General features: G+C 34.1%; 59 protein-coding genes, 8 tRNA genes and 1 pseudogene (1 of these 68 only partly in view). 51 read left to right on the forward strand and 17 right to left on the reverse strand.

The genetic code is table 11. The features are described 5' to 3' along the window. Nucleotides 1-38 precede the first annotated feature (38 nt). The 14 genes from AB6B24_RS09520 (at nucleotide 39) to AB6B24_RS09585 (ending at nucleotide 9600) form a co-directional block, all read left to right on the forward strand. Nucleotides 39-112: transfer RNA gene (locus AB6B24_RS09520), tRNA-Arg, on the forward strand. Between the two features lie 5 nt (nucleotides 113-117). After that, a tRNA-Pro gene (locus AB6B24_RS09525) sits at nucleotides 118-191 on the forward strand. 37 nt (nucleotides 192-228) lie between these two features. Then, nucleotides 229-302: transfer RNA gene (locus tag AB6B24_RS09530), tRNA-Met, on the forward strand. Between the two features lie 12 nt (nucleotides 303-314). Further along, nucleotides 315-388 (forward strand) — tRNA-Ile (locus AB6B24_RS09535). 7 nt (nucleotides 389-395) lie between these two features. Then, nucleotides 396-468 (forward strand) — tRNA-Phe (locus AB6B24_RS09540). Nucleotides 469-478: 10 nt separating this feature from the next. Then, nucleotides 479-549 (forward strand) — tRNA-Gly (locus tag AB6B24_RS09545). A 26-nt stretch (nucleotides 550-575) separates the two neighbouring features. Continuing rightward, nucleotides 576-649: transfer RNA gene (locus AB6B24_RS09550), tRNA-Ile, on the forward strand. A gap of 42 nt (nucleotides 650-691) precedes the next feature. Beyond that, nucleotides 692-779: transfer RNA gene (locus AB6B24_RS09555), tRNA-Ser, on the forward strand. Between the two features lie 178 nt (nucleotides 780-957). After that, nucleotides 958-2871: a DNA primase gene (gene dnaG / locus AB6B24_RS09560; RefSeq protein WP_311805840.1), complete on the forward strand. Its 1914-nt coding sequence runs from the start codon at nucleotides 958-960 to the stop codon at nucleotides 2869-2871. A 76-nt stretch (nucleotides 2872-2947) separates the two neighbouring features. Beyond that, nucleotides 2948-4291, forward strand: a complete 1344-nt coding sequence (gene rpoD, locus AB6B24_RS09565; protein ID WP_003130829.1) for an RNA polymerase sigma factor RpoD — start codon at nucleotides 2948-2950, stop codon at nucleotides 4289-4291. 113 nt (nucleotides 4292-4404) lie between these two features. Then, nucleotides 4405-5148, forward strand: coding sequence for a MurR/RpiR family transcriptional regulator (locus AB6B24_RS09570; protein WP_311804316.1), 744 nt, complete (start codon nucleotides 4405-4407; stop codon nucleotides 5146-5148). Nucleotides 5149-5312: 164 nt separating this feature from the next. Then, a complete protein-coding gene (locus AB6B24_RS09575; RefSeq protein WP_311804315.1) occupies nucleotides 5313-6680 on the forward strand; it encodes an MFS transporter in 1368 nt (455 codons plus the stop codon). Nucleotides 6681-6964: 284 nt separating this feature from the next. After that, nucleotides 6965-7303: a hypothetical protein gene (locus AB6B24_RS09580; RefSeq protein ID WP_103054483.1), complete on the forward strand. Its 339-nt coding sequence runs from the start codon at nucleotides 6965-6967 to the stop codon at nucleotides 7301-7303. Between the two features lie 50 nt (nucleotides 7304-7353). Further along, on the forward strand, nucleotides 7354-9600 hold the full coding sequence (locus tag AB6B24_RS09585; RefSeq protein WP_012897283.1) for an ATP-dependent Clp protease ATP-binding subunit: 2247 nt from the start codon (nucleotides 7354-7356) through the stop codon (nucleotides 9598-9600). A 297-nt stretch (nucleotides 9601-9897) separates the two neighbouring features. Here the strand turns inward: AB6B24_RS09585 and AB6B24_RS09590 are convergent, their stop codons facing one another. After that, nucleotides 9898-10368 (reverse strand): Rrf2 family transcriptional regulator, encoded by a 471-nt coding sequence (locus AB6B24_RS09590; protein ID WP_003130820.1) that lies wholly within the window; start codon nucleotides 10366-10368, stop codon nucleotides 9898-9900. Nucleotides 10369-10540: 172 nt separating this feature from the next. On the opposite strand from AB6B24_RS09590, the gene gap reads away from it, so the two are divergent. Next, nucleotides 10541-11554 (forward strand): type I glyceraldehyde-3-phosphate dehydrogenase, encoded by a 1014-nt coding sequence (gene gap / locus AB6B24_RS09595; RefSeq protein ID WP_003130818.1) that lies wholly within the window; start codon nucleotides 10541-10543, stop codon nucleotides 11552-11554. A gap of 142 nt (nucleotides 11555-11696) precedes the next feature. Here gap and def read toward each other — a convergent pair whose 3' ends face one another. Then, entirely contained in the window at nucleotides 11697-12332 is a 636-nt protein-coding gene (def, locus tag AB6B24_RS09600) for a peptide deformylase (protein ID WP_003130816.1), read from the reverse strand. A 147-nt stretch (nucleotides 12333-12479) separates the two neighbouring features. Between def and AB6B24_RS09605 the strand changes: the two genes are divergently transcribed. The 4 genes from AB6B24_RS09605 to AB6B24_RS09620 all read left to right on the forward strand — a co-directional run bounded on the left by AB6B24_RS09605 (nucleotide 12480) and on the right by AB6B24_RS09620 (nucleotide 17168). Next, complete coding sequence (locus AB6B24_RS09605; protein WP_311804320.1) at nucleotides 12480-12941, forward strand: RNA pyrophosphohydrolase; 462 nt, start codon at nucleotides 12480-12482, stop codon at nucleotides 12939-12941. Nucleotides 12942-12951: 10 nt separating this feature from the next. Continuing rightward, entirely contained in the window at nucleotides 12952-15030 is a 2079-nt protein-coding gene (gene uvrB, locus AB6B24_RS09610; RefSeq protein WP_023189444.1) for an excinuclease ABC subunit UvrB, read from the forward strand. 195 nt (nucleotides 15031-15225) lie between these two features. After that, nucleotides 15226-16035 (forward strand): ABC transporter substrate-binding protein, encoded by an 810-nt coding sequence (locus AB6B24_RS09615; RefSeq protein WP_311802258.1) that lies wholly within the window; start codon nucleotides 15226-15228, stop codon nucleotides 16033-16035. A 14-nt stretch (nucleotides 16036-16049) separates the two neighbouring features. Further along, nucleotides 16050-17168 (forward strand): M20 family metallopeptidase, encoded by a 1119-nt coding sequence (locus AB6B24_RS09620; RefSeq protein ID WP_012897289.1) that lies wholly within the window; start codon nucleotides 16050-16052, stop codon nucleotides 17166-17168. Between the two features lie 66 nt (nucleotides 17169-17234). On the opposite strand, the gene fabZ is transcribed toward AB6B24_RS09620, so the two are convergent. Further along, nucleotides 17235-17690 carry a 3-hydroxyacyl-ACP dehydratase FabZ gene (fabZ, locus tag AB6B24_RS09625; protein ID WP_003130498.1) on the reverse strand — a complete coding sequence of 152 codons (456 nt, stop codon included), beginning with the start codon at nucleotides 17688-17690 and terminating at the stop codon, nucleotides 17235-17237. A gap of 276 nt (nucleotides 17691-17966) precedes the next feature. Between fabZ and fabI the strand changes: the two genes are divergently transcribed. The 4 genes from fabI to AB6B24_RS09645 all read left to right on the forward strand — a co-directional run bounded on the left by fabI (nucleotide 17967) and on the right by AB6B24_RS09645 (nucleotide 20999). Then, entirely contained in the window at nucleotides 17967-18719 is a 753-nt protein-coding gene (gene fabI, locus AB6B24_RS09630; protein ID WP_012897290.1) for an enoyl-ACP reductase FabI, read from the forward strand. A gap of 261 nt (nucleotides 18720-18980) precedes the next feature. Further along, nucleotides 18981-19388, forward strand: a complete 408-nt coding sequence (locus AB6B24_RS09635; RefSeq protein WP_003130500.1) for a hypothetical protein — start codon at nucleotides 18981-18983, stop codon at nucleotides 19386-19388. A gap of 68 nt (nucleotides 19389-19456) precedes the next feature. Then, a complete protein-coding gene (locus tag AB6B24_RS09640) occupies nucleotides 19457-20098 on the forward strand; it encodes an ATP-binding cassette domain-containing protein (protein WP_021469141.1) in 642 nt (213 codons plus the stop codon). Then, nucleotides 20079-20999: an ABC transporter permease gene (locus tag AB6B24_RS09645; protein WP_311804313.1), complete on the forward strand. Its 921-nt coding sequence runs from the start codon at nucleotides 20079-20081 to the stop codon at nucleotides 20997-20999. Before AB6B24_RS09640 ends, AB6B24_RS09645 begins: the two co-directional genes overlap by 20 nt. A gap of 125 nt (nucleotides 21000-21124) precedes the next feature. Here AB6B24_RS09645 and yidC read toward each other — a convergent pair whose 3' ends face one another. The 6 genes from yidC to AB6B24_RS09675 all read right to left on the reverse strand — a co-directional run bounded on the left by yidC (nucleotide 21125) and on the right by AB6B24_RS09675 (nucleotide 25277). Next, nucleotides 21125-22087 (reverse strand): membrane protein insertase YidC, encoded by a 963-nt coding sequence (gene yidC / locus AB6B24_RS09650; RefSeq protein ID WP_003130506.1) that lies wholly within the window; start codon nucleotides 22085-22087, stop codon nucleotides 21125-21127. Nucleotides 22088-22261: 174 nt separating this feature from the next. Continuing rightward, the gene (locus AB6B24_RS09655) at nucleotides 22262-23020 is read right to left on the reverse strand and encodes an HAD-IIB family hydrolase (RefSeq protein WP_003130508.1); all 759 of its coding nucleotides are present in this window, start codon (nucleotides 23018-23020) and stop codon (nucleotides 22262-22264) included. Between the two features lie 94 nt (nucleotides 23021-23114). Continuing rightward, nucleotides 23115-23705, reverse strand: coding sequence for an ECF transporter S component (locus tag AB6B24_RS09660; RefSeq protein ID WP_003130510.1), 591 nt, complete (start codon nucleotides 23703-23705; stop codon nucleotides 23115-23117). 16 nt (nucleotides 23706-23721) lie between these two features. Further along, on the reverse strand, nucleotides 23722-24258 hold the full coding sequence (coaC, locus tag AB6B24_RS09665; RefSeq protein ID WP_003130511.1) for a phosphopantothenoylcysteine decarboxylase: 537 nt from the start codon (nucleotides 24256-24258) through the stop codon (nucleotides 23722-23724). Then, nucleotides 24251-24946: a phosphopantothenate--cysteine ligase gene (locus AB6B24_RS09670; RefSeq protein WP_311804312.1), complete on the reverse strand. Its 696-nt coding sequence runs from the start codon at nucleotides 24944-24946 to the stop codon at nucleotides 24251-24253. The genes coaC and AB6B24_RS09670 overlap by 8 nt, the downstream gene beginning before the upstream one ends. Nucleotides 24947-25091: 145 nt before the next feature. After that, nucleotides 25092-25277, reverse strand: a complete 186-nt coding sequence (locus AB6B24_RS09675; RefSeq protein ID WP_003130513.1) for a 2-hydroxymuconate tautomerase — start codon at nucleotides 25275-25277, stop codon at nucleotides 25092-25094. Nucleotides 25278-25474: 197 nt separating this feature from the next. On the opposite strand from AB6B24_RS09675, the gene AB6B24_RS09680 reads away from it, so the two are divergent. The 11 genes from AB6B24_RS09680 (at nucleotide 25475) to AB6B24_RS09730 (ending at nucleotide 35431) form a co-directional block, all read left to right on the forward strand. Continuing rightward, nucleotides 25475-27802 carry a cation-translocating P-type ATPase gene (locus AB6B24_RS09680; RefSeq protein WP_311804311.1) on the forward strand — a complete coding sequence of 776 codons (2328 nt, stop codon included), beginning with the start codon at nucleotides 25475-25477 and terminating at the stop codon, nucleotides 27800-27802. Nucleotides 27803-27829: 27 nt separating this feature from the next. Further along, the gene (locus AB6B24_RS09685) at nucleotides 27830-28273 is read left to right on the forward strand and encodes a GNAT family N-acetyltransferase (protein WP_029344912.1); all 444 of its coding nucleotides are present in this window, start codon (nucleotides 27830-27832) and stop codon (nucleotides 28271-28273) included. A 106-nt stretch (nucleotides 28274-28379) separates the two neighbouring features. Continuing rightward, on the forward strand, nucleotides 28380-29405 hold the full coding sequence (locus AB6B24_RS09690) for a YdcF family protein (RefSeq protein ID WP_057720353.1): 1026 nt from the start codon (nucleotides 28380-28382) through the stop codon (nucleotides 29403-29405). A 151-nt stretch (nucleotides 29406-29556) separates the two neighbouring features. Next, entirely contained in the window at nucleotides 29557-30150 is a 594-nt protein-coding gene (locus tag AB6B24_RS09695) for a lipoprotein BA_5634 family protein (RefSeq protein ID WP_311804310.1), read from the forward strand. 196 nt (nucleotides 30151-30346) lie between these two features. Further along, entirely contained in the window at nucleotides 30347-30829 is a 483-nt protein-coding gene (locus AB6B24_RS09700) for a TspO/MBR family protein (protein WP_311802267.1), read from the forward strand. 118 nt (nucleotides 30830-30947) lie between these two features. Continuing rightward, nucleotides 30948-31349, forward strand: coding sequence for a DUF2177 family protein (locus AB6B24_RS09705; RefSeq protein WP_003130519.1), 402 nt, complete (start codon nucleotides 30948-30950; stop codon nucleotides 31347-31349). Nucleotides 31350-31352: 3 nt separating this feature from the next. Then, complete coding sequence (locus AB6B24_RS09710; RefSeq protein WP_311804309.1) at nucleotides 31353-33149, forward strand: DegV family protein; 1797 nt, start codon at nucleotides 31353-31355, stop codon at nucleotides 33147-33149. Beyond that, nucleotides 33146-33919, forward strand: a complete 774-nt coding sequence (locus AB6B24_RS09715; RefSeq protein WP_259758308.1) for a DUF1295 domain-containing protein — start codon at nucleotides 33146-33148, stop codon at nucleotides 33917-33919. Before AB6B24_RS09710 ends, AB6B24_RS09715 begins: the two co-directional genes overlap by 4 nt. Before the next feature lie 149 nt (nucleotides 33920-34068). After that, nucleotides 34069-34431 (forward strand): YxeA family protein, encoded by a 363-nt coding sequence (locus AB6B24_RS09720; protein ID WP_047205737.1) that lies wholly within the window; start codon nucleotides 34069-34071, stop codon nucleotides 34429-34431. A gap of 118 nt (nucleotides 34432-34549) precedes the next feature. After that, entirely contained in the window at nucleotides 34550-34918 is a 369-nt protein-coding gene (locus AB6B24_RS09725; RefSeq protein WP_047205738.1) for a glyoxalase/bleomycin resistance/dioxygenase family protein, read from the forward strand. Nucleotides 34919-35146: 228 nt separating this feature from the next. Then, the gene (locus AB6B24_RS09730) at nucleotides 35147-35431 is read left to right on the forward strand and encodes a putative quinol monooxygenase (RefSeq protein WP_259746089.1); all 285 of its coding nucleotides are present in this window, start codon (nucleotides 35147-35149) and stop codon (nucleotides 35429-35431) included. A gap of 302 nt (nucleotides 35432-35733) precedes the next feature. Here AB6B24_RS09730 and AB6B24_RS09735 read toward each other — a convergent pair whose 3' ends face one another. From AB6B24_RS09735 to AB6B24_RS09755, 5 genes are all read right to left on the reverse strand, one after another. Further along, complete coding sequence (locus AB6B24_RS09735; RefSeq protein ID WP_311804307.1) at nucleotides 35734-36432, reverse strand: TIGR00266 family protein; 699 nt, start codon at nucleotides 36430-36432, stop codon at nucleotides 35734-35736. Between the two features lie 155 nt (nucleotides 36433-36587). Beyond that, nucleotides 36588-36968, reverse strand: a complete 381-nt coding sequence (locus AB6B24_RS09740; RefSeq protein ID WP_081041528.1) for a hypothetical protein — start codon at nucleotides 36966-36968, stop codon at nucleotides 36588-36590. Beyond that, nucleotides 36928-38394, reverse strand: coding sequence for a Y-family DNA polymerase (locus AB6B24_RS09745; RefSeq protein WP_311804306.1), 1467 nt, complete (start codon nucleotides 38392-38394; stop codon nucleotides 36928-36930). The genes AB6B24_RS09740 and AB6B24_RS09745 overlap by 41 nt, the downstream gene beginning before the upstream one ends. Before the next feature lie 529 nt (nucleotides 38395-38923). Further along, a complete protein-coding gene (locus tag AB6B24_RS09750; RefSeq protein ID WP_311805854.1) occupies nucleotides 38924-39457 on the reverse strand; it encodes a GNAT family N-acetyltransferase in 534 nt (177 codons plus the stop codon). A 513-nt stretch (nucleotides 39458-39970) separates the two neighbouring features. Further along, nucleotides 39971-40402: a MarR family transcriptional regulator gene (locus AB6B24_RS09755; protein ID WP_311804304.1), complete on the reverse strand. Its 432-nt coding sequence runs from the start codon at nucleotides 40400-40402 to the stop codon at nucleotides 39971-39973. Nucleotides 40403-40502: 100 nt separating this feature from the next. Here AB6B24_RS09755 and AB6B24_RS09760 point away from each other — a divergent pair, with 100 nt between their 5' ends. The 14 genes and pseudogenes from AB6B24_RS09760 to serB form a co-directional block, all read left to right on the forward strand. Continuing rightward, complete coding sequence (locus AB6B24_RS09760; protein WP_012897305.1) at nucleotides 40503-40916, forward strand: Ohr family peroxiredoxin; 414 nt, start codon at nucleotides 40503-40505, stop codon at nucleotides 40914-40916. A 527-nt stretch (nucleotides 40917-41443) separates the two neighbouring features. Beyond that, nucleotides 41444-42013 carry a thymidine kinase gene (locus tag AB6B24_RS09765; protein ID WP_003129492.1) on the forward strand — a complete coding sequence of 190 codons (570 nt, stop codon included), beginning with the start codon at nucleotides 41444-41446 and terminating at the stop codon, nucleotides 42011-42013. Nucleotides 42014-42068: 55 nt separating this feature from the next. Continuing rightward, on the forward strand, nucleotides 42069-42512 hold the full coding sequence (locus AB6B24_RS09770; protein WP_195935575.1) for a hypothetical protein: 444 nt from the start codon (nucleotides 42069-42071) through the stop codon (nucleotides 42510-42512). 17 nt (nucleotides 42513-42529) lie between these two features. Then, nucleotides 42530-43603, forward strand: a complete 1074-nt coding sequence (prfA, locus tag AB6B24_RS09775; RefSeq protein ID WP_003129495.1) for a peptide chain release factor 1 — start codon at nucleotides 42530-42532, stop codon at nucleotides 43601-43603. Then, nucleotides 43603-44130, forward strand: coding sequence for a hypothetical protein (locus AB6B24_RS09780; RefSeq protein WP_311804303.1), 528 nt, complete (start codon nucleotides 43603-43605; stop codon nucleotides 44128-44130). The genes prfA and AB6B24_RS09780 overlap by 1 nt, the downstream gene beginning before the upstream one ends. Nucleotides 44131-44192: 62 nt before the next feature. Next, nucleotides 44193-44948: an oxygen-insensitive NADPH nitroreductase gene (gene nfsA / locus AB6B24_RS09785; protein WP_311804302.1), complete on the forward strand. Its 756-nt coding sequence runs from the start codon at nucleotides 44193-44195 to the stop codon at nucleotides 44946-44948. Nucleotides 44949-45053: 105 nt separating this feature from the next. Next, the gene (gene prmC / locus AB6B24_RS09790; RefSeq protein ID WP_047205744.1) at nucleotides 45054-45866 is read left to right on the forward strand and encodes a peptide chain release factor N(5)-glutamine methyltransferase; all 813 of its coding nucleotides are present in this window, start codon (nucleotides 45054-45056) and stop codon (nucleotides 45864-45866) included. A gap of 33 nt (nucleotides 45867-45899) precedes the next feature. Then, nucleotides 45900-46364, forward strand: coding sequence for an N-acetyltransferase (locus tag AB6B24_RS09795; protein ID WP_311804301.1), 465 nt, complete (start codon nucleotides 45900-45902; stop codon nucleotides 46362-46364). Between the two features lie 23 nt (nucleotides 46365-46387). Then, a complete protein-coding gene (locus AB6B24_RS09800) occupies nucleotides 46388-47281 on the forward strand; it encodes an L-threonylcarbamoyladenylate synthase (protein ID WP_311805882.1) in 894 nt (297 codons plus the stop codon). 227 nt (nucleotides 47282-47508) lie between these two features. Further along, nucleotides 47509-48756, forward strand: a complete 1248-nt coding sequence (gene glyA / locus AB6B24_RS09805; protein WP_153241905.1) for a serine hydroxymethyltransferase — start codon at nucleotides 47509-47511, stop codon at nucleotides 48754-48756. Nucleotides 48757-48918: 162 nt separating this feature from the next. Continuing rightward, nucleotides 48919-49521 (forward strand): lysozyme family protein, encoded by a 603-nt coding sequence (locus AB6B24_RS09810; RefSeq protein WP_029344930.1) that lies wholly within the window; start codon nucleotides 48919-48921, stop codon nucleotides 49519-49521. A 126-nt stretch (nucleotides 49522-49647) separates the two neighbouring features. Continuing rightward, complete coding sequence (gene serC / locus AB6B24_RS09815; RefSeq protein ID WP_311804299.1) at nucleotides 49648-50745, forward strand: 3-phosphoserine/phosphohydroxythreonine transaminase; 1098 nt, start codon at nucleotides 49648-49650, stop codon at nucleotides 50743-50745. After that, nucleotides 50742-51938: a phosphoglycerate dehydrogenase gene (locus AB6B24_RS09820; RefSeq protein WP_311804298.1), complete on the forward strand. Its 1197-nt coding sequence runs from the start codon at nucleotides 50742-50744 to the stop codon at nucleotides 51936-51938. The genes serC and AB6B24_RS09820 overlap by 4 nt, the downstream gene beginning before the upstream one ends. Nucleotides 51939-51959: 21 nt before the next feature. Continuing rightward, nucleotides 51960-52613, forward strand: a pseudogene (serB, locus tag AB6B24_RS09825) (phosphoserine phosphatase SerB); the annotation flags it as partial. A gap of 104 nt (nucleotides 52614-52717) precedes the next feature. Here serB and AB6B24_RS09830 read toward each other — a convergent pair. After that, nucleotides 52718-53011: an acylphosphatase gene (locus AB6B24_RS09830; RefSeq protein ID WP_311804297.1), complete on the reverse strand. Its 294-nt coding sequence runs from the start codon at nucleotides 53009-53011 to the stop codon at nucleotides 52718-52720. A gap of 268 nt (nucleotides 53012-53279) precedes the next feature. Here AB6B24_RS09830 and AB6B24_RS09835 point away from each other — a divergent pair, with 268 nt between their 5' ends. Together AB6B24_RS09835 and AB6B24_RS09840 are read left to right on the forward strand one after the other, a co-directional pair. Beyond that, nucleotides 53280-54038, forward strand: a complete 759-nt coding sequence (locus AB6B24_RS09835) for an RNA methyltransferase (RefSeq protein ID WP_311804296.1) — start codon at nucleotides 53280-53282, stop codon at nucleotides 54036-54038. Nucleotides 54039-54129: 91 nt separating this feature from the next. Further along, the gene (locus AB6B24_RS09840) at nucleotides 54130-54468 is read left to right on the forward strand and encodes an inorganic diphosphatase (protein WP_332529177.1); all 339 of its coding nucleotides are present in this window, start codon (nucleotides 54130-54132) and stop codon (nucleotides 54466-54468) included. 184 nt (nucleotides 54469-54652) lie between these two features. Here AB6B24_RS09840 and AB6B24_RS09845 read toward each other — a convergent pair whose 3' ends face one another. Both AB6B24_RS09845 and AB6B24_RS09850 read right to left on the reverse strand, forming a co-directional pair. Continuing rightward, entirely contained in the window at nucleotides 54653-55096 is a 444-nt protein-coding gene (locus AB6B24_RS09845; RefSeq protein ID WP_003129515.1) for a flavodoxin, read from the reverse strand. A gap of 148 nt (nucleotides 55097-55244) precedes the next feature. Further along, nucleotides 55245-56750, reverse strand: coding sequence for an MDR family MFS transporter (locus AB6B24_RS09850; RefSeq protein ID WP_311804295.1), 1506 nt, complete (start codon nucleotides 56748-56750; stop codon nucleotides 55245-55247). 213 nt (nucleotides 56751-56963) lie between these two features. Between AB6B24_RS09850 and AB6B24_RS09855 the strand changes: the two genes are divergently transcribed. After that, nucleotides 56964-57213 carry the 5' portion of a TetR/AcrR family transcriptional regulator gene (locus AB6B24_RS09855; RefSeq protein ID WP_015425938.1) on the forward strand. 377 nt of this gene lie beyond the right edge of the window, so 250 of the gene's 627 nt are visible here — the first part of the coding sequence; the start codon lies at nucleotides 56964-56966; its stop codon lies off the right edge, out of view.

Genomic DNA, 57213 nt, shown 5'->3' on the forward strand with positions numbered 1-57213 from the left:
ACTAGTATTATTACTAGTTATTTATAAAAATGTTATTTGCAGGCGTGGCTCAACTGGATAGAGTACCTGACTACGAATCAGGCGGTTGTAGGTTCGAATCCTACCGCTTGCATATAACGGGAAGTAGCTCAGCTTGGTAGAGTACTTGGTTTGGGACCAAGGTGTCGCAGGTTCGAATCCTGTCTTCCCGATTGATGTTTTTACATCAATTTGACTTATGTCAAAAATGGCGGTGTAGCTCAGCTGGCTAGAGCGTTCGGTTCATACCCGAGAGGTCGGGGGTTCGATCCCCTTCGCCGCTATATTTATCAGCTGGATCTTTAGCTCAGTTGGTTAGAGCTATCGGCTCATAACCGATCGGTCGCTGGTTCGAATCCAGCAAGATCCATATCTTTGGCTCGGTAGCTCAGTTGGTAGAGCAATGGATTGAAGCTCCATGTGTCGGCGGTTCGATTCCGTCTCGCGCCATTCTTTGTTAGCGGATGTAGTTTAATGGTAGAACCCCAGCCTTCCAAGCTGGCTACGCGAGTTCGATTCTCGTCATCCGCTTAGTTTTCAATTGAAAACAATAAATTGGGAGTTTAGCTCAGTTGGTTAGAGCACTGTGTTGATAACGCAGGGGTCCCAGGTTCGAATCCTGGAATTCCCATAATGGATATGTAAGGTATCTATTCATTGTTAATAAGCCTATGGGGGGTTACTCAAGAGGCTGAAGAGGACGGTTTGCTAAATCGTTAGGTCGGGAAACCGGCGCGAGGGTTCGAATCCCTTACCCCCCTTTGTTCGACGTCTATTCTTTAATAGGCGTCTTTTAGACTTTAAAGCCATAAAATCAGTAAGATTTCGTAAGTTATATTTATTTTAGAAAATGAATGATGATTAAGAACCTTTCTGAAGTGTTATACTTATTTTATGAGATTACTTTTATGATTAATCGTAGGGAAGAAGGGGGAGATTATGGTTTCACTTGACACTGAGGTTGTTAATGATTTAAAGTCAAAAGTTAATATTGCTGATTTAATTTCACAGTATGTTGCTTTAAGTCGTACAGGTAAGAATTATATTGGTTTATGCCCTTTTCACGGTGAGAAAACTCCTTCTTTCAATGTAAATGCTGAAAAAGGTTTCTATCATTGTTTTGGCTGTGGGCGCTCTGGTGATGCGATTGAGTTTTTAAAAGAATACAATCAAGTTGGATTCGTTGATGCTGTTAAGGAACTGGCTGATTTTGCAGGAGTCACTCTTAACATTTCTGATGATAGAGTAGAAAAAAATAATCCAAATGCTCCATTGTTTGAAATCAATAACCAGGCTGCTCGTTTATACAATATTCTATTGATGTCAACGGAATTGGGTGAACGGGCTAGGAAATATCTTGAGGAGCGGGGGATTACTGATGATGTAATCAAGAGGTTTAATATTGGTTTAGCTCCAGAAGAAAATGATTTTATTTTTAAAAATTTATCAAATAAGTTTGATGAAGAAATTATGGCAAATTCTGGGTTATTTCATTTCTCAAATAATAAAGTTTTTGATGCTTTTACGAATCGAATCATGTTTCCAATCACCAACGAATACGGACAGACAATTGGTTTTTCTGGACGTAAATGGCAGGAAAACGATGATTCTAAAGCCAAATATATTAATACTTCAGCAACAACTATATTTGATAAATCTTATGAACTTTGGAATTTAGATAAAGCAAAACCAACAATTTCAAAGCAGCATGAAGTCTATTTAATGGAAGGTTTTATGGATGTTATTGCGGCTTATAAAGCTGGAATAAATAATGTTGTTGCCTCAATGGGGACGGCATTAACCGAAAAACACGTTCGCCGTTTGAAACAAATGGCAAAAAAATTCGTATTAGTTTATGATGGAGATTCTGCTGGGCAAAATGCAATTTTTAAGGCCATTGATTTGATTGGTGAATCTGCTGTGCAGATTGTAAAGGTTCCAGAAGGACTTGATCCAGATGAGTATTCTAAAAATTATGGTTTGAAGGGATTATCTGCCTTAATGGAAACGGGGCGTATTCAACCCATTGAATTTTTAATTGATTATTTGAGACCTGAAAACCTTGCTAATTTACAAACGCAACTTGATTTTATTGAACAGATTTCACCAATGATTGCAAAGCTTCCATCGATTACGGCTCAGGATGCTTATATAAGAAAATTAGTTGAGATTTTGCCTGATTTCGAGTATAATCAAGTGGAGCAGGCTGTAAATTTACGGCGTGAAAATATGACAATTACTGACCATCCTGTCAGTAATTTAGAAGCTTCAAGTTTGGCCGAAAGTTTTACTGACGAAAATGATTATTCTAGTCTTGAATCGGTCATGCCTGTAGATTTTGAGGATGCTAATTATGAGAATAATGTTAAAACTCAACAAACTTACAGAAGAAGTGAATCGGCTCAAGTTGTTCAACCATCTGTTCAGGTTCCTAAGTTGTCACGTTCGGAAAAAGCCGAAGAAATGCTACTCCATCGAATGATTTATCATTCATCAGTTTTGAAAAAATTTTCTCAAGATGAAAATTTTAGATTCGTCCATAAACGTTATCAGGATTTATTTGATAAAATCTTGCTTGAAGCAATGGTTTATGAGCAAATTGATGAATCACACTTAGCAAGTGAGCTGTCAGACGAAGAACGTAGTCTGTTTTACCAGATTATAAGTTTAGATTTGCCTGATACAGCATCAAGTCAGGAAATCAATGACTTAGTTTCCATTTTTTCTAATGAAATGGAACAAATAAAATTTGAAGAACTCATTCAACAGTTGGCAACTGCTGAGAAAGCAGGAAACAAAGAACGTGTCTTAGAGTTAACCCTTCAGATTATTAACCAAAAGAAAAAATTATGATAATTTTTTACTGACAATTGGCTAGTCTATTTAATGACAGTTTTGTCAGTAGTTTTACCCAAAGAGGAGGAGCGAATTGGCAGCAAATAAAAAAAGAATAAGTCAAATTTCAAAAGAAACTGGCGTTCAAAACCGTGTTTTGGTTGAGAAGGCTCAAGAAATTGGCTTACTTGTAAAATCACATTCAAGTTCAGTTGGACCTGGTGAAGAACGTCGTCTTCTTGAAGCATTAAATGTTAAACCTGTTGTTGTTGAAAAGATGGATAGTCCTAAAACATTAGCAAGAGTTGAAGTCAAAGAAAATGGTGATACTTTTAACGTAAAAGCTTATGAAAAAGCAGTTAAAAGCTATATTACCAAACGTAAACCTTTGGGTGAAGCGCTTGATGAAGAAATCATGGATGAACTTTCTGTTAAATTTGGGATTGTTGATGATGCGCTTGAAGACTTGTTTAAACAAATTCAAGATGCAGGAATTTCAATTGTGGATAAAGATGGAAATCCAAGTCCTTTGGCTCTTGTCACTGATGAAATTGAAAAAGAAGAAGTTTCAGATACTGCAATGGATGAAATTGTTACGAATGTTCGTATCGATGATCCTGTTCGCATGTATCTTAAAGAAATTGGTCGTTATCCATTGATTTCTCTTGATGAAGAAACAAAACTTGCTGAAGCAATTATTGCTGGTGGTGAAGGGGCAGAATTTGCGAAACAAATGCTTGCCGAAGCTAACTTGCGTTTGGTTGTTTCAATTGCAAAACGTTATTCTGGACGTGGAATGCAATTTTTGGACTTGATTCAAGAAGGAAATATGGGCTTGATGAAGGCTGTGGATAAATTTGACCATACAAAAGGATTCAAGTTCTCGACTTATGCCACATGGTGGATTCGCCAAGCAATTACACGTGCGATTGCTGACCAAGCCCGCACGATTCGTATTCCAGTGCATATGGTTGAAACAATCAATAAATTGATTCGTGTTCAACGTAATCTTTTGCAAGAACTCGGACGCGACCCTTCACCAGAAGAAATTGGTAAAGAGTTGCACATGGCGCCAGATAAAGTTCGTGAAGTTCTGAAAATTGCTCAAGAACCAGTCTCACTCGAAACACCTATTGGTGAAGAAGATGATTCACATCTTGGTGACTTCATTGAGGATGATGTAATCGAATCACCTGTTGATTATACAAACCGTATTCTTTTACGTGAACAGTTAGATGAAGTTATGGACACTTTGACTGACCGTGAAGAAAATGTTTTGAGAATGCGTTTTGGTCTTGATGATGGACGCATGCATACTTTGGAAGATGTTGGTAAACAATTCAAAGTGACACGTGAACGTATTCGTCAGATTGAAGCAAAAGCAATCAAAAAACTTCGTCACCCACGTCGTTCTAAACCGTTGCGTGATTTTATGTAATTTAAAAACTTACTGATGAAACTGTCAGTAAGTTTTTTTATATTTTTTTAGAGATAATATGTATTATGATTCAGTTTGTATTATATAAAATTAGTTTTATTCAGAGGAGTTTTATGAACCATTTAACTAGTGTCGAAATTTATATTTGGAATTATTTAGAAGAAAATAAAGCAAAAATAATTCAAATGACCGTTGCTCAAATTGCTGAATCTGCCCATGTCAGTCCTTCATCAATTATTCGAACTTTGAAAAAGAAAAATTTTTCTGGATTTTCTGAATACAAAAATATGGAAAAACAAAAATTAAATAGACATGATTGGATTTATGGGCTGACAAAAGATGCAAATCAAGTTGTCTCTGAAAATATTGAAGAATTATTAATGACAGTAAGGCTGCTAGAGAGTGAAAACTTAGCTAAAGTTGTTGAAAATATTTTTCATGCAGCTTCAGTCGTGATTATTTCAAGAGGATTATCTGTTCGTATAGCTGACTCATTTGCGAGAGATTTGCAATTTTTAGATGTTAAAGCTGTCAGCTTATATCAAGATAATATGCAAGCATATCTTGAAAAATTGCCTAGAAATACATTTGTAATTGGTCTTAGTTTATCAGGTGAAACAGATTTGATTGTGGCAACAGCACAGAAGGCCAAAAGAGATGGAAAAAAGGTTTTAGCTATTACTGGTAACTATAAGAGTAGGCTGGTTCAACAAAGTGATTTGCTTTTGCTTGCTTATCAAAAGAACCTGTCAGGGAAAATCCTTGTTGATTATAATAATATGCTCCCCTTAGAATTAATTATTCACCTTTTAATCCAACTTTACAAACAGTATAAAGAATACGGTGCAATTGTTTGAGTGCTAGAGATTTACTGACAGATTGTAATGGAAGCTGACGATTATATTCTGTCAGTAAATTTTTTTGATTTAAAAATAAATTCCTAAAATTATGGCTTAATCAGGAATTTATTTCAAATGGGAGTGGGTTATAATTAATTCATCAAAATGAAAGGGGATTCAAAATGTTTGGATTCTTAAAACCCGCTCCAGATGCGGAGCAAAAAATATCAGAGGAAAAAGTTCCCCGTTTGTATAAAATGTGGCAAACCCGGGTCTTAATTTCGACAGCAATCGTTTATATTGGTTATTATATTATTCGATTGATTTTTACCGTTCAACAAAATGATATTTCCAAGGCTTATGGTTTTTCGATGGGACAAATTGGGACAATTCTCTCCATGTTTGGGATTGGCTATGGGATTTCAAAGCTGATTATGGGGACTTTAGCTGACCGGGCCAATCCAAACCGTTATGTGGCGACAGGATTGATTGTGTCAGCGATTATCAATGCGCTTTATGGAACAACCCAAAGTTTTGGGATGATTGTCTTTCTGATGTTACTTAACTCGGTTATGCAAGGCATGGGAGCTGCGGCTTGTCAGCGTTTAGTCGGTTTATGGTTTGGCCGAAAAGCAAAAGGTTCGATTATGGCGCGTGGGACAGCATTTTCAATCTGGTCATCAGCTCATAATGCTGGAGCTTTCATGTGTGTGGCTGTTATTAATTTATCTGCTTTCTTTTTCGGCGCTTCGCTTCAATGGAGTTTTTGGACAGCATCAATTGTTTCGATTGTCATTGCTATTATCGTTTTATTTCTGGGTTCTGACCGTCCAACGACGAAAGGATTACCGACAATTGAAGAATATTCTGGCGATAAAGTGATCATTAAAGACGGAGAAATTGTTGAAGGCGATGTTTCTAATGACAATGTTTTTAAAATATTTTTTGAATACATTGTCAAAAATAAACTCGTGTGGGCGGTCATTTTGACCTCATTGTCAATCTATGTCGTTCGTTATGGAATTATGAGTTGGATTCCAAACTATCTGGTTAATGTCAAAGGATTTGATAATTCAACAGCAAAATGGCTGACAGGAATTTTTGAACTTGCAGCTGTACCTGGGGTTATTATCATCGGATTTATCACTGATTTACTTAAAGGCCGTCGGGCCATTATGGTTTTGGTTTCATTGATTACCATGCTTGTCTGCCTGATTACTTATTTTGCAGCGACCAATCATACTTTGATTATTATTGTGTTATTAATTATGGGAACTTTCATTTATGCTCCAGCAACGATTGTCGGGCTGATGGTCAATGAAGCTGTCCCAAAATTTGCCAATGGAATGTCAACGGGTACGATGGGGTTCTGTCAGTACATTATTGGTGAAGTGACAGCAACTTTGGTTATTGGTTGGCTTGTTCAAGCATACGGCTGGTCAGCAGGAAATATCATTGTTTATATTTTTGCTGGCATTGCCATTCTTGCTTCAATTTATATCTTGGTTCATCAAAATCGATTATATAAGAAAATTGATGATGCAGGCTAACTGACAAAATAAAAAAATTACTGACAAATCTATGAAGGAAAAGCTAAATTTTTTATATTATATTTTGGCTCTACTGACAGCTTTGTCAGTATTTTTTATTAAAAATTTATTTATAAAGTTCAAAAGACTTGCTAAATTTTCCTAAAATGATTATAATAAATTTATCAATGGTCAAATATGGTCAAACTTTTTATTTTAAAAGGGAGAAATGATTTATTGATTTTTTAAATTTGATGTAAAATGAAAGTAACCGTTATCACTTAAATTATAAATAAGGAGAGAAAATGACGACTACTGTCTATTTTGAAAAAAATGGTGGCATTGATATTGAACTTAGAGGGGCAAGAAAAGTTCTTTCTTTAAGAAAACATATCAAGATTGACCCGGAAAATTTGGAATCTGTTCAACTTGTTTCTGATATGAAAAAACCAAAATTCTATAAAAAAGTAGCAGGAACTAACGCTTGGTACTATGGTGGTTGGTTCAGAGAAAACGGTGAAAATGAGTTTTGGGATGTCCGAAATAATGAGCGAGTTCTAGTCATCACCACAAAAAATTTCAAATATAAAAAACTTTACATCGAAGTTGGTCCTGATTTTAGATTAACTCCTTCCAAACTGTGAAGGGAAAATTAGTTTAAAATTAATTACTGAGAATTAAGAGGAGGAAAGCGATGCTTTGTCAAAATTGTAATATTAATGAAGCGACGATTCACCTTTACACAAGTGTAAATGGTCAGAAAAAACAAATTGATTTGTGCCAAAACTGTTATCAAATTATGAAATCTGGCGGTCAAGAAGCTTTATTTGGCGCAGGAAATGCCTCAAATGGAAATTCTGATGAACCATTTAATCCATTTAATGATATCTTTAGTGCTTTGCACGGTCAAGATTTTAATGGAGCAGCAAGCACTCAAACTCCACCAACACAAACAGGTGGACGTGGTCCGCGCGGTCCACAAAATCCTCGGGCAAAACAACCTAAAGGAATGTTAGAAGAATTTGGAATTAACATCACAGAGTCAGCTCGTCGTGGCGAAATTGACCCAGTGATTGGGCGTGATGAAGAAATTAAACGTGTCATTGAGATTTTAAATCGTAGGACTAAGAATAATCCTGTATTAATTGGTGAACCTGGTGTTGGTAAAACAGCAGTTGTTGAAGGTTTAGCGCAAAAAATTGTGGACGGAGATGTGCCGCAAAAACTACAAAATAAAGAAGTGATTCGTCTTGATGTTGTTTCTCTTGTTCAAGGAACAGGAATTCGTGGACAATTTGAAGAACGGATGCAAAAATTAATGGATGAAATCAGAAAACGTAATGATGTGATTATGTTTATTGATGAAATTCATGAAATTGTTGGTGCTGGTTCTGCCGGTGATGGCAATATGGATGCAGGAAATATCCTAAAACCTGCGCTTGCGCGTGGTGAGCTTCAATTGGTCGGAGCAACAACGCTCAATGAATATCGCATCATTGAAAAAGATGCTGCGCTTGAACGTCGGATGCAACCAGTTAAAGTCGATGAACCATCAGTTGATGAAACAATTACTATTTTGCGAGGCATTCAAGCACGTTATGAAGATTATCATCACGTGAAATACACTGATGAGGCTATTGAAGCAGCCGCTCATTTGTCAAATCGTTACATTCAAGACCGTTTCTTACCAGATAAAGCCATTGACCTTTTGGATGAGTCTGGTTCTAAGAAAAATCTAACCTTGAAATTTGTTGATCCTGAAGATATTAATCGTCGGATTGCGGATGCAGAAACGAAGAAAAATGAAGCAACACAGGCTGAAGATTTTGAAAAAGCCGCTCATTTCCGTGACCAAATCACTAAACTTCGTGAATTACAAAATCATGAAGTTTCAGATGATGAAATTCCTGTCATCACTGAAAAAGATATTGAACAAATTGTTGAGCAAAAAACACATATTCCAGTTGGTGATTTGAAAGAAAAAGAACAAACCCAATTGATTAATTTGGCTGATGATTTGAAAGCACATGTGATTGGCCAGGATGAAGCAGTGGATAAGATTGCTAAAGCTATCCGTCGTTCTCGTGTGGGACTTGGTAAACCTAATCGTCCAATTGGTTCTTTCCTTTTCGTTGGTCCAACAGGTGTTGGTAAAACAGAACTTGCTAAACAATTGGCTAAAGAATTATTTGGCTCAAGCGAAAGTATGATTCGTTTTGACATGTCGGAATACATGGAAAAACATTCGGTGGCCAAATTGATTGGAGCCCCTCCAGGATATGTGGGTTATGAAGAAGCTGGTCAATTGACTGAACGTGTTCGTCGTAATCCTTACAGCTTGATTTTATTAGATGAAATCGAAAAAGCACATCCAGATGTGATGCACATGTTCTTGCAAATTCTTGAAGATGGACGTCTGACAGACGCACAAGGACGGACAGTATCCTTTAAAGATAGTTTGATTATTATGACTTCTAATGCCGGAACTGGTAAAGTTGAAGCTTCTGTCGGATTTGGTGCTGCCCGTGAGGGACGAACTAAATCAGTGCTTGGTCAACTTGGCGATTTCTTTAGCCCTGAATTCATGAACCGTTTTGACGGAATTATTGAATTCTCTGCTTTGAGCAAAGAAAATCTCCTTAAAATTGTTGATTTGATGCTTGATGAAGTCAACGAACAAATTGGACGTAATGATATTCATCTTAGTGTCACTCAAGCAGCAAAAGAAAAATTAGTTGATTTAGGTTACAATCCAGCAATGGGTGCAAGACCACTTCGTAGAACAATTCAAGAAAATATTGAAGATTCAATTGCTGACTTCTATATTGAACACCCTGAATACAAAGAATTGGTTGCTGATTTGATTGATGATAAAATTGTTATCTCTAATCAAGCTCAAGAAGCAGCAGAAACGACTGATGAAGAAGTTCCTGCTGAATAAAAAATTTCTGTCAGTAAAATTTTTAGTGACAGAAAAAATAAATAATGAAACAATGAAATAAAGAAATAATGAAATAATGAAAAATTGCTGACATGAATCTTGTCAGCAATTTTTCTATCTACAACTTCAATGCTCCCCGTAGTCGCATTGAACTGACATGAATCTTGTCAGCAATTTTTTCTATCCCCAACTTCAATGCTCTCCTTGGTCGCATTGAACTGACGTGAATCTTGTCAGCAATTTTTCTATTTGTAACTTCATTGTTCGTAATGAATTGCAGCTCTGTCAGTAAATCCTTTAATCCATTTCATCAATCCACTCATCAAGATAACCAAGATTATAATTATATTGAGTTTCGTCAGCAACTTGGGCTAGTGAAACATTTGATAGTGTTCTGACAAGCGTATTTTCAATTTCATCAAGAGCGCTTGTAATGGCACAACGCTTTGCTTTGCCAGACTCTGAACCAATAAAATTTTGCAAAAGACCTTGACTTTGAAAAATTCGACCCCGTCCTTCGATGGCCAAAAAGACATCGTAAAAACTAATATCATGAAGGTCTTTATTGAGTGAAAAACCGCCATTTTTTCCTGGAGTAGAGCGTAAAAGTCCCTCATCAACTAAAGATTTAATAATTTTTTTGAGATATGAAGGCGAAACTTTGAGACGATTGGCAAGTGCAATTGATGACATGGTCCGATTTTCAGGAAGTCGTGCCAAAATAAGTAATACATAAACAGATTGTTCCCAACCAGATGATAATTTCATGATGAAGCTCCTTAAACATTTTAAATTAAAAAAGATTGACACTAGGGTAAAAAAGTAGTATCATTTATATTAGAGATAAGAGATATCTCTAATAACTATAATTATTTATTTCTATTATAGCAAAAAAAGAGAAGAATCTCATCATCTAAATAAAAAAACGGAGGACTACATCATGGTAGTTAAAGTTGGTATTAACGGTTTTGGTCGTATTGGACGTTTGGCATTACGTCGCATTCAAGAAGTCGAAGGAGTTGAAGTTGCGCATATCAACGATTTGACAGACCCAGCAATGCTTGCACATTTGCTAAAATATGATACAACTCAAGGACGTTTTAAAGGGACTGTTGAAGTCAAAGAAGATGGTTTTGATGTCAACGGAAAATTTGTGAAAGTTACGGCCGAACGTAATCCGGAAGACATTCAATGGGCTGATTCTGGTGTTGAAATTGTGCTTGAAGCCACAGGTTTCTTTGCGACTAAAGAAAAAGCTGAAAAACATTTGCATCCTGGTGGAGCTAAGAAAGTTTTGATTACGGCACCTGGTGGAAATGATGTTAAAACTGTTGTCTTCAATACAAACCACACAATTCTTGATGGAACTGAAACAGTTATTTCTGCCGGTTCTTGTACTACAAATAGTTTAGCACCAATGGCGGATGCCTTAAATAAAAACTTTGGTGTTAAAGGTGGAACAATGACTACTGTTCACTCTTATACTGGTGACCAAATGACACTTGATGGTCCACATCGTGGTGGAGACTTCCGTCGTGCGCGTGCTGCTGCCGAAAACATTGTTCCAGCATCAAGTGGAGCGGCTAAAGCAATTGGTCTTGTTTTGCCTGAACTTTCTGGTTTGATGAAAGGTCATGCTCAACGTGTTTCAACTCCAACAGGCTCAATTACCGAACTTGTTACTGTACTTGAAAAACACGTTACAGTTGACGAAATAAATGAAGCAATGAAAGCTGCCGCTGATGAAAGCTTTGGCTATAATGTTGATGAAATTGTTTCATCTGATATTATCGGTATGGCTTACGGTTCACTTTTTGATGCTACATTAACTGAAGTGACTGACCTAAAAGACGGTGGACAATTAGTTAAAACAGCTGCTTGGTATGATAATGAAATGAGTTTCACTGCTCAATTGATTCGTACTCTTGAATATTTTGCAAAAATTGCTAAATAATAATTTACCTTTATCATTTTCTAAAAACTTGTCAGTAACTTTTACTGACAAGAATTGAAAAGTAGAAAATGAAATAAAAAATTACTGACGGAAATTCTGTCAGTAATTTTTCTATTCATAAATTCATCAGTAAATTTGGCGATTATTTAACAATAATCATACCATCTTTAATTTCCCAAGGGTCATTCATATTGATGTGGTCATAGAACATAACACCATTAGTGTGGTCGATCTCATGTTGAACACAAATTGCTGGGAAATCTTTTAAGCGAATTTTTTTCTTTTCGCCTTCCTTGTTGTAGTATTCCACAGTTACACGAGCATGGCGAACGACGTAACCTGGAACTTCACGGTCAACAGAAAGACAACCTTCGCCACCTTCAACAGCCGCATCTTGAACAGAGTGACTAACCACTTTTGCATTATACATGATTTCACGCATTTTGTAAGCTTCTTTAGGTGGAATTTCATTTCCATCTTCATCAACTTCAGGTTCATTTGGAATCAAAACGGCGATGACTTTTTTGAGCAAGCCAAGTTGGTTTGCTGCAAGTCCAACTCCACCACGGAGTCCCATTTTTTCAGCCATGACAGGATCTTGAGAATTATGTAAGAATTGCAACATTTTTTCTCCTAAGATAATGTCTTCATCTGACAATGGCAAGGTTACATCATTTGCCACTTCACGTAAAGTTGGATAACCTTCACGAATAATATCGTCCATGCTAATCATGTGACTTGCTTTGATTAAATTTGCTTGAATTTCATCACGATTCATTATTAATAAAACTTCCTTATCTTTTTTTGAATATAGATTAATTATAGCATATTTTTAGCGATGAAAATGGTAAAATTGTATTAGAAGATTAATAATAAGACAAATTTTACATCTATAGAATTCAGTAAACTTAATACTAAAAAGAGGATAAAAATGAAAGAATACAGACAAAATGTTGCAGCCATTATTCTCAATAAAGGAAACAAAATTTGGCTAGGTAAACGAGCAGACGGGATGAGCTGGGGCTTCCCACAAGGTGGAATTGAAGCTGGTGAAAAACCAGAGACAGCCATTATTCGAGAACTCTCAGAAGAAATTGGCACAAAAGAGTTTGAAATCATTGGACAATATCCAGGAACTTTAAAATATGATTTTCCTAAAGAGATGAAATTTCCAACTTGGACTTATGCTGGCCAAGAACAACATTATTTTCTTGTCCGATTGCATGAAGAAGCAAAAATTAATCTTGAAAGCCATCCTGAAGAAATTGAATTTTCAACTTATCAATTTTTAGGACTTTCTGAAATTCGTAAAATGGATTTTGGCTTTAAAAATGATGTTTATCATCAAGCATTAGATTATTTTTCAAAGATAATAGAAAAGAATTAAAGGAAAAAGAATGGCTATAGAAAGAATAACAGATAATAAATTTGAACTTGTTTCAAAATATGAGCCAGCCGGTGACCAAGGTGAGGCGATTGCTGAGTTAGTAGATAATATTGAGAATGGGGAAAAAGCTCAAATTTTACGTGGAGCAACAGGAACAGGGAAAACTTACACCATGAGTCAAGTGATTGCACGGACAGGTAAACCTACTCTTGTTATGGCTCATAATAAAACACTGGCTGGTCAATTATACAGTGAATTTAAAGAGTTTTTCCCAAATAATGCAGTCGAGTATTTCGTATCCTACTATGATTATTATCAACCCGAAGCCTATGTGCCAAGTTCTGACACCTATATTGAAAAAGACAGTTCGGTCAATGATGAAATTGATAAATTGCGTCATAGTGCGACCTCAAGCTTATTGGAACGTAATGATGTGATTGTTGTGGCCTCAGTTTCTTGTATCTATGGTTTGGGTTCACCCAAAGAGTATCAAGATTCGGTGGTTTCATTGCGCCCAGGTCAAGAAATTTCTCGTGACCAACTTTTAAATGATTTGGTAGGAATTCAATTTGAGCGAAATGATATTGACTTTCAACGGGGCTGTTTCCGAGTTCGCGGGGATGTTGTAGAAGTTTTTCCAGCCTCTCGTGATGAGCATGCCTTTCGTGTTGAATTTTTCGGTGATGAAATTGACCGTATCCGTGAAATTGAAGTTTTGACCGGACAAGTTTTAGGTGAAGTAGACCACTTGGCAATTTTCCCAGCGACACATTTCATGACAAATGATGACCGTATGGAAGAATCAATTGCCAAGATAGAAGCAGAATTAGAAGAGCAATTAAAAGTTTTCCGCTCAGAAGGAAAACTTCTTGAGGCTCAACGTTTAGAACAAAGAACCAACTACGATATCGAAATGCTCCGTGAAATGGGTTATTGTAATGGGGTCGAAAACTATTCACGTCATATGGATGGGCGCGAGGAAGGCGAACCTCCGTATACTTTGCTTGATTTCTTTCCTGATGATTTCATGATTATGATCGATGAATCACACATGACAATGGGGCAAGTAAAAGGAATGTATAATGGTGACAGAGCCCGTAAAGAAATGCTTTGTAATTATGGATTCCGCCTGCCTTCAGCCCTCGATAACCGTCCTTTAAAAAGAGAAGAATTTGAAAGTCATGTGCATCAAATTGTTTATGTTTCAGCAACCCCTGGGGATTATGAGATGGAGCAGACCGATACCATTGTTGAACAAATTATTCGTCCAACAGGTCTATTAGATCCTGTCGTAGAAGTTCGACCAATGATGGGACAAATCGATGATTTAGTTGGTGAAATTCATAAACGAGCTGAGAAAAATGAACGAGTATTTGTTACGACTTTGACTAAAAAGATGTCAGAAGATTTGACTGCCTATTTCAAGGAAATGGGGATAAAAGTTAAATATATGCACTCGGATATCAAAACATTAGAACGAACCGAAATTATTCGGGATTTGCGTTTAGGAGTCTTTGATGTTCTGGTGGGAATTAATTTGCTTCGTGAAGGGATAGACGTTCCAGAAGTTTCTTTAGTAGCGATTTTGGATGCTGATAAAGAAGGATTTTTACGTAATGAGCGTGGCTTGATTCAGACCATTGGTCGTGCGGCACGTAATAGTGAAGGTCATGTTATTCTTTATTCTGATATGGCTAAAGCCCTTGATGAAAATGATCCTGCGGATAAAGAAATCTTAGATAGTGGTTATTATACAGAATACGAGGGGCAAAAGTATAAAATAACACGTTCAATGAAACATGCGATGGATGAAACAGCCCGCCGGCGTGAAATTCAAATGGCTTATAATGAAGAACATGGAATCACACCTCAAACGATCAAAAAAGAAATTCGTGATTTGATTGCCATTACTAAGAAAACTGATTCTGGTGAGATTGAAGAAGTCGATGCAAGTGCAATGACTAAGAAAGAACGTAAAGCATTAGTCAAAAAACTTGAAAAAGAAATGCAACAAGCGGCTAGCGCCCTCGACTTTGAAGGAGCTGCTCAGTTACGTGATATGGTATTAGAATTACGTGCAATGGATTGATTAATAATTAATAAAAATTCACTCATTGAGTGAATTTTTATTTTGTCTTAAGTATAAAAGTACAGTTTTTATCTAAAAATCTTTATTTTTTAAATAATTATAATATAAATATGCAAAAATTCTTGACAAAATAATTTTAAAATGTATAATTATACTTATTCTATTTATAAAAGAGGTTTAAGGATGAACAAGAAGATGAAAAAATTAGCATTGGGATTGGTCGGTTTGGCCGCAGTAGCAACATTAGCAGCTTGTGGAAATGGAAAATCGGCTACTAATCAAGTGGATAAAGTAAAAAAAGCCGGCGTATTGAAAGTTGCTTTATCTCCAGATTATCCACCCTTTGAATTCCAAATTATTAAAGATGGTAAGAATACAGTCGTGGGCTCTGATGTTGATTTGGCCAATGCTATTGGTAAAAAACTAGGGGTTAAAGTGAAAATTGAAAGCATGGACTTTAACAATGTTTTAGCTAGTTTAAATACAGGAAAAGCAGATATTGCGATTTCGGGAATTTCAAAAGAACCTAGTCGTGAAAAATCTGTCAATTTCTCAGATGTATATTATACAGCAAGTAATTATTTAGTTGTAAAAAAATCTGATTTAAGTAAATATCGTTCAGTAGATGATTTCAAAGGTAAAAAAGTAGCGGCACAAAAAGGGTCAACTCAAGAAGGAATTGTAACCAGTCAATTCAAAGGAGCAACAGAGATTGCCTTGCCACAAATTGGCGATGAAATCAATGAAGTCAAAGGGGGACAAGTTCAAGGAGCCGTGATTGAAAACCTTATTGCTAAGAGTTACGTCGCAGCTAATTCAGATTTAGCGATTGCTAATGTGGACGTAAAAACGCCAAAAGATAGTTATGGTTCAGCGGTTGCACTTCCTAAAGGTTCAGATGAGTTAACAAAGGTTGTCAATTCTGTCATTAAAGAAGAATTGAAGAACGGACAAATTAATAAAGATATTCAAAAGAACTACACGCTTTCTGAAAATAATAAATAGTTTGGTGGAAATTTATGGAAAAAGCTGTAGACTTATTAAAAAGTTTGGTTAATATTCCGTCAAGTTCAGGAAATGAAGAAGAGATTTTAATATTTCTTGAAAAATGGTTTATTGAGAAGCAATTTGATTTTGTTATTCGCAAAGAAACTTTTGTCGCTGGACAAATTAAAGCAAAAGGTAAAAAAGAACAAAAAAAAGAAGCCATTATCTTAACTGGGCATGTTGATACTGTTGTTTCAGGTCATTTAGCTGACTGGAAATTTTCACCTACCGATGCAAGAGTAGAAGAGGGAAAACTCTTTGGGCTTGGTGCGAGCGATATGAAAGGTGGCGATGTTGGAAACTTACTTGCTGCTGCAAGTTTTATTGGTAAAGATTTAAGTCAAGATATTTGGGTCGTGGGGACGGCTAACGAAGAACTTGATGGTAAGGGTTCAGAAGATTTTGCTCGTTATTTTAGTGAAAATTGGAGCTATGACTCAGCTTGTTGCATTATTGCAGAACCAACTGATTTAGAGAAGATTTATATTGGGCAACGTGGAAATCATTTTATGAAGCTACATTTTTCTGGGAAGGCTGGTCATGCTTCGGTACAAGAACATTTTCAGCAAAGCGCTTTAGGGGCGGTTACTTATTTTCTAGAAAATATTGAGCAAATCGTTGAAGACTTGAAAATTTACAAAAATAGTCAGCTTGGTCTGCCAACTTTTGTAGTGACATCAATTCTCTCTGGGGATGAAAATTCTCCTAATAAAACAGCCGACTTCGCTGAACTTGTGGTTGACTGCCGTTTAACTCCTGAATTGGAAGAGGTATTTGAGCAAGTCATGAGTGAGTTAGCAGTGCAGTATCATTTTACTTATGAAGATATTGTGACACCTGTTTTATCAACTTTGACCGATAATCAAGCTCCATTCATTCAGTTACTGACAGACTTATCTGGAGCAAAAACAACGGCGGCTTCGGGTTCTAATGATCAAGGCTTTTTTGAAAATGTTGGGATTAGAACGGTTGTTTTTGGACCAGGACAGCATGAACAATGCCACATTGCAAATGAATCTATTATTCTTGAAAAATTGGAAGAACATATTGAAATTTTACAATCTTTTATAAAAAAAATGCAAGAGAGTTAGGATATTTACTGACAAATCCTGCATTTAATAAAAAAATTTACTGACAAAGACTGTCAGTAAATTTTTTTAGTTTGTTTGTTCAGCTGCTTCATCAACGATGAAAGTGAACTGACAAGTAGTTACTTTTTTACCATCAACATAAGCTGCGGCATCAGCAGTTCCTACTTTTCCACGGAATTTTGTAATTTCAAATTCAAGTTTCATTACATCACCAGGAGTGACTTTTTGACGGAATTTTGCTTTATCAATTCCACCAATATAAGCCATTTTTCCTTGAAATTCTTCTTTTTTGAGAATCAAAATTGAACCTGCTTGAGCGAGTGATTCAAGAATCAAAACACCAGGGAAAGTTGGATTACCAGGGAAATGTCCATTAAAAACTTCTTCGTTAATCGTTACATTTTTCGTTGCAACAATTTTATTTTCAGAAATTTCATCAACGTAGTCAATAAACATGATAGGATAGCGGTTCGGAATAACTTCCATCACTTCTGTAGCAGTCATAGCGTATTTTTTAGTCATTTTTTTATTCCTTTTCTTATTAAAAATTAATGAAAAGCCCGAGTAATCAGGGAAAAAGAGCCATCACTCTAACTTGACAGTTCAACATTTTTAAGTTAAAATTTTATGTATCAAGTATTTTGATATACAAAACCTTTTACAATTAATATTATCAATTTCTTGTGAGAGTGTCAACTTTTTTATATGACTTGTAAAGGTAAAGTGATTAAATTTATTTTTTTTTATTTGCTAGTCGCTTAAACCTGATTATTTTAAAGAAAAGGACTTATTTTATTTATGTTTTTAGAAGGTAAAAAAATTGTTATCATGGGTGTTGCTAACAATAAATCTATTGCTTGGGGCTGTGCTAAAGCAATGAAAGATCAAGGTGCAACATTAATTTATACTTACCAAAATGAACGAATGGAAAAACAATTAGCTAAATTGGCTGAACCAGAAGATTTGCTCATTGAATGTGATGTAACTTCTGATGAATCTATTCGTCGTGCTTTTGGTACAATTGAGGCACGTGTCGGTAAAATTGACGGACTTGTTCATGCTATTGCTTACTCTAAAAAAGAAGAGCTTGGTGGAAATGTTACAGATATCTCTCGCGATGGTTATGCCCTTGCTCAAGATATTTCAGCTTACAGCTTGCTTGCTGTTGCTAAAGCAGCAAAACCATTGCTTAAAAAAGGTTCTGGTATCGTAACTTTGACTTACATGGGTTCAGTTCGTGCCATTCCTAACTACAATGTTATGGGAATTGCTAAAGCAGCTCTTGAATCTACAGTTCGTTATCTTGCTGCTGAAATGGCACATGTAGGTGTTCATGTGAACGGAATTTCTGCAGGAGCAATTAAAACACTTGCGGTTTCTGGAGTTTCAGGTTACAAAGATTTGATTAAAGAATCTGACAGCCGTACAGCCGATGGTGTTGGTGTAACAATTGATGAAGTTGGTCAAACTGCCGCTTTCCTTGTTAGCCCACTTGCCTCAGGTGTCATTGGTGATATTGTTTATGTTGATAAAGGGGTTCATTTAACATAAGAATAAAGAGAAAAATACTGATTATTTTTATCGAGATTGATAAAAATAATCAGTATTTTTTTGACCTCAAGTAATATAAAAGAAACTTAATGTTAACAAAAAATGTATTGAAGTAAATTATTTAAAGCGCTATCATTGTTTTAACGAATAATTGTTATTATACAGAATATTTTTGAATATAGTGGATTATCTCTTGCTTTTGTAGAAAAATTGGATTAAAGAAGAAATGTCAATTTAATTATTTAATATGGAGGTATAAATATGAAACTCATGAAGAAAACTCTTGTAACTCTCGCAGTCACCCTGGGAATATCAGGTGCTCTAAGTCCGGCTGTAAATGCGGCAACTAAAACAACTAATGCTTCTATTTCTGTTTTAAATATTATCACAATGGCGGATCGTGTCTATTTTCAGTATAATGGAAAAGCGATTAGTACAGCTACAGCTTTTCAGAGTGCTCATAGCTTTACTCCGACAAACTGGGTCACTCAAAATGGAATTTCACTTATTAATAAAAATGGTTCTTGGGGACGAATTTATCAAGGAAAATATACTGTGGGCTCAGGTATAAATGCTGGAAAATTTGGACATGTGGGAGTTAGTTTTAATAAGTATATACGGACAACTATTCTTGGAAATGGTCAATGGACCTATTCTACATTTAATTGATAATATTAGTGAAAATATGTACATGATTAAAATTTAGTTGTGTACATATTTTTTATAAAGGAGAATAAATGGAAATTGACATTCAAAATTTATCTTTTAATTTTAAAACACAAAATATTTTTGAGAATACAACAGTTTCTTTCACAGAGGGTAAAATCTCGTTTATTATGGCACCAAACGGTAGAGGGAAGACAACGCTATTGAAACTTATTTTAGGAAGTCTGAATGCGAGCCAAGGTCTTATAAATAATTCAGCTAAAAATAATGATACATATGTCCTATTTGATAATTTAGAACTCTATAAAAATCTAACTGGAATGGACAATATTCTTTTTTTTACAAATTTTAGATATTCTAAATTGACAATTGAAAAGAGAGCTCAACGGTATCTTTCAGAAGAAAGACTGTCAAAACGGGTATCAACCTATTCTCTTGGTGAAGGGAAAAGATTATCATTGATTATATGGAACTTATTAGAACCTTCTTTAACGATGATGGATGAAGTGACAAACGGATTGGATTATGAGAGTTTAAATATTCTTAAGGAAGACCTTATCAGGTCAAAAAACGAGAAAATTATTTTATTAACAGGTCATCAATTTGAGTTTTATGAAGAGATTATTGATGATTTATATGTGATAAAAAATAAAAAAATTTTAAAGGTGGATAAAGGAGGTTTGAAAAAAATTTATGAAAGTAACTTTAATTAAAGAGCTTTTCTATCTTACCAAATCCAAAATTTATCTAGTAATTTTTGGAATAATAATCGGTTTATTGATTTTAGGCATATTCCAAGCAAGCCTTAATTTAAAAGGAGCTGAGAGTCTTTTTATGGAGGACAAACAATCAGATATTAATTTTCAAAAAAATATTCATAAAGATTATTCTATTTCTAATAATGGCAATCAATCTATACTTAATAATGCCACTCGCTATGATTATGAGCAATTAAATCAAGCCAACCAAGCAATCAGTTTTGTGGGATTTCCACAATTCATATTTAAATCTTATGGTATGACAATTATTTCTTTACTTGCTGGTTTCTTTGGAGTACTTGTTGCAAACTATGATTATAAATTTGGAACCTTCAAAAGGAGACTTGGGCAACAGAGTTGGAAGATAATTTTATTAGGAAAATCTGTTGGATTAGTTGTATCATTAATTGTAATGTATTTGCTTATTTTTAGTTTGGCAGCTTGTTCTGGTGAAATTTTACACTTATTCTTTAAGTCTGAAAATGCTGGAGAATATGGGCAATCATTGTATCCCCTTATTAATTCAGATAGTTTTTATTTACTATTTTTTAGCTTTATGATTGGATTAGCATTAGCAATGATGTGTTTTGCGTTAACTTTAGCCAGTAAACGAGCAAACCTGATAGGGAGTGCTTTTATGATTTATTTATTTATCTTACCAAATACTGGTTGCTTCGATTGGAGTAATATGACATTAAATATTTTTGCACCATTTGGTAACCATCTAGGTGTGCCACCTCTTTCAATGACCCAAATCTCTCCTTTATTTATTTTAGTGCTATTTGTGACTTATCTTTTAATTATTCTTACTGGAGGAATGTTGATATTTTTTAAGCATACACGCTATAATATATAAGAAAAGTTACTGACAGAACTCTCATTTTAATCTGAACAAGAAGTTATAGATTCAATAAATAAAAAAATCACTGACAGAAATTCTATCAGTGACTTTTTACTTTTTTAATATCTTGTCAGTAAAAATTACTTACGATTTTGTTTACCAGCATTTCGTCCGCCAGATTTACGTTCCTTTTCATTGCGTTCACTTGTGATTTCTTTGAAATTTTCTTGAACAGAAGTAGGTGTAACATCTTTGAGGCCTTCATTATTGATTTTTGGAGGATTTTTTGTAAATTCTTCATCAATACGACGGCGCATTCTTGGTTTCATGATGAAGGTAATGATGATTTGTTGGATAACAATAACAAAACCACCAACTGCCCAGTAAAGTGCTACTCCAGCAGGTGACATGAATGAGAAGACAACAATCATTGCCGGACTCATAATCAACATTGCCATTCCTGATTTCTTTTGTTCAGGGGTCATTGACAAAGTTGAAATCCAGGTTTGGATGAAGTAAAGCACCCCAGAGATAATAACCAAGACCACACTTGGATGTCCTAAAGGAATCCCATAAAATGTTGAACTTGAAATTCCTGTTGTATAAGCCGCTGCATTATAAAGAGCGATAAAGAAAGGCCATTGAATCAACATTGGTAAGCAACCAATTGATGAAAGCATGTTAATTCCATTATCTTTTTGGGCTGCCATCAATGCTTGTTGAGCTGCCATTTTTTCTTCAGGAGTTTGTGCTTTTTTGAGTCGTTCTTGCAAAGGAGCAAATACGGGAGCAAGATAAGCCATTTTTTCTTGCATATAAGTTGATTTGTAGGCTTGATTTAAACCTAAAGGCAAGATGAGAAAACGGATAATCAGAGTAACAAAAATAATTCCCCAACCATAACCCATGTGCAAGTTATTAGCGAATAAGTCAACAAAAGCAGACATTGGACGAACCAAAAAATTATAGGTAATTCCATGAGTAGCTGCTTCGGTTGGAACGCGGACTCCATCAACAACGTGTGTTTGAACACAGCCAGATAGGAATAACAATCCGGCTGTCATTAAACCAGTCAATGTTAATTTCTTTTTCAAATTTTTCAATATAAGTTCACCTTCTATAAATTAAACATACTCATCTATTTTACCTAAAATTCAGATGAATTTCAATAGGACTAAAGGATGAAAAGCCATTCTGTAGTTTAAAATCTTCAATAATATTTTCTGTCAGCAAAAGAAAAAAGCTGTCAGTAGTGACAGCTTTTTATCAGTGGAAAATTAAGCTTCTTCCATCGCAATAATTGCTTTTAGAATAGCTGCAGTTTCTTTCCAGTCACGAACAGTGATTGTTTCAATTCCCATTTGAACAACAGGGTAATCATTTCCGCCAGGTTGAGTCATGTCACCAAAGTAAAGAATTTCTTCTTTAGTAACATTAAGTTCTTCCATCAAATGATTCATCCCAAATTCTTTATTTTGACCTGGAACAAAACCGTTAATAGTTGTTGTTCCAGCAACTTCAAATTCAAATTCTGGAGCATATTGGCTAGCCAATTTAGCAATTTCATTACGTTTTGTCATGTCTGGGTCCCAAGCTTGTTTAGCTTCAACACCAGCTTTTTGACCGATTGCTGAGTAAGCAATCATCGATTCACGATTTTCATTAATTTCATCACCAGGGGCAAGAACAGATTCATCCCAATGTCCAAGCTCTTTAGCAGCTTTTTCAAGTGCACCCATAATTGCGTTAGCTTGTTCATCAGTCAAAGCGTAATTGAAGACCTGTTTCCATTCGCCATCTTTGTGAGCATAATATTGAGTCCCTTGGGCAACAAACAAATGGAAATTATCCAGATTTGCAGATTCAGGCAAATTATTAATAATTTGAATCAAAAATTGATCATATTTTTGACCAGAAATTGGTGCAATGATATATTTTTGAGACAAAGTAGCCAACAATTCAGCCATCTCAGGGAAAATCGGCATTTTTGGTTCATTGAGTGTGTTGTCAATGTCGAAACTTAATATTTTTTTCATAAGTTTTCTCCTATTTTTTTCTTATCAACGCTTACATTATAACATTTTTTTAATAAAAAAAACAATCTAATAAAAATAGATTGTTTTTTTTCAATTATGAATTGCCTCTTGCTTTACTTAAAGCAGGGACAATTGCCATTGTTAAAATCACAGCGATGATCACTTCTGCAATAGAATTTCCTGTGATAATTGAAGCAAGCAAAGCTCCGAAGGTTTGTTTGGTTACATCATGAAAGAAGAGGAAGATGAAACTTAAAACCAAAAGTGTATTAGTTGCTGTTCCAACAAAAGCGGCTAAACCAGCTCCAAAACGATTTTGTGCCAAACGATAAACGAGGGCAGGAAGAATTCCGACTAGAACACGCGGAACGATGGCAATAACCAATGCCCAGATAGAACCATGATTTGTTCCAGGAACAGGCTGTAAGGGACTAAACATAAAGCTAGAAGGTAGGGTTACGATTGTTGAATTAATAACACTAATCAATCCCATCACTAGACCCAGAAATGCTCCTTTACGAACTCCAAGAACAATTGAACCAATGATTACTGGAATATGGAGCAAAGTTGGAACGATTGGTAAAGGCCAAACGCTATAGATAATTTGGCTCAAAAGTTGGACAACGACCATAATTGCAATAAAAATGGACAAGATTGCCACATCAGACGCTTTTGATTTTTTCATAAATACCTCATTTATTTTATAAAGAATTTTTTAAATCCGATAGAATATCAGGTAAGTCGGCGAGTGCTCCCTCACCAAAATCTCCACAAGCGAGCAAAGATTTTTTCGGTTGAATCATATTATAATCTATTTTCTTAAGAATCTCAATGTTTTTTTGCGTCAAAGGATGTTGATACATTTTAGTATTCATTGCAGGGGCAAAATATTTTGGTACAGAAGGTTCAAGAGCAAGGGCTACAGAAGTGACAATATCATCAGCTCGGCCTTGCGCCAAACGGCTAATTGTATCAGCAGTTGCAGGTGCAACAAGGAAAAGCTCAGTATTTTTAGCTAAATCAATATGATTAACCAATTCAGGACGTTCTTCGTCCATAATATCCAAGTGAACCTTATTTTTGGACAAAACTTGTAGAGTTAAAGGAGTGATGAACTGAGTAGCGCTTTTTGTCATTAAAACTGTCACATCATGTCCCTCTTTTGTCAGTAAAGAAGTTAAATCTGCTGCTTTGTAAGCTGCAATCGAACCTGTTACCGCAAGTGTAATTTTAGTCATTTTTTAATTCCTCCGAGGTTTTTAAAAGTCTGTCAGCAATTTCAGCCTTTGTTTTTAAAGTAATTTCATGATTTTTACTGACCAAAAATGCTTGATGGTCATTTCCATGAATATTTTCTAAATCATTCGCTAAAATAAAATCAGCATGATTTGTCAGTAATTTTTCTCTGGCCACAGAAAGAAGCTCAGATTTTTCTACACCAACCAATAATTTAAAACCAAAAAGTAAAACATTTGGATTCCATTCTTTAATATAAGAAATAATTTTTGGCGTTTTTTCTAGGAGCATGATTTGATAATCAGATTTTGAAGAAATTTTCCCAACTTTCTCAGGACGAAAATTTAAAAGCTCCTCTTTAGAAAACTTGTCAGTAAAATTTTCAAGACCTGTCATATAAATAGGACGATAATCACTGACAGCCATACTATGGATAACAACATCCATGTTAGGGACTAAGTTTTTCATCTGTTCATAAAGGTCATGAGTTCCTTCAATCGGAATATAGGTCAGTCTGTCAGTAAATTCAGGAAGTTTAGCCTGAAGTCCAGCTAATAAATAGACTTCATGACCAGCATTTAAAAATTTTTCAGCAGTCACTTTTCCGAGACTTCCTGTTGCAAAATTACTGATGCCACGAACGTTGTCAATAGGTTCCGTTGTTCCACCAGAAGTAATCAAAACTTTCATTTTTCACCAGTTTCTTTTAGAGTTGCTTTCATTTTATCCTAATAAAAATATTTTTTCAAGAGAAGTTTATTTACTAAAAATTTACTGACAGCTTAAATAAAAAAGCCATCAATTACTGACAGCTTTGATTGGCTCAAATGAAAACTTATTTCTTCTTTTTCATTTCTCCGCCTTGATAGAGCATTCCTTCTGGAAGGTCATTAAAGATGACATGAATTGCTGAAGTAGGTGCTCCAGCATGTTTAGAGATTGATTCAGTAATTTCTTTAGCAATTATAGCTTTTTGCTCAACTGTACGACCTTCAAAAAGTTCAACATGGACATATGGCATAATAAATTCTCTTTTCTATATGATTATGAGCATATTTTATCATATTTAAATAGAAAAAAGTTTAACGAATCAAAAATAACATTTTTACCGTTTGCAGGACTTCTCAGAACTATGTTAAGATAGAACAAAGTATTCTTAAAAATACTATATAATTGAAATCAAAAATTGAAATTGAGAAGAAATAGAGAGTAAAAAATATGTCTTTAAAAGGATTAACAAGTTTTGAGGTTGAAGAACGGATTCGCCAAGGAAAGATAAATAAAAATATAGATGAGACGGATCGTCCTGTTTGGGAAATTGTAAAACGAAATACTTTTACATTTTTCAACTTAATATTTGCAGTCATTGCGATTCTAATCAGTTTAGTTCAAGCATGGAATCAGCTTATTTTCCTTCCAATAATTATCATTAATACAATTGTCGGAATTTATCAAGAAATCAAAGCCAAACGCTATTTGGACCAAATGACTCTCTTGCACGCTCCGCAATCCACAGTGATAAGGAATGGTAAACAAGAAAAAATTGCTTCAGATGATTTGGTTGAAGAAGATATTATTATTCTTAAAACAGGAAATCAAATTGTCGCTGACGCTCGCATTGTCGAAGGAAGTATTTTTGTCAATGAATCACTTTTGACAGGTGAAGCTGACGAAATTGAAAAAAATGTTGATGACAAACTTCTGTCAGGAAGTTTTGTTGTGTCAGGAGAAGCCAAAGTCATTTTGGAAAAAGTCGGAAAAGATTCCTACATTTCCAAATTAACAGAACAAGCCAAATTAGTTGACCATGGTGAAGACTCTGAGATGTTACGTGCCCTCAATAAATTATTAAAGTGGGTCAGCTTTATTATTCTTCCGATAGCAGTCATTTTATTTACCCAAAATTACTTTGTCAATCATAATACACTTCAAACCAGTGTTGTAGCAATGGTGGCAGCGGTTATCGGAATGATTCCAGAGGGGTTGTATCTTTTAACAACCATTGCCTTAACCCTCAGTAGTGTGAAATTGGCTCGTAATCAAGTGCTATTGCACAATATGAAAAGTATTGAATCCTTAGCGCGTGTCGACGTTCTATGTGTTGATAAAACAGGAACAATCACAGAACCCAGAATGTCAGTTGAGCAAGTATTTGTTAGCCCAAGTAGTAACATAAGCGAAGCGAAATTTATGTCTCTTTTATCTGACTACATCTCAGCAAATACTGATGACAATGACACCATGAAAGCAATTCGAGAGTTTATGCTTGCAAAAGGTGACCTTCAAAATCAAATGACCGGTGTTAAAAAAATTATTCCATTTTCATCAAAAGTAAAATATAGTGCTGTTTGTTTTGAAAATGAAAGTTATCTTTTAGGCGCACCAGAAATTGTTTTAGGGAAAACTTATGAGAAAATTAGCTCTGAAATCAATCATCTCTTAGAAGAAGGCTTTCGTGTCCTAGTTTTAGCGGGAACAAAAGAAAAAAATTATGACCAACTTAATTTGGGGGCTTACGCACTTGGCTACGTTGTGTTAGCCAATCCCATCAGAGAAAAAGCTAAATTGACATTTAACTACTTTGCAGAGCAAGGAGTCAATATCAAAGTTATTTCAGGTGATAACCCTCAAACCGTGTCGGCAGTTGCAAAAAGAGCCGGAATTACTGGGGCTGAACGTTTCATTGATGCAAATTTATTGAAAACGAAAGAAGATTTAGACCAAGCGGTCGAATCATATACCGTTTTTGGACGTGTGACACCTGACCAAAAACGCCGTCTCGTTCAAGCCCTCAAACGTAAAGATCATACTGTCGCAATGACCGGAGATGGTGTTAATGATATTTTAGCCATGAAGAGTGCTGATTGTAGCATTGCCATGGCTTCCGGAAGTGATGCCGCGACCCAAGTTGCACAAGTTGTCTTATTAGATTCAGATTTTGGGCATATGACACAAGTAGTCACAGAAGGACGTCGAGTCGTCAATAACGTCCAACGTTCAGCCATTCTTTTCCTTGTAAAAAATCTCTTTTCAATCATCTTGGCAATTATCTCAGCAATCTTTGTCTTCACCTATCCCTTACAAGCTTCACAACTTTCACTTATCAGTTTATTCACCATTGGGATTCCAGGATTCTTACTCTCTTTAGAAGAAAATGACAAACGAATTGAAAAAGATTTTATTAAAAATGTTATCTTAAAAGCATTACCAGCCAGCTTGACTGAAATTACAGCCGTTTTAGGAGTCGTTATTGCTGGAGCTGCCTTCAAATTGACGGCATCAGAAATTTCAACTTCAGCAGTTATTTTACTAGCTGTTGTTGGATTTATGATTTTAACTAAAATCAGTGCACCACTCAACCGTTTTAAAATGGGAATTATCATTTTTAATATTGTTGGGATAATTATCTCAGGTTTCATGTTCAATTCCCTCTTCTCTATCAGCAAAATTTCGTTAGACAGTTTTGTTCTGGTTGCACTGCTTTCCCTCTTTTCTGAATCACTTTTCAGAAACTTTGATTCTCTTCTAAAAAAATATTTCAAATAACAAATAATAATTAAATAGAAAGATTAAATGAACGAAATAAGTAAAGTAAAAAGAAGCCAAGTTCTTATTGAAAAATTGGTAAACTTGTGGGAAAATTCGGTTAAAGCCAGTCATTTATTTTTATCAAACAAAGAGATAGAAGAAATAAAAAAATATGTTCCTCAAGCCCTAAGAGAAATTGAACATTTGATAGTTGAAACAGATAAGACAGAAAATCCGATAGCCTTCATGGGAATTTATAAAAACAAACTTGAAATGTTGTTTATTAGCCCTGTACACATGAAAACAGGATTAGGCAGAAAGTTAATTGAAGAAGCAATTGAAAATTATTCGGTAAATGAACTTGTAGTGAATGAACAAAATCCGAAAGCCAAAGGATTTTATGAGCATTTAGGCTTTAAAGTTTATAAAAGAAATCCAATTGATGAACAAGGAAATCAATATCCAATTCTTTTTATGCATTTGGGTTGATAATCAAAAATCTCACATTTGAACAGTGGGATTTTTTTAATACACGTGAAGAGATTAGGGTAGAAGGCTATGTTATAATAGAATAGATTAAACACAAGGAGTTTGAATGGCTTTTTTAATAATATCCCTGATTATCATGCTAATTGGCCTGCTAAGATTAAAAATCAATAAACGAAGTATAATAGGAGGAATTTTTCTAGCCTCAGGTTTGATATTGAGCCTAGCCTCTCTGTTTTTTGAATTATTAAACCTTATTTATCTTTATCTTCCGTCGGGTGATTTTGCAACTTTGATAATTGCTTATGGAATCCTTCCCTTAATATTTTTATTGGTCTGTGGATATTTCATTTTTAACTCAAAAACAATGAGAACTAAAGAAGGTAAAAGTGCCACTGCAAAATTATCTGCTCTATTTGGCTTAAATCTACTCATTGCTTTTCCAGCACTCTTTATGTTATTAACATTTTCAACGAAAACAATACCACAAATAATCTGGTACATTCTTCTTTATATTTTACTTATTGATATAATTCTCTGTTTTTTGTTTGCTGCCTACATTTTATATTCGTGGATGAGCCAAATGATTCCTTTACAAAAAAAGATAGATTATATTATCATTTTGGGTTCAGGTGTTAGAAGTGAAGAAGTTCCACCCTTGTTAAAGAGTCGATTGGACAAAGGAATTGAATATTACCAGAAAAATCCTACAGCCAAATTTGTTGTTAGTGGCGGACAGGGAGCGGATGAGCCTGTATCAGAAGCCTTCGCCATGCGAAAATACCTTCAATCACAAAACATTCCTAATCATCAAATTCTTTTTGAAGATAAATCCACCACTACTTATGAGAATATGTTATTTTCTAAAAGGATAATTAATGAGGATTGGTCAGATAAAGAAATATCCCCTTCAATCATTTTTTCAACCAATAATTATCATGTTCTCAGAGGAAGTTTATATGCGCAAAGAGTAAAATTAAAAGCCCAAGGAGTAGGGGCACCTACAGCACTTTATTTCTTACCTACGGCCTTAATTCGTGAATATATCGCATTACTCTTACATAGAAAAATTATCCTTTTTAGTGTATTGGGAGGTGTTTTAATGCTTATTATTATCTCCCTTCTTCCTATTTAAAAAATATTAGCAAACCTCAAGAAAAAGATGTTTTTCTTGAGGTTTTTAGTAGTCGTTTTTTCATTACAAAAATGTAAGAAGAAGGCATCGGACTTGATGTTAGAATGAAAGAGTAGCTAAATTGTAAAAAGAAAAAAAGGAAAGATATAGAATGAAGAAAATACTAATAGCGCTAATTATCATGGTACCAATTGCCATTACCGGATTTCTCGGTTATGACTTTTTCAAAAAAAATTTTGCTCATGTTCACGGTATAATCATGTATAGTGATAATAAGGATGAAGCAGATACTATATTAGAAAATAATAAAAAATATATTGATAAAAGTTTAACTGTAGAAGGTAAATACAGTTCAAAATCAGATGTTTTAGTCTTGAATACTCAAGCTGCTAATAAATTAATAAATGAAAAAGTTTTTAATAGCGTAACCAAAAAAGGAGATAAGTTTAAATTTAAGACAGTAGAAAACTTATCAGCCGAGCCAGCTTTGTGGACAGGAAAGGAAGATAAAACAATAACTGATGATAAAGGACAGTCAGTGAAACCTAAAAGTACAAAATATATTGTTCTAGGAGAATACAGTGCCACTTCTAAGCTATTGATTCTTAATGATGAAGATTATCAAAAATTTGATGCAAAAGCTAAATTTGTAAGTGTAATAAAAGAAAAACGAGATGCTGATAAAGTGCTTAAAAGCTACATTACGAGTGGTTCAATTCCCTCACAGATATTCCCTTACAAATAATAAAAATGACTAAAAATAACTCTTATAAAATGTTACTGGAAATTTTTCTAGTGACATTTTTATTTTTATACAAATTAAAGATGATTATACTAAGTTATAAAGTTATCAAGCGAATAAGCCAGCTTAACTCACTATTTATGTAATAATATAGGTACAGTAATCAAAAGAACGCATACATAATGAAGGGGAGAGAAGTATGACTAGTAATAAACTAAAAGCATTGGGACAACTAATATTATTTATTGTAGGAATTGAGCTAATTGGTGGCCTATCTGGCCTCTTGGCGGGGGATATTAAAGGGATTTATAATAATCTTAGACTCCCACCCCTAGCGCCACCAGACTATCTTTTTGGGATTGTTTGGCCTGTATTATATGCTCTTATCGCCATTTCCGCCTATTTGATTTTTTATAAGCTGAAAACTCAAAGAAGTGAGGGCCAAAATGCTTTATTCTATTTTGGAATACAACTTATCTTAAACTTTATTTGGAGTATTATTTTTTTCAAAGGATATTTTTGGTTAGGAGTTATTATTATTCTCTTACTAGATTTTATTGTTTATCTCTGCATCATTAAATTTTCAAAAATTAATAAGTGGTCTGCATTCCTTCTAATTCCTTATTTTATTTGGATTATTTTCGCAACATATTTGAGTGTAACAGTTGCTATCTTGAACTAAATAATTTGAGGAGAATCTGATGGTTTGGGCAATAAATAATGATTATATAACATAAAAATTTTGATATTCATGAGTATGTACATCTGTAAAACTGAAAGCTATAGATTGGAGAAAAATAATGAATTTTATTAAACCCTTTATTATAAGTGGAGTAATTTTTTTAATTTTAGATATTTGCTGGCTCTTTTTTGCAAATAAAAAAATCTATCAGCCAAATATTGGTAACTTGATGGGAGATTTTAAAGTTATTCCGGCCATTATCTTCTATATTATTTATCTAGGAGCACTAACATTTTTTGTATTAATGCCCGGACTTGAAAAAAATAGTATAACTTACGTCTTACTGAGTGGTGCTCTACTAGGATTAGTATGTTATTCTACATACGATTTAACAAATTTGGCATCAATTAAAGACTGGTCACTAATGGTAACAATAATTGATATTATTTGGGGGACTTTTGTAAGCTCTTTGAGTGCAAGTCTTTCATTTCTTGTGATTACAAAGTTTATGGAAGGATAAAGAATGGAAAAGTTAAAATCTGAAGACCGTCTACTAGAAAGTATCATAGCAGGAGCGCAAAAGGTCATTAGTGGAAAGGATGAACTAAACAAAATAAATGTATTCCCAGTTGCCGATGGAGACACAGGGAGTAATTTAGCATCTTTAATGCAAACAATTATTGATAATTTATCTAATAATAATTATTCAACGAACCTTTTATTTGATGAAGTAGCTTCGGCAGCGCTCATTGGGGCTCGGGGAAATTCTGGAATTATTTTTGCCCAGTACTTAAATGCCGTTTCAGATTACTATAGTGTATATGAAACTAACTTAGAAATACTTGTTTTAGCTTTCAACAGAGCAGTAAAGAGCGCCTATGATTCTTTGATTGAGCCCAAAGAAGGAACGATTTTATCAGTTATGAAAAGATGGGCAGAAGTATTACTGATTACTTTTAAAGAAAGTACATCTTTTGAAAAAGCCTTGCTAGAAGCAAAAGGAGAAGCTTGGAAAGCTCTTAAGGAAACACAATTTCAGATGTCAATTTTAAAAAAGAATAAACTCGTTGACTCTGGAGCGAAAGGTTTTTACTACTTTATATCCGGTTTTACTGACGCTTACTGTGGAGAAAAGGTAAGTAAGATGCAAGAAGGACTTATCCCCAGCATAAAAGAATTAAATAAAGAAGAAATTAAAGAACACTTTATATCTGAAGCACCTAAAAATAGATATTGTTCAGAATTTATTATCAAAGAGCCCCTAAAACAAGAAAAAGACTTAAAAGAATTACTAAGGAAATGGGGAGATTCTTTAGTTATCGCTGGAAATAAAAAACGAATAAAGATTCATATCCATACTAACCATCCAGAAAATATATTAGCATTGTTAGAAAAAACAGGAACGATTATCTATCAAAAAGTTGATGATATGCAATTACAATATGAAATATCACAAAATAGAAAAGCATCTTTTGCTATTGTCACAGATTCTGTTGCCGATTTATCTGCTGATTTTATACTTGAAAATCAAATTTTTGTTTTACCTTTGAATGTTTCAGTAGGTGAGCAAGCCTTTTTAGATAAACTTACAATCAATCCTCAAATTTTTTCAGAAAAGTATAATAAGAATTTAAAAATGACAACTTCTCAACCAAGCATTCAATCTGTTGATTCACTTTTCTCCTTTTTAGAAGGAAAATATGAACATATCATCGTGATTTCAGTTTCTTCAAAACTAAGTGGCACTTATCAACTTCTCAACCAAAGAATTAGAGCAAAGAAATCCTTAGAAAACCGAGTACATCTTATAGATTCCAAATTAAATTCAGTGGCTCAAGGACTACTAGTTAAACAAGTTGCCAAATTGATTAGTGAAGAGCGTTCTATTGAATCAGTACTTAATGAAACAGAAAAAATAACTGACCGGATATTTATTTATGTGGCAGTAGAAGATTTATCGCCAATGATAAATTCGGGAAGAATTCCAAAAATTTTGGGAGAAACCGCACAAAAACTTTCAATGCATCCAATTATTAGTCTTGATAAAAGAGGAAACGGAAAGCTGATTGGTGCTTCTTTTAGTCAAAATAAGAGTATGGATAAAATTTTGAAAAAAATTAACCTATTGTCAAAAGAAGGACAAATCGAAGAATTAGCTTTGACACATGTTTTATCCGAAGAATCAGCTTTAAAGATAAATGAACTATTGAAAGAAAAAACTACTAAAAACTGTGAAATTATAGACAGTTCAGCAGCAATTGGAATTTCTGCGGGGATTGGAAGTTTAGCAATTGCCGGACTATTAAAGGAGGTCAAATGATTTATATAGCCGTTTTGGTAACTTTATTACTTTATTTCATCTGTTGGTTTCTTATTGCGACATCTAAGAAGAATTACGGATTGATAGATATTGCTTGGGGCGGAGGATTTGTTCTTACAGCTGTGGTCTCTTATTTATTTTCTCCGAGAATTACGATTCAAAATAGCCTAATCTTAGTATTAGTCATATTATGGGGAGTACGTTTAGCAATTCATTTAGGAAGACGAAATTGGAATAAACCCGAGGATTATCGCTATACAAATATGCGTAAAAGGTGGGGCAATAATTTTCCGAAATTGAAAGCTTTTCTAACGGTATTTATGGTGCAATATCTTTTGTTAATCATTATTTCACTCCCAATTATTCAAGTCAATTCAAATGTTAATTCTCAAATTTATTGGTGGCAAATTTTAGGAATAATAATTTGGATATTTGGCTTTATCTTTGAAGTTTTTGGAGATCGTCAGTTAGAAGTCTTTAAAAAACTCCCCCAAAATAAAGGAAAACTATTGACTAGTGGCCTGTGGTCACTAACACGACATCCTAATTATTTTGGCGAGTCAATGTGTTGGTGGGGAATATTCTTAATCTCTTTGACGACTTTATCGACGCTTTGGTTGGTTATTAGTCCTCTATTGATTACTAGTCTCCTTTTATTTGTATCTGGTGTACCAATTCTTGAAAAGAAATATAAGAATCGTGAAGATTTTAAAGAATATGCAAAAAATACCCCGAAGTTTGTTCCTTTTATTGGTAAAAAGGGCTTATAAGACCGAGTTTTGAATCATAAAGGCCCCTAATTTTAGTAATTTTCCTTTTTATTCTTATATAAAACAACATTCGTATGCTTTCAAAATTGTAAGCTTATTAACCCAGCTCCTTGATATAATAAGGGTATAAAATAAAGGGAGAACATATCGTGAAAAAAATATTAGTAGGATTGTTAGCTATTATGGTTATGATAATCGCTTCAGGATATACATATTATAAGATGAATTATGGTGGAGAAAGTTACTATGTTCAAGTATTAGTTAATGGTGAGCGAGAAGAGACGACTGCTGATGATCATACACCAATGGTAATTTATCATTATAAACTTGATTCATTCAATTCAAAAGGAGATAAAAAGTTAGTAAAGTTTATGGCTAGTCATAATTTAAGAAATCAAGCCTATTTAGAACTGACTTATAACAAGCATAAGGGCGTAACAAACTGGAATGAAGTCCAAGAAAAAGAAATACCAAAACCTGCATTAAAAGAGCTACAAAAGTTAGAAAACTAATTTCAATTTTCCTTATCTAGACAAAGAATTTGTATGCTAGTGAGATAAAAGAAGTTAGTGGATAGATTAAATATTTTATCGATATAATGATAGTGTCAAAAGAAAAAGGGAGAAATATATGGCTTTTAATATCTGTGTAAATCTTTATGTAAAAGAAGTAGAAAAAGAAGTAGATTTTTTCAGGTCAATCGGTTTTGTAGAAATTGAAAGACATAAGATGGAAAATTCAGATTCAGTTGTAATTGCACCGCTATCAGATGGCAATGCTTTTTTACAAATTTGGGATATCGAGTTTATAAAAAAAGTCTCACCCGAAGTTGCGAATGATAAACCTTCATTACTATTCACAGTAGATAATATAGAAGAGATGAATGAAAAATTAAAGAAAATTACTCCTACAACAAGCGACTTGATGGATGCTAACGGGAAAAAAGCATTTAATTTCCAAAGCCCTTCGGGTAACTATTATGCTTTTATGGAACTTTAATTATATCTAATTTTATAATAGTACTTAAAAACTGTCATTAAAGGCAGTTCTTTTTATTTAAATGAGAAAATAAAGAAATCATATAAATTTTTATTCTGTGTAATCTAAAATATTTGCAAAAACAAGTAAAATATTTTATTATATGACTTATCAATCATTGACTCGTCAAGTATTTATTTTTCCAAAAATGGAAAAATAAATATCAATAAATAAAAAGGAATAAAAATTATGATTATTGTAAATGCTAAATTTTATATTAAAGAAGATAAAAAAACTCAATTCTTAAAAGAGATAGAAGGTCTGATTTCGGCTTCCAAAAAGGATGAAGGATGTCTGGAATACTCTCTTTATGAATCTACGGATAATCAGCTTGAATTTGTGATGATAGAAAATTGGGAATCACAGGAAGCGATCGAAAAACATAACACTAATCCCCTTTTGGTAGCGTTTGCTAAGAACTTGAGCACTTATAGTTCAAAAAAACCAGTTCTACAAATTGCGGAAACAAAGTAAAAAATAATTAACAATATAAAAAGATAGAGCAAGAAAAATATTGCTCTATCTTTTTATATTATAGGGAAAGAAATTAATGAAGAATCTTCTAAGGTTTAGAAGGTAAAACGGGGAAAGGAAAAGTAATCGCTCAACTATATTTTAGATATGGAAATATTACTGGATTCCTTTATAACAATGCATTATAGAAACTAAAATAAAATTTAGTGTGCAGAATTTAAAAGACATAAAACAACAAGATACCATTGAAAAATATGGAAACTTATAAAATAAAAAGTCACTAAAGTTTAGTGACTTTTTATTTATCCTTTACTTGGTATGAATGGAATGATTGACTGTGCGAGGGCTTCAATATTTCTACTTTGAATCAGGATTTTTCCCTTACCTCGAAATTTATTAACTAACCCTTCTCCTGTCTTAAAACCAAATGTTCCGGAAGCAACTTCAATTGAATAACTCAAAGATTCAGTCCATGCTAAAACATGTTGATTATCAACTACAAAATCTTCTGTTCCATCAAGAGCTATTTCTACAATATCCCCGTAACCGCTGATTAACATCTTTCCGCTGCCCTGTGTTTTCATCACAAAAAGACCACCGGTTCCTCCAAATAATGCTCCATCTAATTTTTGACGTTCCATTATGTAATGGACACCACTCTCACTAACGAGGAATGCCCCTGTGTTAAGTTTCCACTGTTCTTGACCGACAAGAATTTCCTTGATTGAACCAAGGCTAGCAGGAGCAAGCGAAATTTTACCATTTGCACCTATTGCGCTTGCTTTAGTAATAAAGAAACTTTCTCCACTTGTAATTGAACGACCAAGAGCTTTTAAAGCACCTCCAAGTCCTCCTTTTCCATTGCTGTTCATTTTTCCTTCAAGTTTAACAGCAGCGTTATGATAGACCATCGCTCCAGACTCAATTTGAATCTCTTCATTATTGTTAAGACTAATCTCCACTAGTGGTGCCATTGATGTTGAACTTAGTTGATATTCCATAAATCTTCTCCTTTTGAACTTATTCTTTAAACAATTATATCATGAGATGCTTTCTGAATAAATATTAAAAATTATTCTTATTTATGAAATTATTGTATTCAAAGAAGCTATAGTAATAAAAAGCATGTTTGGACATAACATGCTTTTTTCATTAATTATGAAATATTTATAATTTTTTCGATAGATATGAGGTGAATTTTATCTGTGGATTTTATTCTAACTTGATTATTGATAAATTCTGATACAAAACCAAAAACTTCAGTTATTTTATCCTTAGATTGATATTTAATTTTGACTTGTACTTGATTAGTAAATGACTGGTTGAGAAGACGAATTATAATATGATGTGACAAAGGTTGTAAGATTTTATCACTATTTTGCTCTTTAACAAATGCATTTTGGGCCTCGGTTAACTCTCCGGTCGCAAATGATCCCCATTTCATCATTCCTCTATCCTGATATGCTCGAATGACTTCATAAGTACTATAAGAACGGTCAACTGACATCTTTATCCTCCTTATTTTGACTTGCTGCATGACCTCCAATAAGTTTATTTCGATAAATCACACGAGATCCTTCGGATAAACTGCTTGCTTTTTGAATGGATAGAAAATCGAATTTTTCTCTGATTTCGTCAATGGCTTTTTGAAGGGATTCCTGCTTTTCGTTGGCTTGATTTTCTTCAACAGTTTCAAATAAAGAAAGTTGTTTCACGGAATTATCAGAGAGTTGATTGCCACTTATTCCTATTTGTCTTACTGCTCCACCTTGATATTTTTCACGAAATAAACGAATTGTGAGGTCTTGCAGTTCCTTTGTATTTTGTGTTGCTTCAATATTGCGTGAAATTTTAATAGAAGAGTGTTCAGAGCTTGCTGCAGCACCCACATAAAGTGAAAGATTGCTTGCCATTTTTCCACCCTTTCTTAGCCTTATCGCTAAGTTTTCAGCCATTTCTTTAATCACAAGTTCTATTTCTTTTTGTTTATGGTAGTCACGAGGTAGAATTTGAGAATTGCTGAAGCTAGAAGATTTAGGAATATATTTTTCCCTTACATTACTTTCATCAATTCCATTTGCATGGAAAAAATGTTGGAGTCCAATTGTGCCTAATTTTTGTTTAAGGAGAAGAGGGTCAGCATTTGCAAGCTCTTTAATGGAACTGATTCCTAACTTGTTCAAACGTTTCTCAGTTCGTTTTCCAATTCCCCAGAAGTCAGTCATCTTAGGAAGAGTCCAGAGCTTACTAGGCACATCTTCATACCGTATTAATGCTCTCATATTCTGATTATGTTTGGCATAGTTATCCATGGCAAGTTTTGCAAGTAGAGGATTATCACCCATCCCTACAGTTACATAAAGCCCTAACTTATCCAAAATCTCACGTTGTAAATCTAAAGCAATCAGATTCATTTGCTCATATCGGTTTCTAATATCTGGATAGAAGAAGTTAAGAGATTCTGTGATATCTAAAAATGATTCATCAATTGAGTAAGAGTGAATTTCTTCAATTGATGTGTAATTGGTTAGAATTTCAGTAACTTTGATTTTATAATCTACATAGAGCTGCATTTGAGGCGGAACAAGCCATGTTCGTTTTGCCCAAGATTCGATGAAAGCGACATACTGCAAAGTTGGTTCAGTCCGTTGTCCGTAAATATCCGTATGTGTTCGATACCATTGTGGGAAATTGAATTTTCTTGTTTCAATAATAAAGGGTAAATCACTGGCACGACTTATGTTTTTCATTCCAAAGACTTTTTTAAAAGTAGGACTAGAGGCAAGCGTTAAACCTTTAGTGTTATCTGCTCGACTCATGACGCAAAGAGAAGTTGTCAAAGGATTAAGGTTTCGTTGAACGCACTCAATAGAGGCGTAATTTGATTTGACATCTTCAAAAAGGATAGCTCTGCGAGGTTCAAGTGAGTAGTCAAAAAAGTTATTTAATTTATGTTTATCCATCTCTCCCCTTCAGTAACATATTTAATACAAAACATCTGTTTAACTGATATTATACTCTAAAAAAAACCATTAATCAATGGATAATATCAGAAAAAATAGTAAAAAGATAAAAACATCTCAGTTTATTCCTTCTCCCAAAAAAAGAGCTTATTTTCTGCTATAGTTAGATTTAGAGAAGGGCAAAGAAGTTGTGTATTTGATTCATTATTTAAAAATATCTATCAAAATTTTGAATATAGTAATGGTGACTTAAATGTTGAAGCAAACGACCGCAAACACTAGAAGATAAAAATATTTAAGAATAATTGATGTAAGTTTTAGGAAAACTCCAATTTTTAAGAAAGATATTTAATCAGTTCAAATATGCAAATATTACTAGTCCTCTTAGTAGCAATGAATTAAAGAAACCAAAATAAAATTTAATGGGTAGAATTTAAAATAAATTTAAAAATATTGTTCAAAAAAGAAAATTTATAAAATAAAAAACCACTAAAAAAATAGTGGTTTTTACTTATTTTTAGATTTTCAATTATTTAAGACAAAATTCATAAAATACGCAATCGTCCCATCCTTTGTTATCAAAGCTCTTGAGATTGGTTCTTCCGCGAAATACAAATTGATGTTTTTCATAAAGTTTTTGCGCGGGTGTATTTTTAAAATTAGTATCTAATCTAATAGTTAACATACTATTACTTTTGCCAAAATCTTTAATAAAGTTGATCGTGGCACTTGCAATTCCTTGATTTAATTTTTTAGGATCTATAATTAAAGTATGGATTACCAAGATTTGATTAGGATCAAGCTCTGGAGTGCTCCAGGTAATATTTTCATACTCTTTATCTGATTGATTATTTAGAATCACAGTTCCTGAAACAATATCATTTGAATCATAACAAACAAAGAGCTGAGATAAGTCAATTGCTTTTAGAGCTGTATCAATTGAGGGATAAATATTTTTTATCCAACTCGTTTGTTTTTCATCAATCAATGGTAAAGAATCATCATAGAATTTAGCAACTGCGGGTTTATCTTGCTCTGTAGCAAGGCGTACAAAGTATTTCATCTTATATTCTCCTATTTTAAGATTGAGAAATTATAGCATAAAAAAATATGAATGTAAACTCTTTCTTTAACTTGTATCAGGGACTTTTGTGCATATTATCAAAGTGGTATATAACATATTTTATATGTTATACTTTCTGGTTATTCTTAATTACTATTTCACAAACATTTAAAGGGTGTAGTTTTTTTAATAACTAAATAGGTTAGTTTTTCTCACTCATTGGTATTTTTTTGGTTTAATGTATATGATAGGATGGTCTTTGTGTGTATAATTTGAAAAAATATAGAAAAAATGAAAATAAAAAAATAATCATAGCAAACACCAATTTTGCAATAGTCTTTAATGCGTGTATTGGTATCAAATCATTAGCGGATAATTATTGGACAGGACAATGATCAAGCATTGCGAGAAGTTCAAGATACTCGAGCAAAATCTGATCAGACTGTAAAAGATATACAATAAATAAAAAACCTGACTTAAGTCAGGTTTTTTTATACAAATAATCAAAAATATTTAAATCTCTGTTTTCAAACTTTTATTTAAAGTAAGTAATTGCGAGAGAAGTAAGTCATAATTAATATTCTCTTTGCAAGAAACTAAACTGTCACCAATTTCAAGAGAGATAGAAGGTAATTCCTTTTTAACTTGTGCTCCCTTATCTGTGAGAAATAACTCAACACTTCTTTCATCTTTATCAGAACGTTTTCTTATAATGTATCCTTTTGCTTCCAATCTTTTTAGCAGAGGACTTAATGTACCAGAATCTAAAGAGAGTTCTTCGCCTAATTTATTTATTGTCATCTTGTTTTCAATTGCTAACATAGCGATAAATCCAGTATAAGTAAGCGAATATCTATTTAAATAAGAATTATATTTTTTTATGATTTCCTTTGAAGCAATGTATAATTGAAAACATAATTCCTTGCTAAGAATATTGTCTGTCATATTTTCTCCTATCATTTCATTATATCTGAATCTCTATATTTGTCAAACGTAATTGTATTTAGTACAATTATATTGTAAACAATTTAAAAAGGAGATTTCAATGAAAAAAATATTTTCTACAAAAATGATAAATACTGGCGGTCGAAATGGCGAAGTCCATTCTCCAGATAAAAGTTTTAATTTAGATATTGTTGCACCAGGCAGAAAGGTTGAAGGAGCAACAAATCCAGAGCAATTATTTGCTGCAGGATATAGCGCGTGTTTTAATAGTGCTTTAGACTATATTAAGAAATCAAAAAATATAGAGGGTGAATCAACTATTGAAGTTACAGTTTCTCTCTATAATTTAAGTCAAAATGAAATTCCAGATGTAGTATTAGGAGTTGATATCACAGGACATATCGAAGGAGTGGGTACTGAAGAAACAGAAGAACTCTTGAAACTAACACATAAAACTTGCCCATATTCCCGCGCTACTCAAGGTAATATTGAAGTAACGATAAAGGCTATCTAAAAGATTTTTCTAAAATCAGTTTTACAAGTTTAAACTTTTTACTAAGTTTAGGGAGCGCAAAACTCTTATTATTTTGTGTGTTGATGATATATTGAAAATAAAAGATAACAATAATTAATGCAGGATTTAAAATACAAAAATCAGCGAGGAGCTTATTAAAAATTTTAAAAGTAAAAAAGCCAATAACAAAAATATTGGTTTTTTTATTTTAAAAAATTCCAGAATAGGTGTTTTCATCTCGAGTGCAAGAAGAAATAAGAAAATAGATAAAAGGGCCTTATTGCTGAAAAATTATAAAGACATACAATAAATGAAGTAACCTTTCCAACCTTTGATGGATTAATAAAACAGAGAGAAGGGTTAAAATATAAATGAAATATGATATAATTTAAGTTGTGTTTTAATTTGACCTCATTGAGTAAAAATTAGAGAAATCGAGAAAGTTTATGAAGTAATCTTTAGGGATTTTGAAGTACAGAACTTTTGATATCAATGGTTTAGAAGCTAAAAAAATAAAAGGAAAAGTAATGGCGCAATTATATTTCAAATATGGGACGATGAATTCAGGGAAATCAATTGAGATTTTGAAAGTGGCTCATAATTATGAGGAACAGGGTAAGCCTGTTTTATTAATGACTTCTAGTCTGGATACACGCGCAGGGGTTGGGACAGTTGCTAGTCGAATCGGGATGAAAGCAGAAGCTGTCGCAATTGATGAGGAAATGTCTGTTTTTGATTATGTGAACAGCCTGCCAGCTAAACCTTTTTGTGTGCTGATTGATGAGGCACAATTTTTAAATAAAAAACATGTCTATGATTTTGCGCGTGTTGTGGATGAACTAAATGTTCCAGTCATGGCTTTCGGTTTGAAAAATGATTTTCGTAATGAGCTTTTTGAAGGCTCAAAATATTTACTTTTACTTGCGGATAAAATCGAAGAAATTAAAACGATTTGTTGGTATTGTAGTAAAAAGGCAACAATGGTGATTCGGACAATTGATGGAAAACCAGTTTATGAAGGTGAACAGTTGCAAATTGGTGGAAACGAAACCTATATTCCTGTTTGCCGTAAACATTATTTTAAGCCAGAAATTTAAAAAATAAGTTTAGAATTTTACACGGACAGACTTTATATCAAGAGGGAGGAACTCGATGTTTTATCATTTTAAAGGAACGATTACTGGTGAGGATTATCAAAGAATTCTTGGTCAAATGACCAAACGGATGATGCTTGTTTTTTCAGGAATTATGCTTATTTTTTTGGTTATTAATTTATTTATGAGTAAGGGACAATGGCTTTGGCCAGTTGTTTCTGCTTTGCTTGTTCTTGTTTTAGGAAATCTTTTTTTACATTGGCAATTGAAAAGTCGTTTTTTGAAAAATTTTAAACCACAAGAACTTGATTTGTATGTGACAGAGGAACAAATTAAAGCTCAAATGAATGTACGTAATGTTGAAATTTTTTCAGATCGTGTGCACTTTTTTCAAGGGAGAAATCAGGTGATGATTTTTAAAAAAGACATGCTACAAGATGTGACACAATGGGATTCATTTGTCAATATGGCCAAAAATTTACCATTAAAAACTAAAAAATAATTAAAGGAAATAGAGAAATGTTTGATCAGTTAGAATCAATAGTTGGAAGATATGAAGAATTGGGTGAGTTATTGTCTGACCCTGAGGTGGTTTCGGATACAAAGCGTTTTATGGAATTATCGCGTGAAGAAGCAGATTTACGTGATAAAGTAGCGACTTATAATGAATACAAAAAAGTTCTTGAGACAATTTCTGATAGTGAAGAAATGCTTGGCGAAGGTGGACTTGATGATGATATGAAAGAAATGCTCAAAGAAGAACTTTCATCAGCAAAATCACAAAAAGAGCTTTTGGAAGAAGAAATCAAAATTTTGCTTTTGCCAAAAGACCCAAATGATGGAAAAAATATTATTTTAGAAATTCGTGGAGCTGCTGGTGGTGATGAAGCTGCACTTTTTGCTGGTGATTTGTTGAATATGTACCAACATTTTTCTGAATCACAAGGTTGGAAGTTTGAAATTATGGAAGCAAACATCACCGGAATTGGTGGGTATAAAGAGGTTTCAGCTTTAATTTCTGGTCCATCTGTTTATTCAAAACTGAAATATGAATCTGGTGCTCACCGAGTACAACGTGTTCCTGTAACCGAAACACAAGGGCGTGTTCATACATCAACGGCTACTGTTCTTGTTATGCCTGAGGTTGAAGAATTTGAGATGACAATCGACCAAAAAGATTTACGTGTAGATATTTACCACGCCTCTGGTGCTGGTGGACAGAACGTCAATAAGGTTGCTACTGCGGTACGTATGGTCCATTTACCAACTGGGATTAAAGTGGAAATGCAAGAAGAACGGACGCAACAAAAAAATCGGGATAAAGCTATTAAATTGTTGAATACAAAAGTCTTTGATTACTATCAACAAATTGAATTGGATAAGCAAAATGCAGAACGTAAATCAACTGTCGGAACTGGGGATCGTTCTGAGCGGATTAGAACTTACAATTTCCCACAAAACCGTGTGACTGATCACCGGATTGGCTTAACTTTACAAAAGTTGGATAGTATTTTATCTGGGAAAATGGATGAAGTGATTGATGCTTTGATTGTCTATGACCAAACTAAAAAATTAGAAGAATTAAATAAATAATGGATTTTGAGTTTGAAGATTTTGTTATTCGAGAAGTGAGACATGAAAATAGGAAAATGCAAACTTCAAAAAAGGTGAATAATGTTTCAACAGAGGTGACTATTTTTAAGGTTAAACGCTTTGATTTATCTTTTGATTTACTTTATTGTAGAGGTGAAAATGGAGATGTTTGGGTAGTTGCGGAAAAGATAGTGTCTCTTTCTAAACATTTGCACCGAGCGCAAAGAACTCGGATGTCAATTGAAAATTATAAAGAAAAGCAATATTGTCGACTTTGGCAAGAAGTAAAAAAAGATGAAGACTGGAGTCGGACCAAGAAAAGTTTACCTTTGTCTGAATTGGGAAAATATAGTAAAAATCCTTTACGTCAATCTTTCTCAGAACTTGGAGCAAAACTTGGAACTTTAGAAGAGTTGGTTTCCGAAACGAATCAAAATCGAAAACAGTATGCTTTGCTTTTTCCAGCTCAAGAAGTAAAAATCCCTTTATGTGCTTATCTTTTAACTCGAATTTCACCTCTTATTTAGCAGAGAATCTTGTAAAATAATGATTACTTATAAAAATTATTAGTAGTGAGGAACTTATTTTGATGAATGATGAAACAATCATGAATCCAACGATTGAAAAAATGTTGCTCCACGCATCAGTTCGTGATTTTGAAGAGAAGCCTTTATCAGCTGATGTCAAGGAGTTGTTGCTAAAAGCTGCACAGTCTGGAGCTTCATCTAATTTTCTACAAGCTTATTCAATCATTGAGATAGCGGATAATGATTTACGTCGTGAACTCGCTAGGATATCAGGTTCAGATGATTATGTGAATCAAACGGGTGTTTTTTATATATTTGTGGCTGACTGGTATCGACAAGCTCAGATTTTACGGACAGAAAATAAAGATGTGAAGGCTCTCCAGAATATGGAAGCATTGACGGTTGCCATTGTTGATACTACAATTGCTGCACAAAATATGGCGATAGCTGCAGAATCTATGGGGCTTGGAATCTGTTATATTGGTGGGATTCGTAATGATATTGCTAAAGTGGCAGATTTACTGGATTTACCAGAATTGACTGTTCCACTTTTTGGTCTTACAATTGGGATGCCAAAAACACGAAATGAAGTTAAACCACGTTTGCCAAGAACAAATATTTTGTCAGTTAATGCTTATAATCGTGTGGCAGTGAGTGATTTACAGGCTTATAATGAACAAACTTCAGATTACTATGCCAATCGGAGTCATCATCAAAAGTCTACTGATTGGACGCAGGAAATGAGCAATTTTCTGACAAAGCCACGGCGTGAGGATGTTGCCAAATTTTTGAAAAAGCAAGGATTTACATTAAACTGAAAAGTTGATTAAGCCTGATTTTATTGGGCTTTTTTGCTATACTTGGAAGAGTAATTTAAAAAGTTATTAGAAAAATAATTAATATTGGAAAGTAGAAAAAGAAAAATGCTTTGGATTGAAGCTGTGCGAACTTTGTCAGCAGATTTAGAAGACCCTTTTGAGTTGGAATTTGTCTGGCGAAATTTACATGAACTTGATAAATTATCTTGGTTGAATTTGATGCGAGAAAAAATTACTGACCAAGAATTAAAATTACTGACAGAAGTGTCAGAACGTCTTCATCAAAATGAGCCTCCACAATATATAGTGGGTTGGGCAGAATTCCGTGATTTGAAATTGAAGGTCGATGAGCGTGTTTTAATTCCTCGTCCTGAAACTGAAGAATTAGTGGAAATGATTTTGGCTGAAAATGAGAATGATTCTCTCAAAATTTTAGATATTGGAACAGGGTCAGGAGCGATTGCCATTTCTCTAGCTCAAGCGCGTGAAAATTGGTCAGTAAAAGCTTCTGATATTTCTAAAGAGGCACTAACTTTAGCAGCTGAAAATGCTGAAATAAATCAGGCTAATTTGGAATTCATTCAATCAGATGTACTAGATAAAATTACTGACAGCTTTGATATTATCGTTTCTAATCCGCCATATATTGCTTTTGATGAAACTTATGAAATGGATAATTCTGTCATTAAATATGAGCCTGATTTAGCGCTTTTTGCGGAAAATCAGGGATTAGCAATTTATCAAAAAATTGCTGACCAAGCGGTCAATCATCTGACTGATAATGGAAAAATTTATTTGGAAATTGGCTATAAGCAAGGGCAAGCTGTGCAAGCTATGTTTCAAGAAAAATTTACTGACAAGCTTGTTAGTATTCATCAGGATATATTTGGAAAAGATCGAATGATTAGTGTCAAATGATAAAAGCTACTGTTGGTATATTTAAGGAGAAAAATGAATTCTTTAATTTTTGAACAAGTATTTCAGCAAAAAGAAGATTTTTTACCAATATTATTATTAGCTGATGATGGAGCACATTTAGAAAATTATCTGGAAAATGGAGATTTATTTACGCTGTCATTAAAAAATGGCAAGACAGTTGCTTGTGCTGTAGTCATAAAAAAACAAAAAAATACTTTTGAAATTGAGAATTTCGCGGTAGAAACTAGTTTTCAAGGACAAGGATTCGGTCAGCAAATGATGAAACAACTCATCACATATTTGAAAGAGAATTTAGCAGCTGATGAGCTAATTCTTGGAACAGATGATGTTTCAAACAATGTAGCTTTCTATGAAAAATGCGGCTTCACAATTACTCATAAAATTTCCAATTATTTTCTTGATAATTATGATCATCCTATTTTTGAAGGAAAAATTCAGTTAAAAGATAAAATATATTTAAGAAAGAAGTTAAAATGAAAGTTGAAAATGATTTACGAACAATGTCCTCTTTTTTGCAAGTGCAATTAAAAGATATCAAAACTTTGGTTGAGTCAAACAAGATAGACCAAGCTAAAGAAAATTTGAAGTTTGTGCAAGGGGGACTCAATAATTTTGCTAACGAACTTGAAAAAGTCGAAGGTGGATTTTATGGTATTATTGGTTTTCTCTTTCGTCGTCCCTACAAAGTACCCGATGATTTGAAAAATATCAGAGAAAATCTTTTTATTGAAGCAAAAACATTACAAAAAGAACTAGACAAGCAGTCAGAAAAAGAGAATAATAATAAAAATCGTTTATCAGCTAGAGCTATCAAAGCACTAAAATCTGGTCAGTTAGCTATTTTACCGACAGAAACAGTTTACGGTCTCTTTGCAGATGCGATGAATGAAGAAGCAGTCCAAAAACTCTATTCAGTTAAAGGACGTCCAACAGAAAAAGCTTTAAATATGAATATTTCAAGCTTTGAAGATATTTTAAAATATTCAATCAATCAACCAGTTTATCTCCAAAAAATTGTGGAAGCCTTTCTTCCTGGACCTCTAACCATTATTTTAGAGGCATCTAAAGATGTTCCTGAATGGATTCATATTGGAAAAAGTACTGTTGGTTTTAGAATGCCAAATATTGCAGTAACCCAAAAAATTATCAAAGAAGCCGGTGTTTTGGTCGGACCTTCTGCCAATTTAAGTGGTTCTAAAAGTCCAAGTTTCTTTGCCGATTTAAGTCCTGAAATTTTAGAAAATGCCGCAGTCGCTGTTCAAGATGATAGTATCTATGGACTAGATACAACAATCATCGATTTGACGAAAGAAAAACCAAAATTACTGCGTCAAGGAGCCGTTACTAAAGAAGAATTGCTTAAAAAAGTTCCTGAACTTGGTCAAATTGAATAAAATAAGCTGAAAAAGTAATCTAAAAATTTCCGAACATTCTTTGGCAATGATGAGATTTACAAGCCAACTTATTTCAAAAAAGAGCCTTTAGCCGATATAATAGTTTTAGAGTTAAAAGTTTGCTTGCGAAAGTAAACTAAAATTAACTGATTAAGTTTATAGCGCCAATAACTATAAAATTCTACTTATATTTTTAAAATATCCCAAAAGACATACAAGGAGAACCAATGATTTTTGATAAAGAAGATTTTGAAAGTTTTGACCCAGAATTGTGGGCAGCCATTCATGCTGAGGAAATTCGTCAGCAACAAAATATTGAATTAATTGCTTCAGAAAATATTGTTTCAAAAGCAGTTATGGCAGCGCAAGGTTCTGTTTTGACCAATAAATATGCCGAAGGTTATCCTGGAAAACGTTATTATGGCGGAACAGAAGCGGTTGATGTTGTAGAAAATTTGGCTATTGAACGAGCAAAAGAACTTTTCGGTGCAAAATTTGCCAATGTTCAACCTCATTCAGGTTCCCAAGCCAATGCGGCAGCTTATATGGCATTAATTCAACCCGGAGACACAGTTTTAGGAATGGATTTAAATGCTGGCGGTCACTTGACTCATGGGGCTTCAGTCAATTTTTCAGGAAAAACGTATCATTTTGTTCCTTATGGAGTTAATTCTGAAACTGAGCTTTTAGATTATGATGAAATTTTAAAAATTGCTAAAGAAGTTCAACCTAAACTGATTGTTGCTGGCGCTTCTGCCTATTCACGCCTGATTGATTTTGCTAAGTTCCGTGAAATTGCTGATAGCGTTGGAGCAAAATTAATGGTTGATATGGCTCATATTGCTGGATTGGTAGCGACTGGTGCGCACCCTAATCCTCTTCCTTATGCTGATGTCGTTACAACAACAACTCATAAGACACTCCGTGGACCACGTGGTGGAATGATTTTAACTAATGATGAAGCTTTGGCCAAGAAAATTAACTCTGCAATCTTCCCTGGAACTCAAGGTGGGCCTTTAGAACATATCATTGCAGCAAAAGCAGTAGCTTTTAAAGAAGCACTTGACCCAGAATTCACAACCTATATTGAACAAGTCATTAAAAATACGCAAGCAATGGCTGAGGAATTTGCTAAAGTGGAAGGCTTACGATTAATAGCTGGTGGTTCAGATAATCATTTGCTTAATCTTAAAGTTTTAGACTTAGGAATTAATGGGAAAGAAGCTCAAGATTTATTGGATAGTGTTCACATCACACTTAATAAAGAAGCAATTCCTGATGAAACATTATCACCCTTTAAAACTTCAGGGGTGCGAATTGGAGCAGCAGCAATTACATCAAGAGGATTTAAAGAAGCTGAAGCGAGAAAAGTTGCACAATTGGTCTCAGAAGCTTTGGTTAATCATGATAATCAAGAGAAACTTGAGGAAGTTAGAAAAGCAGCTTTAGAGCTGACTCATCAATTTCCCTTATAATATCAGAAAAAAATAGACAAAGAAAATTTGTCTATTTTTTTAATGTTAAGCTAAATTTAAAAGAGAAGTGTTATAATAGAACTTATATAAAAAATGACTGCAAAAAAATAATGATATGTGCTAGTAAAGAATAAGAGCAGTCAGAAAATTTAGGTAAGTGAAATGTTTAAAAAATTAATTGGATTAATAGTACTGATACTTCTTGTATTCAGTGGTTTTTATGTTTACCGTATGCATGAAAATGTGAAACACGTAATGTCTTATGAGGCAGAAGTCGAAAAAACCCTTAAAGCACAAGGCTTGAGTGGTGATACAAAGTTGGCTTTGGCAATTATTTATACAGAAACTAAAGGAAAACAAGTTGATATTATGCAATCAAGTGAAAGCTTGAATGGTACAACAAATACTTTCTCAACAGAACAAGAAAGTATTAAACAAGGTATTTCTAATTTGTCAAAAGTTTTAGAATATGCTTCACAAAAAAAGGTTGACGCTTGGGCAGGAGTTCAGGCTTATAACTATGGGAAGGCCTATGTTGATTACATAGCTGCTCATGGTGGAAAGAACACTATCGCTCTTTCTAAGGATTATTCTCGTGATGTCGTTGCGCCAAGTTTAGGAAATACAACGGGTGAAACTTATTATCATTTGACTCTGGATTCATTGATTTATAATAAAGGAAAACTCTACTCTAATGGTGGGAATATTTTCTATGCCAAAGAGGTTGAATGGAACATGCTCTTACTTGATTTATTAAATTGGTAAATTACTGTTAAGACAGAAAAACACAGTTGACTGTGCTTTTTTGTCGAACAGTATTTTTTTATATTTGAATTATCAGAAAATTATACTATAATAGTGATTAATAAATAATTTGAGGAAGTGAAATCGATGATTTATAATTTTGGCGCAGGACCCAGTGTACTTCCAAAGGAAGTCTTGAAGAAGGTTCAAGAAGAACTGTTAGACTTTGAAAAAAGTGGTATGTCAGTGATGGAAATTTCGCATCGCTCCAAGGCTTTCCAAAAAGTAATTGATGAGGCTGAGAACGATTTGCGTGATTTGATGTCGATTCCTCAAAACTATAAAATTTTGTTTTTACAAGGGGGAGCTTCCAGTCAATTTTCAATGGTTCCAATGAATTTGGCAATTGGCAAAAAGGCTTATTACAATATTTCGGGCGCCTTTGGTGAAAAGGCTTATGATGAAGCGGTGAAATTGAGTCATTTCCTTGATTTAATACCGATTAGTTTGGGCTCAACTAAAAAAGATAATTATAATCATCTATTGAAAATTGATAAATCTAAAATTGATGAAAAAAATGGGGCCTATCTCCATTTGACAACGAATAATACGATTGAAGGAACAAGTATTTTTCCTGAAAATTTGCCTGAGTTTGCAAGCCTTCCTTTGGTTGCTGATATGAGTTCAAATATTTTGGCGGTTGATTATGATGTGAGTAAATTTGGCTTAATTTACGCTGGAGCTCAGAAAAATTTAGGTATTGCTGGTTTAACCATTGTCATTATTCGTGAAGACTTGCTAAATGAAGCTGAAAGCCTCTCATCAATGATGGATTATAAGATTTTGGCTAAGAATGGGTCGATGTACAATACCCCGCCGACTTTTGCTATTTATGCGGCCGGACTGGTTTTCAAATGGGTAAAAGAGCAAGGTGGCGTAAAAAAACTCGAAGAAATGAATCAGAGAAAAGCTCAATTGTTGTATGATTTAATTGACCAATCTGACTTTTATCAGAATCCAATCAAAAATAAAGATGAGCGGTCGATTTGCAATGTTGTTTTTACAAGTCCAAACCAAGAATTGGATGAGCTATTCACCCAAAAAGCTGAAGAAAAAGGTTTCAAATCACTCAAAGGTCATCGTTCCGTGGGAGGAATGAGAGCAAGTATTTACAACGCTTTTCCTTTAGAGGGGGTTGTTGAATTAGTGAAATTTATGAAAGAATTTGAAGAGGAATATAAATGACTTATCATATCAAAACAATTGGAAATAATATCGACCAAATCGCATTAGATGAAATTGGCGAAGGCTTTTTTGTTAATCAAGTGTCAGAAGCTGAATCTGACGCATTTATTTGTCGGGCTCAGCCTTTCCACGATTATGAATTTTCAAAAGCGCTTTTGGCGATTGGACGTGCTGGTGCTGGTTTTAATAATATTCCGATAGAAAAGTGTGCCAGTAAAGGGATTGTAGTCTTTAATGCGCCTGGTGGGAATGCCAATGCGGTTAAAGAATTAGTTTTGTCAATGATGATTTTTGGAACGCGTAATTTAAAACCAGCAAACAAATGGTTGACTGGTCAAAAAGGCGATGATAAAATCATTGATGAGGCGGTTGAACATGGGAAAAAGGCATTTTCTGGTTCTGAAATTTCAGGAAAAACTTTAGGGGTAATTGGCCTTGGAAATATTGGTTCAAAAGTTGCCAATGATGCACAGCGTTTAGGAATGAAAGTTATTGGTTATGACCCTTATCTTTCAATTGAGCATGCTTGGAATTTATCGCATCATGTTAAAAGAGTGAATGATTTAGCTGAGATTTTTGAGAAGGCAGATTATATCACGGTTCATACGCCAGCAACGGATGAAACAAGAGAGATGTTAAATTGGGAAAATTTATCTAAGTGTAAAAAGGGAGTGATTTTGCTCAATTATGCACGAGATGAGATTACGGATAAAGAAGCAGTGCTTAAAGCGATTGATGAGGGAATTGTCCGCTTTTTTGGAACGGATTTTGGATCTGAAAAATTTTATCATCATCCACAAGTTTTTTTAACTCCTCATTTAGGCGGCTCAACGGTGGAAGCCAGTTTAAATTGCACAAGAATGGCTCTTGATTCTGTTCAAACTTATTTGAAAACTGGCGAAATTATTAATTCAGTCAATTTTCCACGTGTTTTGCAAGAGTTGAATACCCCTTATCGTGTGACCTTAATCAATAAAAATGTGCCTAATGTTGTGGCTCAAATTTCACTTGCGGTGGCCGCAGAAAATATTAACATTGCTAATATTGTTAATCGTGGCCAAGGAGATTATGCCTATACTTTACTTGATTTGGATGAAAAAGATGAAGGAAAGTTGGCGGCTTTAGTTTCACGTTTTGAGGCTTCTGATAATATTATTCGTGTTCGCTTAATTGAAAATCAGAATTTATTTTAAAAAACGAATGGAAAAAGGAAGAAAATGGCTGCAAAAGGATTACTTGTGATGGATGTGGATAGCACATTGATTGAAGAGGAGGTCATTGATCTCTTAGGGGAAAAAGCGGGTGTAGGTGATAAGATTTCAGAAATTACGGCTGCCGCTATGTCTGGCGAAATTGATTTTAAGGAATCTTTGAGAGAAAGGGTGGCTTTGCTTTCTGGTTTGTCAACAACTATTTTTGACGATGTTTACAAAGAAATTCATTTAACTAAGGGTGCAACGGGATTAATTGAAACTTTGCATGCGAAAGGCTGGAAAGTTGGCCTTGTTTCTGGTGGCTTTCATGAAATAGTGGATAAAATCGCGAGAGATTTAAAAATAGATTATGTTTTTGCTAATCGTTTGTCTGTGGAAAATGGCCATTTGACGGGAAAAACTCATGGGACAGTTGTGGATAAAGATTTCAAAGTTGATAGGCTCAAACAATGGGCAAATGAAAATAAGTTGAATTTATCTGAGGTTATTGCTGTAGGTGATGGCGCAAATGATATTCCAATGCTAAATACAGCTGGTATTGGGATTGCCTTTTGTGCAAAACCTGCGGTCAAAGCTGCTGTTTCCTATCATATTGATAAGCGAAATTTACTGACCGTTTTGGAATTTGTGGATAAACTTGCTGATAAAGAATAAAATGTAAATGTAAAAAATTACTGACGGAATTTCCGTCAGTAATTTTTCTATACTCATCTTGGTCGCATTGAACTGATAAGCTTTTTGTCAGTATTTTTTAATTTCTAATATTTGATATTGAAGTCTGTGAAATCAGGAAAATTTGCAGGGATTGATTTGACATCAGTGACTTTAGCAAAGGGTGAAAGACGTCCTTTACTTGATTTTTCCCCACGAACAATGGCAGTGAATTCTTCTAATTTTTTTTCGTCCTCTGTTTGCGCGAGAATTTCAACTGTACCGTCATCATTATTCCAAACACGCCCTAAAATGCCCAGTTCACGCGCACTTATGATAACAAAATAACGAAATCCGACGCCCTGAACGCGCCCAGAAACAATCATATTTACTTTGAACATTTTAATACCTCCTAGCTTTGTCTTGTTGAAATGATAATGGTTAAAACGTTTTCTTTTATTATAACATAAGCACCAGCAAGATTGACAAAAATCTGATAAAAGTTTCACTGCCTATGCTTCGCTGTCCCAACCAAAGGGATCTATGTTCTTCACAAGTCACAAATACTCAGCGGAAAATGATTGTTTCCACTTCATTTGATTATCAATGCAATGGATACTGGCAATGTAAAACTTTGTTTCGCCTTACTGGCTATGATATAATTGGAGAATGGAAATCATCAGTTCAAAAGATAATAAAAAAATTAAAGAAGCAAGAAAATTGCTGACAAAAAAATACCGCAAAAATTCATATCTCATCGAAGGCTTTCATTTGTTGGAGGAAGCGCTGAAAGCTGGTCGTTCAATAAAGCAAATTTTTGTTGAAGAAAATAAACTGACTAAACTGACAGAAATGATTGGGTCTGAAAAATCACTGACAGGCTTATCTGTAACTCTGGTCAGTAAAGAAGTGTTGAAATCTTTAGCTGACAGCGAAAGTCCACAAGGACTGATTGCTGAAGTGACAAAAATTGAAGAAGTCATTGATTTTTCAGCAGCAAAATTTTTACTTTTAGAAAACGTACAAGACCCAGGAAATGTAGGAACAATGATTAGAACAGCTGATGCGGCTGGATTTTCGGCTGTTATATTACTTGGCGAAACCGCAGATATTTACAGTCCAAAGGTCATGCGGTCTATGCAAGGCTCAAATTTTCATTTGCCGCTTGTACGAATGGCTAAAGAAGATTGTTTTGCTCAACTTAAAAAAGCAGGTATTTCAATATTGACAACCACGCTGTCAGCAAATTCTGTGTCTTATAAAATAATCAATGAACCACGCTTCGCATTGCTTATGGGAAATGAAGGGGCTGGAGTTTCTGACGAAGCCATTAAAGCTGCTGACAAACTCGTTCATATTGACATGCCAGGACAAGCAGAATCTTTAAATGTGGCTGTAGCAGCTGGAATTTTGATGTTTTCATTATAAAATTACTGATGAACTCCATAGCATATTCGTAACCGCTCAAGCGCTAACGACTATCCTATGACAGAAATTTTCTCGGTGCTGTCAGTAAAAAATGGAGGTGGGTATGAAGATTTACACTGCAAAAATGGACCGCCCAATGGGTTATGTTCATCATGGAACAACTTATCCAATAAATTACGGATACATTGAAGGAATTATTGCTGGTGATGGCGAAGAACAAGATGTTTATATTTTGTCAAATTTGCCAGAAAATCAAAAAGCCCTGACAAATTTTACTGGCAAGTTCATTGCTATTATCCACAGAAAAGATGATGTTGAGGACAAATGGGTACTGACCAGTCCAACTGAAAATTTCACAAAATCAGAAATTGAAAAAGCAGTTCATTTTCAAGAGCAATATTTTGACAGTGAAATTGAAATGGTCAAATAAATAAAAAATACTGATAGACATCAAAAAAATTACTGACGAAAATTCCATCAGTTCAATGCGACCAACGTGAGCATGGAATCGGTAGATAAGAAAAGCTACTGACGAGATTTTCGTCAATAGCTTTTTCATTCCCATTTTCTTTTTATTTTTGTCAGCAGATTTTACGGATTTAATCTTAACTCAATCAGTTAAAGTGAGCCGCCAAAGTTTCCGCAAAGGCTTCGAGATGAGCTTCGTCTTCATCTTCAGGAGACAAGTCAACACGAACAAGTTCAGCTCCTTTTGTTGCGCCAGTTTTTTCAAATTGCGCTTCAAACATATCGACACAGATACAGAAGTCATCATAGAAAGTATCACCTGACCCGAAACAACCGTAAATTTTACCAGATAAATCAACCTCAGCTAATTCTTCATAAAAATCCACAATTTCGTCAGGTAATTCACCGTCACCGTAAGTGTAAGTTCCAACGATACAAAGATCAGCATCAGCCATCTCATCGGCATCAACAGAAGAACATTCGTCAAGTTCTACTTCAAAACCTAATTCTTCAAGTTTATCAGCGACAATATCGGCACAAGCTTCAGTATTTCCTGTCATACTTGCATATACAATTTTTGCTAATGGCATTTTTTCACTCTCCTATAAGATGCAAGGAGCCATACAATTTAGCGCTCCAAGCTCATTTAATTGATTAAAGTTCATCTATCTATTATTGAGATAATTCAATTCAATTATATCAAAAAACAAGTGAAATCAAAGCTAAAAACTACGAATTTTATTTGTTGACCTTCTTTTGTGAAAGGAACATGGCTGGAATAGCAATCATAATTAAAACAATCGAAGAGACAAGAAAGCCAAGTTGATAACCATTAAGCGTGACCGCTTTTTCAACAGAAGTTTTTGCTCTTGCAATGACAGTCGGTGTTAAATTGGTGTGCATCGCCGCTAATTGATGTAGTTTAGTTGTCATCTGTCCAGCAATTTCAGATGTCACAACCGCCGTCACAACTGCCGAGATGACGGCTGAACCAAAAGATGAACCAACGTTTTGAATGATTCTTTGTCCTACTGATGCACCAGGAATATCTTGTTTGTCTAAACCAATGAAAATATCAGTCATCATTGGCATTTGCAAACCACCAATTCCCATTCCACGAACAAATAAAACCAATCCCAACCAAATCAAATTTGTATTTTCGTGAACAAAAATGAAAGGAATTGTTCCAAGAAGGGAAATAGCCAGGGAAACAAGTACTACAGGACGAGCTCCCATACGGTCAATCATCTTCCCAATCAAAGGTCGGGTCACCATCATACCAAGCCCTTGAGGAATCAACATTAGACCTGCTTCAACGGCTGTAAAGCCTTTTGTATTTTGAAAGAAAAGTGGCAGTAAAAGCATAGGTCCATTAGAAGCAATTCCAGCTAAAAAGATTCCAATATTCGCTGCAGTGAAGTTTTTAGATTTGAAAAATCTGAGCGGAAGAACAGTATTATTTTTGCGAATGCGATTATAAATTCCGTAAATAACAAACAAGGCTAAGCCAATGATGACAAAAGTAATCATTTGACTATTGAAAAAATTTTTAGCATTAGTTGAACCCTTCATCATTCCGTAAATTAATCCCACAGAACCACCTGCCAAAAGGAGTGTTCCAAACCAGTCTAGTTTAGCTTTTGGGTTGAAAGGTTTGAAAGAAGTCAGATAAAAATGATTAAGGAGGACTGCAATAATTACTACCGGAATATTAACATAGAAAATCCAGTGCCAATTTGCTCCAGATACAATTGCACCACCAAGTACTGGCCCGATAATTGGTCCAAGAATAATAGGAGTTGAGACAACAGCCATTAATTGACCAAGTTTATCTGGAGGCGTAATTTGCATTAGCAGGGTTGTCATCAGTAAAGTGATAAAACCAGCTGAAAATCCTTGAACAGCTCGGAAAATGATAAAACTATCAATATTCCAAGCAATTCCAGATAAAAAGCTAAAAAGTCCAAAACTAAGGAGTGACCACTGCATTACTTTTTTTCCATCAATGTGATTGACAACATAACCACAGACAGGGACGGCTACAGCAAGTGCAAGAACGTAGCCTGTAATTGCCCACTGAATCATGTCTAGTGAAGTATGTAAGTCACTTTGAAGTTTGTTGATTGCGATATTGACCATGGTTGAATCAAGCATTGGAGCAATAGCACCAATGACTAAAATCCAAGCATTTCGCGTCAATTCTTTTGGCAATTTTTCTTTTTCATTCTTTTTTGATTTTGCCATGTTAATCCTTTCTTTCGTCTGAGCGAAAACTAAGTTATTAAAACTTAGGAATTATAATTTAAAAATAACATACAATTTGTATCTTAAATACAAAATTATTATAAACCTAAGAATAAGTTTTGTCAACAATAAGATTCTTTTTGTATCTAATTTGATTTGTTGGTATTAAATAAAGATGATGTTATAATAGAATTAAGAAACACGAGGTCTCTTATGTTTGAAGAAAAAGAAAAAAAATCACCTAGTCATTCTCGAAGAAGAGGGGATGAACTTAAGAAGGCAATTTATAAAGCGGCAGTTCATATTTTAGAAAATGAAGGCTATGAAAAAGTAACCTTTCAAAATGTCGCAAAAGAAGCCAAAACCACACGAAGCGTACTTTATCGTTATTGGGATGATGTTTTTGACTTAATTTTTGAAGCTGTCCGTTTCAATATTTCACAAAATCCTGAGTGGCGAGGAA

Source organism: Lactococcus sp. AK05 (assembly GCF_041026685.1).
Lineage (GTDB): Bacteria > Bacillota > Bacilli > Lactobacillales > Streptococcaceae > Lactococcus > Lactococcus lactis.

Bases quoted from the DNA above. Each gene is read 5' to 3' on its own strand.
- dnaG (WP_311805840.1), top strand. From the start codon at position 958: ATGGTTTCACTTGACACTGAGGTTGTTAATGATTTAAAGTCAAAAGTT.
- AB6B24_RS09570 (WP_311804316.1), top strand. From the start codon at position 4,405: ATGAACCATTTAACTAGTGTCGAAATTTATATTTGGAATTATTTAGAA.
- AB6B24_RS09575 (WP_311804315.1), top strand. From the start codon at position 5,313: ATGTTTGGATTCTTAAAACCCGCTCCAGATGCGGAGCAAAAAATATCA.
- AB6B24_RS09580 (WP_103054483.1), top strand. From the start codon at position 6,965: ATGACGACTACTGTCTATTTTGAAAAAAATGGTGGCATTGATATTGAA.
- AB6B24_RS09585 (WP_012897283.1), top strand. From the start codon at position 7,354: ATGCTTTGTCAAAATTGTAATATTAATGAAGCGACGATTCACCTTTAC.
- AB6B24_RS09590 (WP_003130820.1), bottom strand. From the start codon at position 10,368: ATGAAATTATCATCTGGTTGGGAACAATCTGTTTATGTATTACTTATT.
- gap (WP_003130818.1), top strand. From the start codon at position 10,541: ATGGTAGTTAAAGTTGGTATTAACGGTTTTGGTCGTATTGGACGTTTG.
- def (WP_003130816.1), bottom strand. From the start codon at position 12,332: ATGAATCGTGATGAAATTCAAGCAAATTTAATCAAAGCAAGTCACATG.
- uvrB (WP_023189444.1), top strand. From the start codon at position 12,952: ATGGCTATAGAAAGAATAACAGATAATAAATTTGAACTTGTTTCAAAA.
- AB6B24_RS09615 (WP_311802258.1), top strand. From the start codon at position 15,226: ATGAAAAAATTAGCATTGGGATTGGTCGGTTTGGCCGCAGTAGCAACA.
- AB6B24_RS09620 (WP_012897289.1), top strand. From the start codon at position 16,050: ATGGAAAAAGCTGTAGACTTATTAAAAAGTTTGGTTAATATTCCGTCA.
- fabZ (WP_003130498.1), bottom strand. From the start codon at position 17,690: ATGACTAAAAAATACGCTATGACTGCTACAGAAGTGATGGAAGTTATT.
- fabI (WP_012897290.1), top strand. From the start codon at position 17,967: ATGTTTTTAGAAGGTAAAAAAATTGTTATCATGGGTGTTGCTAACAAT.
- AB6B24_RS09635 (WP_003130500.1), top strand. From the start codon at position 18,981: ATGAAACTCATGAAGAAAACTCTTGTAACTCTCGCAGTCACCCTGGGA.
- AB6B24_RS09640 (WP_021469141.1), top strand. From the start codon at position 19,457: ATGGAAATTGACATTCAAAATTTATCTTTTAATTTTAAAACACAAAAT.
- AB6B24_RS09645 (WP_311804313.1), top strand. From the start codon at position 20,079: ATGAAAGTAACTTTAATTAAAGAGCTTTTCTATCTTACCAAATCCAAA.
- AB6B24_RS09655 (WP_003130508.1), bottom strand. From the start codon at position 23,020: ATGAAAAAAATATTAAGTTTCGACATTGACAACACACTCAATGAACCA.
- AB6B24_RS09660 (WP_003130510.1), bottom strand. From the start codon at position 23,705: ATGAAAAAATCAAAAGCGTCTGATGTGGCAATCTTGTCCATTTTTATT.
- coaC (WP_003130511.1), bottom strand. From the start codon at position 24,258: ATGACTAAAATTACACTTGCGGTAACAGGTTCGATTGCAGCTTACAAA.
- AB6B24_RS09670 (WP_311804312.1), bottom strand. From the start codon at position 24,946: ATGAAAGTTTTGATTACTTCTGGTGGAACAACGGAACCTATTGACAAC.
- AB6B24_RS09675 (WP_003130513.1), bottom strand. From the start codon at position 25,277: ATGCCATATGTCCATGTTGAACTTTTTGAAGGTCGTACAGTTGAGCAA.
- AB6B24_RS09680 (WP_311804311.1), top strand. From the start codon at position 25,475: ATGTCTTTAAAAGGATTAACAAGTTTTGAGGTTGAAGAACGGATTCGC.
- AB6B24_RS09685 (WP_029344912.1), top strand. From the start codon at position 27,830: ATGAACGAAATAAGTAAAGTAAAAAGAAGCCAAGTTCTTATTGAAAAA.
- AB6B24_RS09690 (WP_057720353.1), top strand. From the start codon at position 28,380: ATGGCTTTTTTAATAATATCCCTGATTATCATGCTAATTGGCCTGCTA.
- AB6B24_RS09695 (WP_311804310.1), top strand. From the start codon at position 29,557: ATGAAGAAAATACTAATAGCGCTAATTATCATGGTACCAATTGCCATT.
- AB6B24_RS09700 (WP_311802267.1), top strand. From the start codon at position 30,347: ATGACTAGTAATAAACTAAAAGCATTGGGACAACTAATATTATTTATT.
- AB6B24_RS09705 (WP_003130519.1), top strand. From the start codon at position 30,948: ATGAATTTTATTAAACCCTTTATTATAAGTGGAGTAATTTTTTTAATT.
- AB6B24_RS09710 (WP_311804309.1), top strand. From the start codon at position 31,353: ATGGAAAAGTTAAAATCTGAAGACCGTCTACTAGAAAGTATCATAGCA.
- AB6B24_RS09715 (WP_259758308.1), top strand. From the start codon at position 33,146: ATGATTTATATAGCCGTTTTGGTAACTTTATTACTTTATTTCATCTGT.
- AB6B24_RS09725 (WP_047205738.1), top strand. From the start codon at position 34,550: ATGGCTTTTAATATCTGTGTAAATCTTTATGTAAAAGAAGTAGAAAAA.
- AB6B24_RS09730 (WP_259746089.1), top strand. From the start codon at position 35,147: ATGATTATTGTAAATGCTAAATTTTATATTAAAGAAGATAAAAAAACT.
- AB6B24_RS09735 (WP_311804307.1), bottom strand. From the start codon at position 36,432: ATGGAATATCAACTAAGTTCAACATCAATGGCACCACTAGTGGAGATT.
- AB6B24_RS09740 (WP_081041528.1), bottom strand. From the start codon at position 36,968: ATGCAGCAAGTCAAAATAAGGAGGATAAAGATGTCAGTTGACCGTTCT.
- AB6B24_RS09745 (WP_311804306.1), bottom strand. From the start codon at position 38,394: ATGGATAAACATAAATTAAATAACTTTTTTGACTACTCACTTGAACCT.
- AB6B24_RS09750 (WP_311805854.1), bottom strand. From the start codon at position 39,457: ATGAAATACTTTGTACGCCTTGCTACAGAGCAAGATAAACCCGCAGTT.
- AB6B24_RS09755 (WP_311804304.1), bottom strand. From the start codon at position 40,402: ATGACAGACAATATTCTTAGCAAGGAATTATGTTTTCAATTATACATT.
- AB6B24_RS09760 (WP_012897305.1), top strand. From the start codon at position 40,503: ATGAAAAAAATATTTTCTACAAAAATGATAAATACTGGCGGTCGAAAT.
- AB6B24_RS09765 (WP_003129492.1), top strand. From the start codon at position 41,444: ATGGCGCAATTATATTTCAAATATGGGACGATGAATTCAGGGAAATCA.
- AB6B24_RS09770 (WP_195935575.1), top strand. From the start codon at position 42,069: ATGTTTTATCATTTTAAAGGAACGATTACTGGTGAGGATTATCAAAGA.
- prfA (WP_003129495.1), top strand. From the start codon at position 42,530: ATGTTTGATCAGTTAGAATCAATAGTTGGAAGATATGAAGAATTGGGT.
- AB6B24_RS09780 (WP_311804303.1), top strand. From the start codon at position 43,603: ATGGATTTTGAGTTTGAAGATTTTGTTATTCGAGAAGTGAGACATGAA.
- nfsA (WP_311804302.1), top strand. From the start codon at position 44,193: ATGAATGATGAAACAATCATGAATCCAACGATTGAAAAAATGTTGCTC.
- prmC (WP_047205744.1), top strand. From the start codon at position 45,054: ATGCTTTGGATTGAAGCTGTGCGAACTTTGTCAGCAGATTTAGAAGAC.
- AB6B24_RS09795 (WP_311804301.1), top strand. From the start codon at position 45,900: ATGAATTCTTTAATTTTTGAACAAGTATTTCAGCAAAAAGAAGATTTT.
- AB6B24_RS09800 (WP_311805882.1), top strand. From the start codon at position 46,388: ATGTCCTCTTTTTTGCAAGTGCAATTAAAAGATATCAAAACTTTGGTT.
- glyA (WP_153241905.1), top strand. From the start codon at position 47,509: ATGATTTTTGATAAAGAAGATTTTGAAAGTTTTGACCCAGAATTGTGG.
- AB6B24_RS09810 (WP_029344930.1), top strand. From the start codon at position 48,919: ATGTTTAAAAAATTAATTGGATTAATAGTACTGATACTTCTTGTATTC.
- serC (WP_311804299.1), top strand. From the start codon at position 49,648: ATGATTTATAATTTTGGCGCAGGACCCAGTGTACTTCCAAAGGAAGTC.
- AB6B24_RS09820 (WP_311804298.1), top strand. From the start codon at position 50,742: ATGACTTATCATATCAAAACAATTGGAAATAATATCGACCAAATCGCA.
- AB6B24_RS09830 (WP_311804297.1), bottom strand. From the start codon at position 53,011: ATGTTCAAAGTAAATATGATTGTTTCTGGGCGCGTTCAGGGCGTCGGA.
- AB6B24_RS09835 (WP_311804296.1), top strand. From the start codon at position 53,280: ATGGAAATCATCAGTTCAAAAGATAATAAAAAAATTAAAGAAGCAAGA.
- AB6B24_RS09840 (WP_332529177.1), top strand. From the start codon at position 54,130: ATGGAGGTGGGTATGAAGATTTACACTGCAAAAATGGACCGCCCAATG.
- AB6B24_RS09845 (WP_003129515.1), bottom strand. From the start codon at position 55,096: ATGCCATTAGCAAAAATTGTATATGCAAGTATGACAGGAAATACTGAA.
- AB6B24_RS09850 (WP_311804295.1), bottom strand. From the start codon at position 56,750: ATGGCAAAATCAAAAAAGAATGAAAAAGAAAAATTGCCAAAAGAATTG.